Source organism: Devosia limi DSM 17137, from assembly GCF_900128975.1.
Classification (GTDB): Bacteria; Pseudomonadota; Alphaproteobacteria; order Rhizobiales; family Devosiaceae; genus Devosia; species Devosia limi.
Genome location: NZ_FQVC01000003.1, coordinates 224,518 through 280,978 on the forward strand (window position 1 = coordinate 224,518; position 56,461 = coordinate 280,978).

The window sequence follows — 56,461 nt, forward strand, 5'->3', positions numbered from 1 at the left end:
GAAATCGTGCTGGTCGAAAGCCGGCTCGGCGTCACCATGACCGAAATCATCAAGCCGCAATAGGGAGCTCGCCATGAGACTGCTGATCGTCGGAGCCCTCGAAGGCCAGTTGAGCACCGCCACCAAGATGGCGATGACCGGCGGCGCCAAGGTTGCCCATGCGCCCTCCATCGAGATCGCCCTGGCCGCTTTGCGCGCCGGGCGCGGTGCGGACCTGCTGCTGGTTGATGTGATGATGGACATTGTCGGCTTGATCGCTGGCCTGGAAGCTGAACGCATCTCCATTCCCGTGGTTGCCTGCGGCGTCGAGACCAATGCCGCAGCCGCCGTCAACGCCATCCGCGCTGGCGCCAAGGAATACATCCCGCTGCCGCCCGATGCCGAACTGATAGCGGCGGTAATCGCTGCCGTTGCCCGCGACAACAGCGAATTCCTTTTCCGCGACCCGGCAATGGAACGCGTGGTCAAGATGGCTGACCAGATCGCCGGCTCGGAAGCCTCTGTGCTGATCACTGGCGAAAGCGGCACCGGTAAGGAGGTCATTGCCCGCTACGTGCATTCACGCTCCAAGCGTGCCCACAAGCCCTTCATTTCGATCAACTGCGCCGCCATTCCCGAGGCCCTGCTCGAAAGCGAGCTGTTCGGCCACGAAAAGGGTGCCTTTACCGGCGCCGTGGCCCGGCGTATCGGCAAGTTCGAAGAGGCCAATGGCGGCACCCTGCTGCTCGATGAAATCAGCGAAATGGATTTCCGCCTGCAGGCGAAGCTCTTGCGCGCCATCCAGGAGCGCCTGATCGATCGCGTTGGCGGCGCCAAGCCGGTACCGGTTGATATCCGGATCCTCGCCACCTCCAACCGCAATCTCAACGACGCTGTCCGCGAGGGCCAGTTCCGCGAGGACCTGCTGTTCCGTCTCAATGTCGTCAACCTCAAGCTCCCGGCCTTGCGCGACCGCCCCGGCGATATCGCGGCGCTTTCCGAGCATTTCGTCGCCAAATATGCCAAGGCCAATGGCCTGCCGCCACGCATGCTCAATGCCGAGGCGCGCGACGCCCTGCTCCGCGCGCCCTGGCCCGGCAACGTGCGCGAACTGGAAAACACCCTCCACCGCGCCGTTCTGCTCTCGTCCGGCGACATGATCGGCGCCGATGCCATCCTGATGCCCGATGGCACCGGCCTGACCGAGGCGGCGCGCAGCCATTCGCTGTCGTCGCAGCTGGCCCAGACCGCCGAAACCATGTCGCGCGCCCTGGTCGGCCGCACCGTGGCCGATGTGGAGCGGGACCTGATCCTCGATACCCTCGACCACACGCTGGGCAATCGCACCCACGCCGCCAATATCCTGGGCATCTCGATCCGAACCCTGCGCAACAAGCTCAATCAATATGCCGACGAGGGCACCCTGGTGCCCTCTCCCGGTGAGCAGCGGGTCGCCTAGTGCAGTCCAGGAGCTCGCGCACCATCATCGCCGGCTCCTTCCAGTCCCTCCCCGGTTCGGGGAGGGCATTGCTGTTTCCTTGCCGCACTGCTAGCACGCCCTTCACAGCGTCTATTCACTACGGGCCCAAATCATGACCGATGCCCCCTCCGGCAAGGTGCCCGGCCCCGCTTTCAAGATCCCCACTCTCGCCGCGGTGCTCACCACCTTGCGCTCGGGCGACATTGCCCTCGCCACCGGCGTTATGGGCATCATCGTCATCCTTATCCTGCCGATGCCGCCGATCCTGCTGGATATGCTGCTGGCGATCTCGATCGTCTTCTCGGTGATGATCCTGATGACGGCGCTGTTCATTCAGAAACCGCTGGAATTCTCATCCTTCCCGACGGTGCTGCTGATCGCCACCATGTTCCGGCTCGGCCTCAACCTGGCGACCACCCGCCTGATCCTGAGCGAGGGCCACACCGGCACCGATGCCGCCGGCCACGTGATCGAAGCCTTTGGCAATTTCATCATGCGGGGAAATTTCATCATCGGCGTGGTGGTGTTCATCATCCTGGTGATCGTCAACTTCATTGTCATCACCAAGGGTTCCGGCCGTATCGCCGAGGTTGCGGCCCGCTTCAACCTCGATGCCATGCCCGGCAAGCAGATGGCCATCGACGCCGACCTGAGCGCCGGGCTGATCGATGAAGCGGCCGCCAAGACGCGCCGCGCCGAACTCGAAGGCGAAAGCGCCTTCTTCGGCAATATGGATGGTGCCTCCAAATTCGTGCGCGGCGACGCCATTGCCGGCCTGATCATTACCTTCATCAATGTTATCGCCGGCATGATCATCGGCATGATGCAGGAGGGTCTTTCCCTGCAGGAGGCTGGCAATGTCTATACGCTGCTGACCATTGGTGATGGCCTTGTCTCTCAGATCCCGGCGCTGATCGTCTCGACCGCCGCCGGCATTCTCGTCTCCAAGTCGGGCGTCACCGGCTCGGCCGACAAGGCCCTTTCAGCCCAGTTTACGGGCTATCCCAAGGCCCTGGGCATGTCCTCGGCGGTGATGGGCGTTCTCGCATTCCTGCCGGGCATGCCGTTCTTCCCCTTCATGGCCCTGGCCGGGGGCGTCGGCTATCTGGCCTGGCGCTCGGCTGCCAGCAAGGATGCCGACAAGGCGACTGCTGCGCTCAAGGATGCCATAGACAATCCCCAGGCACCCGCCGGCGCGGCCGCCGAAGTGCCGATCAGCGACAGCCTCAAGATCGACGAACTCAAGCTGGAGCTGGGCTATGGCCTGCTCAGCCTGGTCAAGGAAGATGAGAACGGCTCCGATCGCCTGACCGAGCAAATCAAGGCATTGCGTCGCCAGCTGGCCGCCGAACTCGGCTTCGTCATGCCGCCGGTACGCATTCTGGACAATATGCAGCTCGAACCCAATGACTACAAAGTCCGTATCAAGGAAGTCGAAGCTGGCCATGGGCAGATCTGGGCCAATCAGCTGATGGTGATGGATCCGATGGGGCGCGAGATCGACCTGCCCGGCCACCACACCACCGAGCCCACTTTCGGGCTCCCTGCAACCTGGATCGAGCCCGCTTTCCGCGATGAGGCCGAGTTGCGCGGACTCTCGATCATCGATCCTTCGACGGTGATTTCGACGCACCTGACCGAAGTGCTCAAGGCCAATGTTGCCGACCTCCTGAGCTACGCCAATGTGCAATCACTGCTGGCCGGCCTCTCCAAGGATCAGCAGAAGCTGGTCGAAGACATCGTGCCCGGCCTGATCTCGGTTTCGGGCATCCAGCGCGTGCTGCAGGCCCTGCTCAACGAACGTGTCTCGATCCGCGACCTGTCAACCATCCTCGAAGGCATGGCAGAGATAGCCGGCCCCGGCCGCTCGACCCAGACCATTGCCGAGCATGTCCGCTCGCGCCTTGCCCGCCAGCTCTGCGCCGCCAATATGGGCCCGGACGGCAATCTGCCGCTCCTGACTCTCTCGCCGGCCTGGGAACGCGATTTCGCCGAAGCCATGGTCGGCGATGGCGAGAACCGCCACCTCGCCATGGCACCGTCGCGCCTGCAGCAGTTCATTGGCGCGGTACAACAGGGCTTTGAACGGGCCGCCCAAATGGGTGAGCTGCCGGTGTTGATCACCTCGCCGGGCATCCGCCCGCATGTCCGCTCCATCGTCGAACGCTTCCGCCCACAGACCGTGGTAATGAGCCAGAACGAGGTCCACCCCCGCATCCGCCTCAAGACCATCGGGAGCATCTAGGATGGGCAAGGTCTACCTGGATGGCTATCTGGAGGTGCCGCTCGACCGTATCGCAGCGGTCGCCGCGGCTTTGCCGGCCCATATCGCGCTGACCCGCGCCGAACCGGGCTGCCTGGCCTTCTCTGTCAGCCAAAATCCGGACGTGCCGACGCATTTCGAGGTCTCCGAAGTCTTTGCAGACCAGGCCGCTTTCGAGACGCACCAACAGCGCGCCTCGACTTCAGCCTGGGCTAAGGTCACGGCTGGCCTGTCGCGCCATTATTCCATTCGCACCGAGTAAGCCCAGCCTGGTGCGCCGAAAGTGCACCTCGGTGTCGACGGCGTTTTCCAGGCTGTCGACCTGCGGGGCGATGCAGTGTCCTTGCGCTACAAAGATCAGCGCTCGGTCAGAGCGAGCCTGGCGCCCAACAGGACGAATGCACCGGCGAAGGTGCGGCGCATCCACATCATGATCGCCGGGCGCGATATCACGTGACTGCGGATCGCGGCGGCGAACAGGCCATAGACCGCGAACACCACGAAGGTCATCGCCATGAACACGGCGCTGAGTTCCAGCATGACCGGCACGGCATTGCCCTGCCCAATCGGCACAAATTGCGGCAGGAAGGCAAAAAAGAAGATCGAAAGCTTGGGATTGAGGATGTTGAGCAGGATGCCATCGACGATGACCTGCCGGAATGAACGCGGCATCGCGTCGCCAGCGACGCTCAGGGCACCCGTCTCACGCAGCGTCTTCCACGCCATATAGAGCAGATAGGCTACACCCAGATATTTGATGACTTCAAAAGCCACGGCGCTGGTATGCAGCAGTGCCGCCAGCCCCGAAATCGCCGCGATCAGATGCGGAAGAATGCCCAGGGTGCAGGCGAAGGATGCAACCATGCTGGCCCGCATCCCGCGCGCAAGGCCCGCCGCCAGTACATAGAGCACCCCGGTGCCCGGCGCCGCGACGACGATCAGGGTAGTCAGCAGAAATTCAATGCTCACGGGATCCTCCAGCCTGGGGCAGCCAGCCTAGGCACTGCGCCAAGCTGGCGCAAGCGGATGCAGGGTTCTCTGCACACCCCCGGTTTTCTCGCCGACCGCGCTTGGTTAGACTGCGCCTGTTTTCAGCATCAGGACCACCATGACCACGCCCGTTATTCTTCAGGTTCCACCCTTTTCGGCCCTTTGCAACGCTGCCTTCGCCCTGCGCCGCGAGGTGTTTGTCTGGGAGCAGAAGGTGCCCGAGGAAGACGAACATGACGCCCACGACCTGACCGCCACTCACTTCGTCGCCATCGTCGAAGGCGAAGTGGTCGGCACGTTGCGCCTGATCGCCCGCCCCGAGCACACCAAGATCGGCCGCGTCGCAGTCCGGCAGCACTGGCGCGGCCATGGCATTGCCAGGACCATGATGCGCGCCGCAATCGAGCACGCACGCGCGCGGGGCCAGGAGCGTCTCTATCTTGCTGCCCAGTCCGACAAGCTCGCGTTCTACGAAAAGCTCGGCTTCGTCGCATATGGGGATGAGTTTCCCGACGGCGGCATGCCCCACCGCGCCATGCGCAATTACGACCTCTAGCCCGACACCGGGTCGCTCCCGCGCCGGGCAGAGATGTCCTGTGCATGCACCCATCCCTCAAATGCCCTCGCCGCCATTAACCAATTAGGAACGTTTTAACGACGATCGGCACCCGCGGGTGCCCCGCCCCGCTTTCCACGCTATGGTCCTTCATGTCGGGAGCCCCGCGCGCAGTGTCGCAGCAAGGGTTTCAGAACAACAGGCATGCTTCTGCTGCGTGGAGTAGCAAGCATGACCCAAAATCCGCCAGGGAGGCGGAGAAGGCCGGCCTCGAATTCGAGAGCCGGCCTTTTCAATTCCTGCGACGGATTTGCTCCGCGACAGTTTTGTCGCAACAAAAAATCGGAACGGTTGGGAGAGTCTGGCGTTGTCAAAGCAACAGGCCGCACGGCGCTCCACCTGCAAGTTTTGCACCGCACGGCCTTGTTCATCAACTAATGAACCAACGGAGCTTACAATGATCCGCACCCTTTTGACTACCACTGCTTTGTCCCTGATGCTGGCAACTGGCGCTATTGCGCAGGATGCTGCACCCGCGACTACTACAGAGACGCCAGCAACGACTACGCCCGCGCCGATGGCGCCTGCTGCTCCGGCAGCTGTTGATGCCGCCCCGGTTGAAAGCGGCGCCCTTGAAACCACCGATGTGCGCGAGCCTTGGGACATGTCGGCCGGCTATGTGGCTGCCGACACCGACAATCTCGGCACCCGCCTGATCGGCCAGCCGGTATTCTCCTCGGCCGGCGATGATGCCGAAGAGATCGGCAATATCTCCGATATCGTGTTTGACGAAAATGGCCAGATCGTTGCCGTGGTGATCGGCGTCGGCGGTTTCCTGGGCTTGGGCGAAAAGGCTGTTGCCGTGGACTTCCAGACCCTGGAATTCACCCTGGCTACCGACAATACCGAACGCTGGGTCGTGCCGACCACGGCGGACGCTCTGAACGCTGCTCCAGAGTTTGTCTGGGCTGACGACGTTCCCGCCGATGCAGCTCCCGCTGCCATGACGCCCGCTGATGGCGGTGCCATGGCTCCGGCCCCTGCCGTTCAGTAATGCGGCCAGTGTGCTGAACTCGAGGCCGGCCCTTAGTGGCCGGCCTTTCTCGCGTCCTGTTGATCCCTGAAGGAATGCCCCATGTTGCGCACACTTCTCATCTCATCTGCTCTGGCCTCGCTCCTGGTCCCTTCCGTCCTGGCGCAGGACGTTATTCCGGTTCCAGTGGCGCCGACAGAGCTTGAGCAGGTCGGGCTCACCCCACCGACGGTGCTGTCTGAGGGTTATGCCTCGCAGGGGCAGGATGTACTGGTCACCCGCCTTCTCGGTGAAAAAATCTATGCCTCCATCGCTGATGACGCCGAGGACATTGGCACCATCAACGACATGGTGGTGACCTCCGGCCAGGGTATCTCCGCAGTAATCGTCGGTGTCGGCGGCTTTTTGGGGGTCGGCGAGAAGGACGTTGCCGTCGCCTTTGCCGATCTCGATTGGGCCGAACGCGCCGATGGCAGCCGCCGTTGGGTGCTCGGCACCACCAGGGACGCCCTGAATGCGGCCCCGGCTTTCATCTGGACGCAGAGCGAAGCTGCCACAGGCCCAGCAATGACCCCCGCCCAAGAACAGGAACAACTGGTCGAAGGTGATCCAAACGCGACACCGATCGATCCGACCCTGACCACCGACCAGCCAGATGCCCAGCCCACGACCGAGCAGGTGGATCGGACCGCCCTTGACGATTTTGACGAAAGCACGCTTGGCGCCGACGACCTGCGCGGAACCGGCGTCTATGGCATTGATGACCAGCAGATCGGCAGCATCGGCGATGTGCTCCCCGCTGCAGGCGGCGGCATCGACGCGGTGATCGTTGATGTCGGCGGCTTCCTTGGCCTTGGTGCCAAACCAGTCGCAGTGGGCTTTGAAAACCTGACCTTTTCCTCCGACACCTTTGGCAACCGTTACCTGTTTCTCAACACCACCCGTGAACAGCTCGAAGCCCAGCCCACCTACAACCCGGAAACCTACGCCACCGACCGCGCTTCCCAACGCATGGTGATCGCGCCTTGATGCGGTGAGCGACACCTAAACGGCTCGAACCACTTCTACCGGCCCTCCCACCCACTGCGCTGCCCACGGACTTGACCCGTGGGCCACTCTCACCTCGGCGCGCGCGACGAATGACCCGCGGATCAAGTCCGCGGGCAGCACCGAGGGCATGGCTATGCTCACAGGATTGCAACTGTATCCCGGCTTGCGCCGGCGGTGTCATCCCGGCGCAAGCCGGGATCCAGGTTCCCACCACCACCGGACACCACCTAAAACGCAAAAAGGCCCGCAAATGCGGGCCCTTCTCGTCGCTGCGACAAAATCCTACTGGCCGCGGAAGCGCAACCGGCCGATTTCGTCATATTCGGATTGTTCGACCTTGAGCTGCTCGGCGGCCTCGCGCTGGTGCTCCCGCTGGTCGAGCAATTCAACCTTTTTGAGGTCTTCCAAGGCTTCGGCCAGCGCGTCCTGCGCGCCTTCGAGCTTTTCGCGCATGTCGTTGGCCGAGGCCAGCAGGTTGTCCCGCCGCGTCAGCGCCGCTTTGGCGAAGGTGGAATAGGCAAAGTGGGCGACATCAGAGATGCCGGTTTTGGTCTGCTCGATTTCGATCTGCTGGTCGAGTTCGCCCGCCATGCGTTCGAAATCGGCCACCATCATCTCGATCTGGCTGACCTGGCGGCGCTTTTCGTCCACCTGGAATTTCTTGAGCCTTATCAGGCTCTCGCTGCGAGACTTCACGACCTGTACTCCTTACACATCAAGTCAGTTCCGGAGCGCAAACACTGCTCCATCAGACCGCCGCCTCTGCCGCCCGGATGATCGCCTCGAGCTGCTTATAGCCGTCGGCAATATTCGTCGTCTCTTCCCGCTGCTGGGATAGGAATCCCTCCAGCGCCGGGTTGATGGCTATGGCGCGGTCCACTTTCGGATCTGACCCTTTCCGGTAAGCCCCTAGCCGGATCAGCTCCTCCATGTCGGAATATATCGACATGAGTTCTCTTGCCTTGGCCAGGACCGGTCTGGATTCGACCGGCACACACCCTGGCATGGTGCGCGAGATGGACCGGAGCACGTTCACCGCCGGGTAACGTCCCCGCTCGGCAATACCGCGCTCCATTACGATGTGCCCGTCAAGAATGCCGCGTACGGCGTCCGCAATGGGCTCATTGTGATCATCACCTTCGACCAAAACGGTAAATAGACCGGTAACGGAGCCCGAGTTTACCGTCCCGGGACCCGCCCGCTCCAATAAACGTGGCAATTCTGTGAAAACCGTCGGTGGATAACCCTTGGCGGTGGGCGGTTCGCCGATCGCCAGCCCGATCTCGCGCTGCGCCATGGCAAAGCGCGTCAGACTGTCCATCATGCACAGGACACGCTTGCCCTGGTCGCGGAAGAACTCCGACAGCGCCATGCTCATATAAGCCGCCTGCCGCCGCATCAGCGCCGCCTCGTCCGAAGTCGCCACCACCACGACGGCGCGGCGCAGGCCTTCCTCGCCCAGATATTCCTGAATGAACTCGTGCACCTCGCGGCCGCGCTCGCCGATCAGCCCGATCACCGAGACGTCGACATCGGTATTGCGCGCCAGCATCGACATCAGAACGGACTTGCCGACGCCCGAGCCGGCAAAGATGCCCATGCGCTGGCCTTCGCACAGCGTGGTAAAGGTATTGAGGCACCGCACCCCCAGATTGAGCGGATCGCCCACCCGCACGCGGTCATGGGCCAAGAGCGGATCCTGGCGCAGCGGAAAAGCCTTGGCCCCGCGCGGCAATGGGCCCTTGCCGTCGATCGGCTCGCCATTGGCATTGATCACCCGGCCCAGCCAGGCCTCGGAAGGAAAGGCCGCCCCATCATGGCGCTGGAACACCGCCTTGCACCCCAGCCTCACCCCGGCCAGCTGCCCGAATGGCAGGCAGAGCGCATGCCCGTCCTTGAAGCCGATAATCTCGGATGCCAGCTCGGCGCCATTGGTGGTTTCGATGATGACGCGGCCGCCGACGCGCAGTTCGCGCACCGGGCCGATAATTTCGATAAGCAGACCCTGGACGGATTTGACCCGCCCATACACTTCTACATCATCGATGGCGTCGATCGCCGAAATCAGCGCTTTCATGGTACAAGGCCCGTTCATCGATGTGGCGGCTTCATGGCTTTCGTGTGACTCGAATCGCCGTCGCCACGAATCACAGGGTAACCATACGTTAAGGAAAAAGCGCTAACACCCAATGTGGAGCTGTTTCTACCCGCCTGCGCGCCGGTTATCCGCTCCCCCTCCCCAACCCACAATTGCATGAATCCAAAGAGTCGCTTAACGCGGCTACTTAAACCATTTTATTAAGAAAGTTAGATCCAATTAACCCTTAAATTTCAACAACTTAATATTAATTCACCTTACCGTCGTTTGCGTATTGCAGAGGTGAATTAAACTTTGTTAACTATTTGGGCTTAGGGTTCAGTCATATCCAGTAGGGTTGGCGTGGGACAGGCAGGTCTCACGGTTCCAGCAGGAACGAATGACAAGGGGAATATAATGCGGGTACTCCTTATTGAGGACGACAGCGCAACAGCGCAGAGCATCGAATTGATGCTGAAGTCCGAAAGTTTCAACGTCTATACCACCGATCTGGGTGAGGAAGGCGTCGATCTCGGCAAACTGTATGATTACGATATCATCCTGCTCGATCTGAACCTGCCCGACATGAGCGGATATGAAGTGCTGCGCACTCTCCGCGTCGCCAAGGTGCAGACGCCGATCCTGATCCTGTCAGGTCTGGCCGGCATTGAGGACAAGGTTCGCGGTCTCGGCTTCGGCGCCGATGACTACATGACCAAGCCGTTCCACAAGGACGAACTCGTGGCCCGCATCCACGCCATCGTCCGTCGCTCCAAGGGCCATGCCCAGTCGGTCATCTCGACCGGCGAACTGACCGTCAACCTCGACACCAAGACCGTCGAAGTCCAGACCCAGCGTGTCCACCTGACCGGCAAGGAATACCAGATGCTGGAGCTGCTCTCGCTCCGCAAGGGTACGACCCTGACCAAGGAAATGTTCCTCAACCACCTCTATGGTGGCATGGACGAACCCGAACTCAAGATCATCGACGTGTTCATCTGCAAGCTGCGCAAGAAGCTTTCCGTTGCGACCGGCGGCAAGAACTACATCGAAACCGTCTGGGGCCGTGGCTATGTGCTGCGCGAGCCCGACGAGCAGGAATATTCCGAAAGCGCCTGATCTATCGGGACTTCCAGATCCACGTCACAGCCTGCTGCCCCGTGCGACACCGTCGCGCGGGGCTTTTGTTTGCGCCCGCGCCTAGACTTGCCTCCGGGCCATTCGAGGGAGCCAGCAATGCGACGACTTTTCACCTATCCCGATCACGGCGCCCTGATGGGCCATTTTCAGCCTGGCGACTTTCTCGACAGCCAGGCCGCCCCCCTGCCCCATCCGGCGCCCGACGCTGCAGGGCTGGCGATTGCCACATTCTTTGCCATGCCGAGTTGGGCGGTGGCCCTGCTGCGCCTGCGCAACCTTATCGTCTCCCCTTTCGGCCTCAAGACCGGCGACGAACCAGGCGGATTTCCGCCCCCCAGCCGCACCGAAATCAACCAATTGACCTATGACGGGGTCTTTGCCGTCCACAGCGCCACCGAAGCCGAAGTCGTGTTCGGCGCCGACGACAAGCATCTTGATTTCCGCGTATCAGTCCTGAAATCGGAGCAGGAAGACCTGGTTGCGATCAGCACCTGGGTGCATCCGCACAATCTGTTCGGGCGGGCCTATCTGGCCGCGGTCTACCCGTTTCATCGCCTCATCGTGCGCCGCAGCCTGGCGAGAGCCAGCCGCCTTGGCGTCACAATTCCACGCCAAAAATAATCATCGCCTGTGTCGAAGCCATCCTGAGCCGTTCGTCGTGTTGCCAGAACCAGGGCAATTCCACGCCCTGCAACAAGGAAGGAACCATCATGGGCAAGCTGATCGCTCCATTGGCAACCACCGCCCTCCTGCTCGCGGGCACCGCCGCCTTCGCCCAGAGCGAACCCAAGGGCGCCAGCGTCTCGGTCAATGGCATGGAGATATATTACGAGACCAGCGGAGAGGGGGATCCGCTGATCGTGCTGCATGGCGCCTATATGAATATCGACACCATGGGCGAGATCATCCCCATGCTGGCCCAAACCCATCAGGTCATCGCCATCGAATTCCAGGGCCATGGCCGCACCACCGATATCGACCGCCCGATCACCTATCCCAACCTTGCCGATGATGTTGCCGATTTCATGGACGCCATCGATATCGAGAAGGCCGACGTGTTCGGCTATTCGATGGGTGCGGCAGCCGGGCTGCAACTGGCCATCCGCCATCCCGAAAAGGTCGACCAGTTGATCGCTGCCTCGGTCGCCTATGACGTTTCGGGCTGGCAGCCGGCCTTCACCGCCTTTATTCCGCAAATGGCGCCCGAAATGTTCGTCGGCACTCCGATGGAGGACGACTGGAAGAAACTGGCCGCCAATCCCGAGGGTTTCCGCGCTCTGGTCGAAAAGCTGATCGCCCTCGAAAAGGAACCTATGGCCTGGGAGGCCGAGGTCAAGACACTCAAGACACCCGTTCTGATTATTGCCGGCGATGCTGACGTCTCGACGCTTGAGCACAATGTGGCCCTGTTCCGCCTCCTGGGCGGCGGCGACATGGGCGATATGGGTCAGCCCCTGGCCGCGTCGCGCCTCGCCGTCCTGCCCGCCACCTCCCATACCGCCGTCATCAGCCAGCCCGCGCTGCTGCACATGCTGATCGAGCCCTTCCTGCAAGGCACGACCCCCGCATCCTTCATGGGCATGTAAGCCAAATCCACAGGAGACCTGCAATGCGTTTCATGATCCTCGTCAAGGCCACCGCAGAATCGGAGGCAGACATCTTGCCGTCTTCCGAGTTGATCGCCGCCATGGGCGAATTCAACGAAACCCTGATCGATGCCGGCGTCATGCTCGGTGCCGAAGGGCTGCACTCCTCGAGGAAGGGCGCCCGCATCAAATCCAGCGGCGGCCATATCACCGTCACCGATGGCCCCTTTGCCGAAACCAAGGAACTGCTAGCTGGCTTCTGGTTGATCCAGGCGAAGGATCGAGACGAAGCCATTGCCTGGTGCAAGCGCATTCCACTGCAAGATGGACAGGAAGTCGAACTGCGCCAGGTATTCGAAGCCTATGACTTTCCCGCTGACAGCCTGACTGAACAGCATCTGCGCAAGGAACAGGCCTGGCGTGACGAGACCCAGAAACCGCTGACGCGATAAGTCGCTGCCCACACTTGCCGCGGCGGCGCGATGCTGCTTTCATTCGCCATCATGACCGCCGCGACCCAAGCAGAAACGCACCGCGCCATAACGGCGGTGTGGAAAATCGAGCAGCCCCGCCTGATCGCAGGGCTAACCCGCATGGTTCGCGATATCTCCATGGCCGAGGAACTGGCGCAGGACGCTTTGCTGATCGCGCTCAAGACCTGGCCGCAAACCGGCGTACCGAAAAATCCCGGCGCCTGGCTGATGGCCACGGCCAAGCGCCGCGCCATCGATTATTTCCGCCACAACAAGATGGCCGCGCGCAAACTCGAGGAAGTCGGCCACGGCATCGAGACCGATACACCCGACACGGTCGAACGGCTGCACGAAGCGCTCGACGATGAGGTCGGTGACGACCTGCTACGGCTGATCTTCACCTCCTGCCACCCGATCCTGCCGCCGGAATCGCGGGTAGCGCTCACCCTGCGCCTGATCGGCGGTCTCACCACCGAAGAAATCGCCCGCGCCTTCCTCGCCGCCGAACCGACGATCGGCCAGCGCATTGTCCGTGCCAAAAAGACCATTGCCGAGGCCCATATCCCCTTCGAAGTGCCGCGCGGTCCCCAGCGGGCCGAACGCCTGGCCTCGGTGCTGGGCGTGCTTTACCTGATCTTCAATGAAGGCTATTCCGCCACCGCTGGCTCGGACTGGATGCGCCCGCAGCTCTGCGACGAGGCCATGCGTCTCGGCCGCATCCTGGCCCGTCTCACCCCCGAAGAACCCGAAGTGCATGCACTGGTTGGCCTGATGGAAATTCAGGCCTCACGCACCAATGCCCGCACCAATGCCATGGGCGAGCCGGTGCTGCTTCTCGATCAGGACCGCGCCCGCTGGGACCAGTTGCTGATCCGCCGCGGCCTCGGCGCACTCGCCGAAGCCGAGCGGCTGGGCGGCATCGCCGGTCCCTATGCCCTGCAGGCCGCTATCGCCGCCTGCCACGCCCGCGCCCGCCGCGCCGCCGATACCGACTGGCCCCGCATCGCCGGGCTCTACGCCATCCTGGCCCAGGTCACGCCTTCGCCGGTTATCGACCTCAATCGTGCCGTTGCCATCTCCATGGCCCAAGGCCCAGCCCCCGCTCTGGAATTGGTCGACACCATCAAGGATGCCCCGGCGCTCAGAAACTATCACCTGCTTTACGGGGTGCGCGGGGACCTGCTCAGCAAACTCGGCCGCCATACCGAAGCCAACCTCGAATTCCGCCGCGCCGCCGACCTCACCCGCAACGAGCGGGAACGGGCGTATCTGCTGGGCCGCGCGGCGGATGCGGGCTAGACGGATACCGCTCACCACTCTCTCCACCCATCGTCATTGCCCGGCTCGTCCGGGCAATCCATCTGCTCGGCGGCATGTGCCAAACCGACAGCGACCCGCCTATCAGGTCGCGGGCAGCCCGGGAGCTATGCAATTCTGATGTGACATGCCGCCAACATGAACAGCAGCCTAGGCCGCTGCATTTTCCCACTCGAACTTGGCCTCGAGGATGCTGCGGTCGAATGGCTTCATCATGTAGTCGCTGGCCCCGGCTTTCAGGGCCATGGCGATGGCGCCGATGTCGTTCTCGACGGTGCAATAGACCACTTTGGGCTTCTCGCCACCGACATAACCGCGCAGCAGCTTGAGGAATTCCATGCCGCTCATGATTGGCATGTTCCAGTCGAGCAGGATCGCGTCCGGCATTTCCTGCCGGCACTTGTCAAAGGCTTCCTGGCCGTCCTCGGCCTCTTCGACGATGTAGTCCATGTCTTCCAGAATGCGTCGCGCGACTTTGCGCACGACGCTGGAATCATCGACGATCAAGCAGGACTTCATTGGAACCACGCTCTCGGCACAGCTGACGCTTGCCGATTATGCAGTCTGACTGCCTACGGAAAGGTTATCGAAGCCGCTTCACTTAATCGTTTCAGTCGAAGTTTCTGAGGTTTCTGGCGCCGCGGGCACATCTATTGCCGCAGGCGTGTCCACCACTTCGGGCGCACCGATCACGTCTGGCTCGGCCGCGACAGCCGCCTTCGGCACGGCGTTGAAATAAAACATGTCATTCTCGATGCCGATGGAGATGTCCATGTCGGTCATGCGTGCCAGGATTCCCGTGTAAAACGGCTGGATGCCCCGCGCATCGACGGAGCCCTCTTCGGGCGTACCGGCCAGCAGTCCCACGCAACCTGCCGGGATCAGGGTCTTCTGGCGCTTTTCAGGGTCGCTTTTGGACGAGAACTCGAACTTCTCTTCGCCGGTTGCGCCGGTGATCGAAGCCTTGACCTGGCCGCCGCGCGGCACCGACATGGCTGCAATCAGCAGCATGTTCATGAACAGCTTGGCCTTGTGCTTGGGCAGAAGGATCAGTGGCACATTCCACTCGAGATCGGCTTTTTCGATCTCGAACAGGATGCGGGCAACTCGCTCGCATTCACGCGTATCGATATCGGTGCCTGCGGTCGAGGAGGCGCCGTAGGCAAGGCGCGCGAATTCGAGCTTGGCGCGGCTCTGCTTGGCAGCGCTGGCGATCAGGTCGCGCGCACCGTCGGCCATGTCACCCTGGCCGGGGTCGCCCAGCACTTCCAGGCCATTGCCGATCGCCCCGATCGGATTGATCAGGTCGTGGCACACCCGGCTGCACAGCATGGCGGCCAAATCAGTTGCCTTGAGCTCGATGATTTCCATGAGGCGTCTCCGTGAGGCAGTATCGGGGAATCACTACCCCGACGCGTGAAAGGAATTGGCTTTTGCATTATCGCGTCGAGAGCGTTTTGGACAGCGTTTGCCAACGCTCCTCGCCCTGCAGGGCCGCGTGTTCGGGCGCCAGCAGGAACGCTTCGCGATTGCCGGCTGAATAAAAGAAATAGAGCCGCTGCTTGAACACAGTGTAAAGACGGGGGTCCCCGTCCGATAAAAAACCGCGCGCCATGCTCATCGCGCCATGTCCGCCATATTGCGGCGCGTAGATCTCGGGCGCCCGGCGGAACACGTCGAGATTGGCCGCGCTGGCAAAATGCCAGGGCACGCCGCTCCACTCATATTCGAACTCCTCGAGCCCCTGCAGCGGCGCCGGATCGGTGAAATAGGACACGGGATCAAGCCCATCGATGGCCAGGCCCGTCAGTGGGTTGGTCATGATCGCCGTCACCAGCGACTGCGCCCGTGCCGCACCGGAAAACGTGACCAAAGCCCCGGCCAATATGGGCAAAACAAAGGCAAGCATGGTTAAGATTTGTTTAGAGGTTTGCTTCATCATGCATCCAATGATCGGCGCGCCCGTGCCATGCCAGTCCTAGCTTGTCCTCAAAAAGCTTAAAGTCTGTGTAACCACGGTCGGCCCTCCACTGGAGTATCGACCCATGTTCAAGCGCTTGTTGCTCATCCTGGCCCTGTTCACCGCCAGCTTGGCCCCTGTCAACGCTCAGTCGCTCAGCGACAGCTATTCGGGCGACGAACTGGTGCAGAAGGGTGGCGAATTCTTCGGCTCTGCCGCCCAAGGTCTCGCCTCGCTGGTCGAACGCGCGGTCAGCCAATTCGGCCTGCCCAATGGCTATGTGCTCGGGGAGGATGCCGGTGGCGCTCTGTTCGCCGGTGCCCGCTATGGCGAAGGCACCCTCTACACCCGCAATGCCGGCGAAATGCCGCTATTCTGGCAGGGCCCCAGCATAGGCTTTGACGTCGGTGGCGACGGCTCCAAGGTGATGATGCTTGTCTACAACCTGTCCAGCGTGCAGGAAATGTTCGGTCGTTTCGCCGGTGTGGATGGCTCGGCCTATGTGGTAGGCGGCTTCGGCATGACCGTCATCAAATACGGCAATGTCGTCATGGTGCCGATCCGCTCCGGCGTAGGCGCCCGCCTCGGCATCAATATCGGCTACCTCAAATTCACCCCCGAACCGACCTGGAATCCGTTCTGAGACATGCTTTCGGGGAATGTCATATTCAAGGTCGGGGCAACCACGCTCCGGCCTTTGTTGTGACTGGACCCTCCAAACTGATAGAGTTACCCCTTGGCAAGGATGCCGGCCCGGGGCCATAGCTGACAGATAGGACAATCAGGACACGCTCGCCTCCTGGTCAGTTCCGGAGTTCGGACGATGCTCATCGAAAACATCATGTACTTTGCCCTTGGCCTGCTCGTTGCGGGCCTGGTGGCCTTGATCATCCTGCCAGCAGTGTGGAAGCGCGCCGTGCGCCTCACCAAACGTCGCATCGAAGCCGCCACCCCCATTACCATGGCCGAGTTCCGTGCCGACAAGGACCAGCTGCGCGCCGAGTTCGCGCTCTCGACCCGGCGCCTTGAAATGAATGTCGAAAGCCTGCGCCAGCGCCTCGCTGAACAGCTGAGCGACGTCAATCAAAAGCGCAGCGATCTGGGTGCCCTCAAGGCCGAGCGTGACCAGCACCTGGCCATCGTCGCCGAGCTGGAAAGCCGCGAAGTCGAACTGCGCGCCCGCGTGCTGGAGTTGGAGCGCGACGGCACTGATCTGGCGCAGCGCCTGCGCATGCGCGACCGCGAACTGTCCGCGCGCACCGGCGAGCTGGAATCCCTGCGCGACGCGGTGCGGGGAGAGTTGCCGCGCGGGACCGATATCGATGGCGAAGGCCTCTCGGGCCATTATGACGAGGATATCGAGCGGCTGATGACCGCGATGGCTATCGAGCGCAAGCGCGCCACCTTCCTCGAGGACCAGGCCAAGAGCCTGATCAGCCGCCTGGAAAATTCCGACCGCCGCAGCGCCGAGGCCAATGCTGCAATTGCTCAGATGCGCGAGGCGCTGGCCAGCAAGGATGACCGCCAGGCCGCCGATACCGAAGGCCTCATCGCCGCTGAAGCCCGCATTGCCAGCGCCGAGCACCGCCTCAATACCATTCTCGCAGAAACCAGCCAGGCCATGGACAAGAGCGGGCGCCCTCAGCAATTGCTGGCCGACACGCTCGGCCAGGAAGCCGAGATCGAAGCTTTAAGGGCCAAGGTCGAGGGGGTGGAAGCCACGATCATGGCCGATTGGGACAGCGACCGAATCGAGGAAACCCATCTGCGTGAGCGTCTCAACGACATCGCCGCCAATGTTGCACGCCTGGTCTACGCCGCCGAAGCCGAAGCCACCCCGACCGCCAGCGAGGAGAGCCTGTTCGACCGCGTCCAGCGCTTCGCCGATGATGGCGAGCAGGTCGAAACCCTGCCCGTCGCGCCGGCCTCGGGCAAACGCAAACGCGGTTCGGTCTCCGACCGCATGACCGCGCTCAAGGCGATCCAGAACCGCTGAGGCGATGGGGCCGGACCGTGCGGCTAGCGGTTGTCACGGCATCGCCGCCCCCAATCACCGGCCTGCCCACGGATTTGTTCCATGAGCAGCATCGTCGCGCCAACGCCAACTCTGGAATTATTGCGCCCCGATTTCCACCGACCGCGTCAATTCGCCGGTCTCCTGATTGAACAGACCCAGCGTCACCGTGCCGTCCAGCCGATAGGTCACGTTGACCGCTCCATCGGCCACAACCGCCGAAATTACCTCGGCACCACTGGGCAAAGCCAGCATCTCGGCCATGACCGGCGGCGGAGCGTCGCGCATCACACGATAGACAAGGGCGAAGCCAATCGCCATAAAGCCCAGCAACAGAATGCCGATCGAAATCCCGAAGGATCGGCGCGCCTTGCTGAACATGGCCAGCGCCTCGGGAGATAGCGGCTCATCCGCTTTGGGGCCCATCGGCCCAGTCTGATTAGGATCGCTCATGGCCGAAAATACCGTTGAAGAGTTCGAGGGCGACGAAGTCGAAGTCATTATCGATGCCGAACTGGCAGGCGGGCGGCTCGATGCCGTTCTCGCCAAGGTCCATTCCGTCCTGAGCCGCAGCCGCCTCAAGGATCTGATCCTTGCCGGTGCAGTCACGATCAATGGCACGACCGTTAGCGAGCCCAAATATCGCGTCAGTGCCGGCGAGACAATCGTTCTAATTGCCCCACCCCCCGAAGACCCCGAGCCCAAGGGCGAGAATATCCCGCTCGATATCCTCTATGAGGACGATCAGCTCATCGTCATCAACAAGCCCGTCGGCATGGTGGTTCACCCCGCGCCCGGCAGTCCCGATGGCACGCTAGTCAATGCGCTGATCTTCCATTGCGGTTCCTCCCTGCAGGGCATTGGCGGCGTCAAGCGTCCCGGCATCGTCCATCGCCTCGATCGCGACACTTCCGGCGTCATGGTCGCCGCCAAAACCGAACATGCCCACAAACACCTGTCCGACCAATTCGCCGACCATGGCCGCACCGGCCCGCTGCACCGCGCCTATATCGCCTATGTCTGGGGCACCACCGAGACCGCCAAGGGCACTGTCGACGCCCCCCTGGGCCGCGATCAGAACAACCGCTTCAAGCAGACCGTGCGCAAGGACGGCCGCGAGGCCATCACCCATTACATGGTCGAAGCCCGCTTCGGCGATGAAGGCTGGGACATCACCCGTATCCAGTGCCAGCTGGAAACCGGCCGCACCCACCAGATCCGTGTCCACATGGCCCATATCGGCCATCCGCTGGTTTCCGACATGGTCTATGCCTCGGGCTTCGCTACCAAGGTCAATCGACTCCCGGAAGAAGTCGCCGCGCCCATCATCGCGCTCGGCCGCCAGGCCCTGCACGCCGCCGAACTTGGCTTCGAGCATCCGACAACAGGCGAAGAAATGATGTTCGAAGCCCCGTTGCCGCCCGATCTCGAAGCCCTCGACGAGGCGCTGCAGGGTTTTGACAAGGCGTTCGCGCGCTAAGCGCTATTGAGTAACATCGTTTCTCCACGGATCTAGCCTCCGTTCGCCTCCCTCCCCCTTGAGGGGAGGGACCGAGGGTGGGGGTCGGTAGTTCCAGCCGCCAAACGCCGGCGCCGCACAACACGCCATTGTGAGAGCTTTCACTTGCAACGTGCTCAACTTCCGCACGTTTCGCCCTATTGCTGACTCTTACAATCGTCAAATTGCTGCCTATATATCCAAGAACTTGCCCGCTGTGCCGGCTGGACGGCGGGGAATTTTCCGCCCGTGCAATGCGGGGGACCAGAAAGGGGTGCATGCATGGCCCAAACCAATTTGCCTGTTCTTTCCGCTGAAGGCGGACTGAGCCGCTACCTGCAGGAAATCCGCAAGTTCCCGATGCTGGAACCGGATGAAGAATTCATGCTGGCCAAGCGGTACAAGGAGCATGCCGATCCTTCGGCTGCCCAGAAACTCATTACCTCCCATCTGCGGCTGGTCGCCAAGATCGCCATGGGCTATCGCGGCTATGGCTTGCCGATTTCCGAAGTGATTTCGGAAGGCAATGTCGGCCTGATGCATGCCGTCAAGCGCTTCGAGCCCGATAAGGGTTTCCGCCTCGCCACCTATGCGATGTGGTGGATCCGCGCGGCCATTCAGGAATATGTCCTGCGGTCGTGGTCGCTGGTCAAGATCGGCACCACCGCCGCTCAGAAGCGTCTGTTCTTCAACCTGCGCAAGGTGAAGGGCCAGATTGCTGCGCTCGAGGACGGTGCTCTGCATCCCGACCAGATCAAGCAGATCGCCACCACCCTCAAGGTCACCGAGGACGACGTGGTGTCGATGAATGCGCGCCTGTCCGGCGACGCTTCGCTCAACTCGCCGATGCGGGCTGACGAAGGCTCGTCCGAATGGCAGGACTGGCTGGTCGACGATACCCCCAGCCAGGAAACCGTGCTCGGCGAAAGCGAAGAATACCAGCAGCGGATGGGCCTTCTGACCAATGCGATGGATGTGCTCAACGAACGCGAACGCGCCATCTTCCAGGCCCGCCGCCTGCAGGACAATCCGTCCACGCTCGAAGAGCTGGCCCAGCAATACGACGTCAGCCGCGAGCGCATCCGCCAGATCGAAGTCCGTGCCTTCGAAAAGGTCCAGGATGCCGTCAAGGACGCCGCCCGCTCCAGCGCCGGCGTCGACGCCTGATCACAAAAAACGCTGAATGTTTACCGAACAGCCGCCCTCCGGGGCGGCTGTTTTGTTGTGCAGCCACGCGTGCCCTACCACCCACCAGCCGTCATCCCGGCGAAAGCCGGGATCCAGTTTCCTTGCACCACCCAAACTGGACGCGTGTGCGGAAGCATGGTGCCAGTGCACGGACCCACCGGGCAGCCCGGTGACTGGCGGGGACCCTACCGCAGTGCCGCCATCAAATCCCACAGCCGCCCTTTGTCCAGGATCAGCAGCCACGGCACGCCCATCGACGCCGCCGCCGGCACAATCTCGACCCGCCCGCCAATTGCCGCGTTGGACGTTCCCAACATCCCGCCCGGCGCCAGGTGCAGCCCATCGAGCGGATAATCCAGCCCCGTCGACCCGGAAAAATCGATCGGCTCCAGCGGATGCAGCGACACCCGCTCCCCCGCTGCCGCATCGAATGCAAATGCCCCCACCGCCGCAAACGCCACGTCGACCTCGTCGACCAGCAGCAGCCGGCGCGATGGCGCATATTCCAGCACCGCACTCAGCGCCGCCAGCGTGTGGTCGAGCCGCTTGCCGGTCATGCCCAACGCCAGCGTCACCGGCGCGCGGGTCGAATACAGCACCTTCTGGAAGTCTGTCGTGGCCTGCTCGGCAAGATGGACCACCCGCGTCCGGGCCTCCCAGCCGGCACGATCCGCCAGCGAATCCAGATCCCCGATGATCGCCGCCGGCACCAGCCCGGCCGCGCCGATCACGTCGCCACCGCCATCGGCACCCACCAGCGCCACGCCGCGCGCTGCCAACGCCGCCAGCAATTGCGGCTCGACCGCACCGCCCCCGACAATGGCGATTGGCCCCTCAAACACGATGGGCAACCCATCCGCCGCCGTCACGGAAGTCTCTTGCACTGTCACAAAGCTCTCATTAAGTGTTGGTCGTCTCGCTGGGGTGCTCCGGGTTACCGGAGCTGAGAAATTACCCATTGAACCTGAACCAGGTCATGCTGGCGGAGGAAGTTCGAGATGGCAAGTGCGCCCTCGGACCCACTGCCATTGACACACAACCCTTCACTCATGGCCGCACACCAATGAAGGGATGACCCGATGGTCAAACTCACGCATCTGGCGCTTGCGGTCCTTACCGGACTGGTCGCCGCGCCTATCCACGCCGAAGAAGTGCCGATCCTCAAGATCTATACCTATGACGCCTTTGCTGCCGAATGGGGCCCCGCTGGCCAGCTCAAGGCCGGCTTCGAAGCGATCTGCGGCGGCTGTGTCGTCGAATTCATCGCCACCGACAGCTCGATCGGCACCCTGCGCCGCGTCCAGCTCGAAGGCGCCACCACCGAGGCCGACCTGATCGTTGGGCTGGATACCGCCGTCGCCGGCGAAGCCCGCGCCACCGGCCTGTTTGCCGATCATGGCCTCGATCTCACTGGCCTCTCCATGCCCGAGCCCTGGAAAGACCAGCAATTCGTGCCCTTCGATTACGCGCACTTTGCCTTCGTCTATGACACCGACACCACGGCCACGCCGCCAAAGTCGTTCGAGGAGCTGATCGCCCTGCCCGACGATTTCAAGATCGTCATTCAGGACCCGCGCTCGTCCACCCCCGGTCTTGGCCTCGTGCTGTGGATCAAGGCTGCCTATGGCGACCGCGCCCCCGAAATCTGGGCAGGCCTCAAGCCGCATATCCTGACCGTCACCCGTGACTGGTCAGAAAGCTACGCGCTGTTCCTTGATGGCGAGGCCGATATGGCGCTCTCCTACACCACCTCGCCCGCCTACCACATCATCGAAGAAGGCGACGAGACCATCCATGCCGCCCTGTTCGATGAGGGGCATTTCCCCCAGATCGAGGTGGCCGGCATCCTCAAATCCTCGGGCAAGCAGGAGTTGGCGCGCGACTTCCTCGCTTATCTGGCTTCTGTCGATGGCCAGAAGATCATCCCCACCACCAATTGGATGTTCCCGGTGGTCGATCTCGGCGCCGAGCTGAACCCGGCCTTCGGCACCCTGCCGCAGCCAGCCAGGACGTTGACCATCCCCGACGACGAGATCAACGCCAATGCCAAGGCGTGGACCGACGAAATGCTGGCCGCGATCCAGTAGCGCCAATGCACCCCACCCTCCCGATCAGCCCGCATCATTGGGCTCCATCGCCGCCCGCCCCCTTGCGGGGCGGGATTGAGGGTGGGGATCGTCCCTCGCCGCGTCACCGCTGATGACCAGCCTCACCCTGCCGCACCGTCCCGGCCGCATCGCCATTGCCACGGCGCTGGCGCTGGCCATCGCCGCGCTGGTGGCCCTCGTGCTCTGGGCCATCTTCACCACGGCTGCCGGTGAGCCTGCTACCGGCTCACGGGTCGATATCCCCCACCTGCTGCGCATGACCAGCATTCAGGCCGGCCTCACGGTCATCCTGTCTCTGGCCGTCGGCATTGTCCTGGCCTGGGCGCTCAATCGACTGCGCTTTCCCGGCCGCGACCTCGTCGTCGGGCTGTTCGCCTCCGCCATCGTCACTCCCGGCATGGTCGTTGCCTTCGGTCTGCTTTCTATCTGGGGCCGCAATGGCTGGATCAACCAGGCCAGCAATGCGCTGTTCGGCGCCCCGATCGGCAATCCGGCCTTCGGGCTATCGGGCATTCTCCTCGCCCATGTGATTCTCGACGGCGCTTTTGCCGCCTGTATCCTCCTCGCCCGGCTTGACGCCATTCCCGCCAGCCGCCTCAAGATGGGCCAGAGCCTCGGGCTGACCGCCCGCCAGCGCTTCGCCATCATCGATTGGCCCGCCATGCGCGGCACCCTGCCCGGGCTCGGCGCCATCATCTTTCTCCTGGCCTTCACCAGCTTCCCCATCGTGCTGATGCTGGGCGGCGGTCCCGCCAACCAGACGCTTGAAGTCGCCATTTATGCCGCCGTGCAGCAGGATTTCGACCTCCATGGCGCGGTGTTGCTGGCACTGACCCAGATCGGCGTCTGCTCGCTGGTTATCCTCACCGCCTCGGCTCTGGCCCCCGTCCCCACCGGCCTCGGCCCATCAGTGACGCCGACCTGGCGCGATCGGCTTCCGGCCCGGGCGCTGGCCTGGCTCATCCTGATCCTCGCCATGCTCGGCTTTGGCCTGCCGCTGCTGTCGGTACTGGCCGATGCCTTGCGCGGCGGCCTCGGCGCGCTCACCAGCCGCCCGGCCTTCTGGTGGGCCACCGCCACCAGCCTCGTCATCGGCGCCAGCTCGGCGCTGCTCACCCTGATCCTCGCCATGGCTCTGGCACTCGGCCGCGCCGCCACCGGCAATGGTGCCCTCCGCACCGCACTGGGTGTGCCCGCCTATGCCTATCTCGCCGTGCCCGCCGTGGTGCTGTCGCTCGGCTTTTTCCTCCTGGTCCGCAATCTGGGCATCGCTCCCGGCGCCGCCGCGCCCTTCGTGGTTGTCATCGCCAATGCGCTTCTGGCCCTGCCCTTTGCCATGGCGACGCTGGGTCCGCCCCTCGAAGCCATAGTCCACACCCGCGGCAAGCTGATCCGCTCTCTAGGCCTCTCCGGCTGGCGGCAGCTGGCCTGGGTAGAGTATCCGCTGATCAGCCGCGATATCGGCATCACCATTGCTCTGGCCTTCTGTTTTTCACTGGGCGATCTCGGCGTTATCGCCCTGTTCGGCACCCAGGATTTCCAGACCCTGCCGCTGATGATGTACCGTGCGCTCGGCGCCTACCGAAACAATGACGCCGCCGCCATCGCCGCCATCCTGCTGATTGGTACCATCATCGCCTTCGTCGCCCTGCCGCGGCTTTTCGAAAGACCTGCCCATGCTTCGCGCTGAAGATCTATGCTTTGCCTATCCCGGCCAGGCAGAGCCCTATCGCTTCACCTTCGCTGCCCGGCCCGGAGAAATCACCGCCATTTCAGGGGCCAGCGGCTCCGGCAAATCCACCCTGCTCGATCTGCTGGCCGGCTTCCTGTCGCCCCGGTCAGGCAAGCTGACCCTTGACGCTACCGACCTGCTGCCATTGGCACCCGAAGAGCGCCCGATTTCGCTGCTGCTGCAGTCCGAAAGCCTCTTCGAACACCTGAGCGCCGGCCGCAATATCGCCCTTGGCCTGCCCGACAACATGGCGAGACATGACATAGCGGCCAATGTTGCCAACGCCTTGGCCGAAGTCGGGCTGGAAGGCTTTGGCGAACAGCGCGCGGCAACCCTGTCCGGCGGTCAGAAGCAGCGCGTCGCCCTGGCGCGCACGCTGCTCCGCGATCGAGCGGTGCTGCTGCTCGACGAGCCCTTCTCGGCATTGGATGACGATACCCGCCAGCTCATCCGCACCCTCGTACGCACCCTGACCACCCGCCACAACTGGCACACGATTCTCGTCAGCCACCACGCCGACGATATCGACGCCATCGCCCATTGGCGCTACCGCCTCGCCAATTTCCACCTGACCGCCGAATAGCCCAAACAAAAGCCCCCGGATCATCTCCGGGGGCTCTTCAATTCACAGGTCAAGACCCTACTGCCAGACAGCAAACACCTTGTCGAAAAGGGCCTGCGCAGCCTCGTCCTTCTCCAGCGTGATGATGGCATTGCGGCCAGTCCCGTAGATCACCGCCAGATCCATCCACTTGCGGTTTTCCAAGAGGTCGCGATTGGTCTCGGCATCGGTTGGCGAAGCGCTGAGCGCGAACAGGAACGAATTGCCCACCACTCGCGCTGAAGCGCCAACCAGCGGCGTACCCGGCACCAGCTCGGCATCCTTCAGCAACACCCCTGGCAGCGCGGAGATGGTGCCGCCAATGAACGTGTCATTGACGTCGAAGTCGACTTCCATCAGGTGACTGGCCGGCAGGCTCGGATCGGCATTCTTGCGAATGGTCAGATCGACGCCCAGATTGCGCGCCGGAATATTGGCGCGGCCCACCAGGGTCGGCGTGCCCAGTTCATCAACGCCTTCGCTCCATTCGATTGTGCCCGAGAAAGGCACGGCGCCGGTACGGCCATCGGCCGATGCCTCCAGCAGCAGTGACTGGCTGCCCGCCAGAACCGCCGGATCGACACTTGCACTCAGGTCATCTGGCGATACAGCCGCGGTCTGCTCGTCCGGCAGGCGCTCTTCGCCCTTGTTGTCCGGCGTATTGAGGCCCGGCAAGACTGTCTCGGTGCCATTGGGCGCCACGGCAGTCGGGGTCGGCTCCAGCCGGTCATCGATCTCCATACCCTCGAGGGCACTGGTCGGCTCGGTGGTGTTGGCCGTGGCCGCTGTATTGCCCGGCCCGGCATCGGGTGCGGGCGATGGCGGGGTGGGGTCCAGCGTCGGCAGGGCCGAGGGCGCCGCCTCGGGCAGCTGCGCCACAGCAGGGGCAGAGCGGCCGAACATCTGGTCGAGATCGACATAGCCTTCTCGCCAGGCCCAGAAGCCTGCGCCACCCACACCAGCCAGCAACATGACGAAAACGATGAGGAAGATCGTCAGACCGCCGCCATTGCGGGGGGTATCCGGAGCCGCTGAAAAGCTTGGATCGCTGGCGTCTTCCTGATCGAAGAGGTCAGTCGCGGGCTTTGGCGCATTGGCGAACAGCGGCCGATCGACTGGCTTGGGCACATCCGGCAGCGGTTCGCTCGCTTCGCCCCGCGCTTCGCGGTCCAGCGTTTCGATGGCCCGCTCGATGGCGCCTTCAGCTTCCGTCATGTCGGCCTGCACGGCCTCGACTTCAACTTCGCGCACCGCCGACAGCGCCGTTTCAACGGGCTCCGCTGCAATGACCTCAACCGGATCGACGATCTGCTGACGGGCGGCGGCCTGGCCGCCCAGGGATGGTTCGACCCGGGCGCCGCTGCGCATCGGCGCCTCGGAATTGGCGGCCGGAGGAAATGCCTCGCGGCGCGGCTCCAGCACCGGGGCGCGCAGCGGCGTCTCGATGGGGCGGACGTTATTGGCGGGCAGCGGCGAGGTCGGACCGCTCTTGGTGGCTTCGGCCCGCGCCACCACCGATGGCACGACGTGCTCGACCGGCAGCGTTTCGGTCTCGCTATCGTCCAGCGCCGGCTTGATGAGCTCGGCCGAGCCGGTCGCGGCAGCTTCGCTGATGATGTCTTCGATGGTCGAAATCGACGTCTTGGGCGCCGATGCCGGCGGCTCGACAAAAACCGGCGTCACCGGATCGGGCTTGGGGACGACCGGCGCTGCGGGCGGCGCCACCGGCGTTGGGCGCAGGATCAGGCCGGCAGGCTTGGTGTCTATCGGGGGCGGTTCGGGCGCCTGAACAGGCTCTGGCGCGTGGGTCTCTGCCACGATGGGCTGCGGCGGGGCGGTGGCAGGAGCAGGCGGCGGCGGGCGGAACGACAGGCCGCTGTCGCGGCCCAACGAAATCACAGCTTCGCTAGCTTCCTGCTCCACCTGACGGATGCAGTCTTCGAGCTGCAGGCGGTGCTGCGTGATATCGCGCGCTGGCAACGGTGGGGTGATGGCGCGCAATTGCCCGACAAGGGCCGAGCGCGCCTTCTCATAAACCGCGCGTCGCGCGGCTCCGTTGTTTTCCGGCAGCGCCGAGATGGCGCGGCGCAACAGCTCTTTGTAGTCCGCCATTCGCTACTTGGTACTCACAATTGCAGACATCTTGTAACAAAAAAACTCAGTCTTGGAATGGGTCATGGACGAGGATGGTGTCCAGACGTTCCGGGCTCGTCGACAACATGGCGACAGGCGCCCCGATCAGCTCTTCAATATAACGAACATATTTGACGGCCTGCGCCGGTAGTTCAGCCCAGCTGCGCGCACCGGCAGTGGTTTGCGACCATCCTTCAAGTGTCTCATAGATCGGCTTAACGCGGGCTTGTGCCCCCATTGAGGCGGGCAAATAATCAATCCGTGATCCATCGAGTTCATACCCGACGCACACTTTGATCTCCTTGAGTCCGTCAAGTACGTCGAGCTTGGTCAGGGCAATACCCGAAATACCCGAAGTCTTGACCGTCTGGCGTACCAGTACGGCGTCGAACCAGCCGCAGCGGCGCGGCCGGCCGGTATTGACGCCCACTTCGCGACCGACAACCGCCAGGTGCTCGCCGATTTCGTCATCCAGTTCGCAGGGGAACGGGCCTTCACCAACGCGGGTCGTATAGGCCTTGGTAATGCCAAGCACATAGCCGATTGCCGTGGGCCCCAGGCCCGAACCAGCCGCGGCCTGGCCGGCAACGGTGTTGGACGAGGTCACGAACGGATAGGTGCCATGATCATTGTCGAGCAGCGCGCCCTGCGCGCCCTCGAACAGGATGCGCGCGCCGGCGCGACGCTTGTCGTCCAGAACCTGCCAGACGCGATCCATGAACGGCAGGATCTCGGCGGCGACCGAGGTCAATTCGTCGTGAATCGTTTTTGCCTCGATCTCAACCAGGCCCATGCCGCGACGCAGCGCATTGTGGTGGGTCAGCAGGCGTTCGATCTTGGGCATCAGCGTTTCGGGTTCGCTGAGGTCGATCAGACGGATCGCACGACGGCCCACCTTGTCCTCATAGGCTGGCCCGATGCCGCGCTTGGTGGTGCCAATCTTGAGGCCGGTGGTGGAATCTTCGCGGATCGCATCCAGCTCGCGGTGCAGCGACAGGATCAACGGAGCATTGTCGGCAATGCGCAGGATTTCCGGCGTGATCTTGACGCCCTGGGCCCGCAGCTTGGCCATTTCCGCCACGAAGTGATGGGGATCGACCACCACGCCATTGCCGATGACCGACAGCTTGCCCTGCACCAGGCCCGAAGGCAGCAGCGCCAGCTTATAGCTCACACCATCGATAACCAGCGTATGGCCGGCATTGTGACCGCCGTGATAGCGCACCACCACATCGGCACGCTCTGAGAGCCAATCGACAATCTTGCCCTTGCCCTCGTCACCCCACTGCGAGCCGACGACCACCACATTTGCCATTCAAAAATCCCCAAGATAGGCACAACTGGGTGGGCCTGGCGCCTCGCACCATACCCCCCAAACACTTGGACGTCCGTCCCTCCGGCCAACTTTGCTGATTTGTTCGCGGCCGAATAACTGATAAGTCCGTTTGTCCTTACATCACCAGAGCGACGATGACAAAGCCGCCTTCCACCCAAAATCGCGGCATATCCGCCCGGCTGATGGATCAGCCCTACTTGTTGTTGGCTTTGGCGCCTCTATTCTGGGGTGGCAATGTCGTTGCCGCCAAGCTTGTGATCGGCGAACTGGACCCGCTGGTACTGCTGGCGGCCCGCTGCGTCGGGGCGACTTTATTCATCACGCCCTTCGCCTGGCCCTACCTGGCCAAGGACTGGCCAGTGATCCGCCGCACCTGGCCGCTGCTGATGGCCTATGGCCTGGTCGGCTACGCGCTCTACAATGCCCTGCTCTATATCGGCGTGCACTATACCACCGGGGTCAACTCTTCGATCGAGCAGGCCTCGCTGCCCATGCTGATCATGACGGCCAATTTTATTATTTTCCGCATCCGCGCCACGCCGCTGCAAATCGTCGGTGTGTTGGTCGCCCTCTATGGCGTGGTGCTCACCGCCACCCATGGCGATCCAACAACACTGTTCGCGCTTGAGCTCAATATCGGCGACGGCCTCGTGCTGCTCGCCTGCCTCACCTATACCGCCTATACGCTGGCTCTGAAATACCGTCCCAAGATCGAGCTGATGAGCTTCATGGTCGTGGCCTTTTCCGGCGCTGCAATCAGCGCCCTGCTCATGCTGCAGCTGTTCGGCGGCGGCATTGGCCGCATGAGCGCCCTGGCCGATGCCAGCCCGCTCAGTTGGGGCGCCATCGTCTTCGTGATGATCTTCCCGTCGATGTTCAGCCAGTTGTTCTACGCGCGCGGCGTCGAACTGGTTGGCGCCAACCGCGCCGCACCCAGCCACAACCTGATCCCCGTCTATGGCCTGCTTCTGTCCGTTCTCATTCTCAAGGAACGGCTCGAACTCTACCATTATGCGGCCATCGCCATGATCGTCGGCGGGATCTTCCTGGCTGAATGGGCCGCGCGCCGCAAACGGACCAAGGCCTCCAGCCCCGCCCAATAGCCTGGTACGATAACAAAGGGGCGGGATAAATCCCGCCCCTCTCGTCAATTCATACCGATCAGATCAATCGAAATGCAGTGCCTTGGCCTGCTTGACGCCTTCCAGCGCCACGATCTCGCCCAGCTGGGCCTCGGTCAGTGTACCGTCGATGGACACCAGTGCGATGGCGTCCGAACCGACCTCGACACGGCCGAGATTGAAGTTGGCGATATTGATGCCCAGCGTACCCAACAGGGTCCCCAGGCGACCGATATGGCCCGGCTTGTCCTCATTGGTCACATACAGCATGGATGAGGTGAGTTCGGCTTCCATGTTGATGCCCTTCACCTGGATGATGCGCGGCTTGCCATTGGCGAACACCGTACCGGCAATCGCCCGTTCCTGCCGCTCGGTGGTGACCGTGAGCCGGATATAGTTCTCGTAGGCGCCCTGCTGTTCACGCGTGGTGACTTCGACGGTGATGCCGCGATCCTTGGCAATCTGCGGCGCCGAGACCATGTTGACCTCGCCCATCATCGGCTTCAGTACGCCATTGAGCGCCGCGGCCACCATGGGACGGGTATTCATATTGGCGACATCGCCCTCGAACTCGATCTTGATGCCCTTGATCGCCGTTTCGGTCAGCTGACCGGCAAACGATCCCAGCACTTCAGCCAGCTTGATGAACGGCGTCAGGCGCGGCGCTTCTTCGGCCGAGATCGACGGGAAGTTCAGCGCATTGGTGATCTCGCCGGTCATCAGATAGGCCGAAATCTGCTCGGCCACCTGCAGCGCCACATTTTCCTGGGCTTCAGTGGTCGACGCACCCAGATGGGGGGTGCAGATAACGTTGGGCAGCTCGAACAGCGGATTGGCTTCGGCTGGCTCCACCAGGAACACATCGAGCGCGGCCCCGGCCACCTGGCCGGACTTGAGCGCGTCATACAACGCGGCTTCATCGATCAGTCCGCCACGAGCGCAGTTGATAATGCGAACGCCCTTCTTGGTCTTGGCCAGCGTTTCGGCATTGAGGATATTGCGCGTCGCATCGATCAGCGGCGTATGCAGGGTAATGAAATCGGCACGCGCCAGCAGCTCGTCCAGCTCCACCTTTTCCACGCCTATTTCCTGGGCGCGCTCCGGCGTCAGGAACGGATCGAATGCCACCACCTTCATGCGCAGACCGATGGCGCGGTCGGCAACGATCGAGCCGATATTGCCGGCGCCAATCAGGCCCAGCGTCTTGTGGGTGACTTCGACACCCATGAAGCGGTTCTTCTCCCACTTCGAAGCGCGCGTGGAAGCGTCGGCCTCCGGCAATTGGCGAGCCAGGGCGAACATCATGGCGATGGCATGCTCGGCCGTGGTGATGGAATTACCGAAGGGCGTGTTCATCACGATGATGCCCTTCTTCGTCGCAGCCGGAATGTCGACATTGTCGACACCGATGCCAGCGCGGCCAATGACCTTGAGATTGGTCGCGGCAGCGATGATCTTTTCGGTCACCTTGGTGGCGGACCGGATGGCCAGGCCATCATACTGCCCGATCACCTCGAGCAGCTTTTCCTTGTCCTTGCCCAGATCGGGCAGATAATCGACTTCGACGCCATTGTCCTTGAAGATCTGAACGGCGGTTGGGCTGAGCTTGTCGGAAACGAGAACCTTGGGCATCAGAGCCCTCCTTGCAAATTTGAGGTGAAGTCACCCCCTCCGCCTCCCCTTGGGAAGGTATCGCTCCGCGTTCAGGGCATTATCTTGCCATGAACGCGATCAGCACCTCCCCCATGACGGGGGAGGTTGGGAGGGGTGGAGTACTAGGCGGCAGCCGAGAGCAGCGCGGCTTTCTCTTCGGCAAAGGCGTGGTCCAGCCACGGCGTCAGTGCTGCGAGGTTGGCCGCCTCGATGGTCGAACCGGCCCAGATCCGCAGCCCCGATGGCGCGTCCTTATAGGCCCCGATGTCATAGGCGACACCGGCCTTGTCGAGCCGCGCGACGATGGATTTGGCGAAAGCCGCCTGCTTGTCATCATCGAGCGCCGCAATGGCGGGGTCGACGATCGACAGACATACCGAGGTATTGGAACGGAATGCCGCATCCTTGGCCAGGAAGTCGACCCAATCGGTTGCTGCGACCCAGTCGGCCAGCACCTTGAAATTGGCATCGGCCCGCGCCTGCAACGCCTTGAGACCGCCCTGTGCCAGGCCCCATTCCATGGCATCGACAGCATCTTCGATGCACAGCATCGAGGGGGTGTTGATGGTGGCGGCTTCAAACACTTCCTTGAGGATCTTGCCGCCCTTGGTCAGGCGGAAGATCTTGGGCAGTGGGCGATCCGGCTTGTAGCTTTCCAGCCGCTCGACGGCGCGCGGCGACAGGATCAGCACGCCATGCGCGCCTTCCCCGCCCAGCGCCTTCTGCCAGGAGAACGTCACCACATCGAGCTTGGCGAAATCGAGGTTTTGCGCAAACGCTGCCGACGTCGCATCGCAAATGGTCAGCCCCTGACGGTCAGCCGCGATCCAGTCGCCATTCGGCACCCGCACACCCGATGTCGTGCCGTTCCAGGTGAACACCACGTCGCGGTTGAAATCGACCTGGCCGAGATCGGGCAGTTCGCCATAACCGGCCTTGAGCACGCGCACATCATCGAGCTTGAGCTGCTTGGTCACGTCGGTGACCCAGCCCTCGCCAAAGCTCTCCCAGGCGAGCATGTCGACGCCACGGGCGCCCAGCGCCGACCACAGGAACAACTCGACCGCACCGGTATCGGACGCCGGCACGATGCCGATCAGATAGTCGGCGGGAACTTCGAGCAGTTCGCGCGTCAGGTCGATGGCGCGCTGGATGCGGGCCTTGCCCGGCTTGGACCGGTGCGAACGACCGACCAGCGCATTGGCCAGCACATCAACCGTCCAGCCAGGACGTTTGGCGCAGGGACCCGACGAAAAATTTGGATTAGCCGGTTTCACCGCCGGTGCGGTATGGGGCGTATCAGCCATATTCAGCGACCCTCCCAGGTCTATGCGTCTCGCGTTAGGGCGAGATGTCCTGAGGCCGGGAATACGCCTGTCGCCCAGCGCCGTCAATCCATCATTTCTCAGGGGGGTGTGATCTGGTCAAAACGCGTCCCTTAACTCCGAGATTGTGGTGCCGCGATAGTGGGCGCACCTCGACCCTTCGGTATCGGTACCGACAACGCTCGCGTTGCGTGTTGTGGTTTTCCAGGAATGGCCATCATCTTGATTGCGTACACTCGAGGGAAACGCCCTGCAGAATACTTCATTTAGGTGCCGCGCCGTTTTCCGGGGAGGACGCTGGTATCCCTGCAAAACGATCGCGGCTAGCCCACGCGCTCGCGCGCAAAATGGAAGGTGATCTCAACAATGATGTTCGCGCCCGGCAATGGCAGAGCCGCGAAAGCACGGGACGGGACGCGGGCAATTTCGCCCGCCTCTGCTGTTAGGATCTGTTCGAGGGTTGCCCAAAGCTGTTAGCCGCACAGTGGCAGGGACGGCAGTAATTGGGGGGAGGAGCGGACCTTCTTTGGGACGACACCGCTGACGGACAAAGTCTCACGCGATCAGTTAGGCTTCTTAAGAAGCGAATTCGAGGAATCCCATCCAAAACACGAAAGCTGACGGCCCGGCGTTTGTTGCAAACAGTGTTAGGGCACAATCTGCCCGCGTTGGATCGCAATGGCCACTGCATGCTCACGCGTTTGCGCGCCGAGTTTTTTGCGTGCGTTGCGCAAATAAAGCTCGACACTCACTGTCTTGAGATTGAGGCGGTCGGCGATCTGCTGGCTTCGCAACCCACGGGCGGCCCACAGAAGGCACTCGCGCTGCTGCGCTGAAAGCGGCACTACGCTAGCCTGGTTCACGGTCAGGTGCCGCAGGCGTTCATGAGCGTAAAGCGCGCTCATGCGCAGCGTGTTCCCGTGCTCCCTGATGACCTTGGCAAATGACGCGCGATCATACCCGGACCCTATATTCCAGCCGCCTGCACCATCGCGGCCATAGAGCTTAAAGGTGACGGAGAAAGCAGCGTTAAGTCCAACTTGGGCGGCTTCTTCAATCATCCGAACCTGGCGAGGCTGAAGATAGGCATAGTCGGCATGATGGGCGCGACCAATGGGCACGGATTGGGTTGTCGCGCAGCAATAGACAAAGAACGGATCGATCGCCCCATAGCCTTGCTCCTGATATCGATCCTGCCAAGTCTGCGGCATAGTGGAACGCAGTTTAACGCCGTCGCGCGTCAGATCTGCATGGATCAAGCGATCAAATCCGAACTTCTCGAAGAACGAAATGGTCTCCCGCCAAACGGCATCAGCGTCCTCCGCTGCCACCATTGTATTCAGAAAACTCTCAAGCCTTTTCATTCATTCTCCATAAAAATCAGACACTTCGGCTGGTAGTATATGGATTTCCTTAGATTGCGGTACGTCGGCACCAATGTCTATGTGTTTGTCACTCTTTGCTCAGACCCGGCCAGCGTTGCTTTCGCGGCGGACCTGCCAGAGAGACTTTTCGCGGCTAACCTTCCGGGACCATTGGCGCTTGAGAGGAGGTGCCAGGGCCTGCGTGGCCCGCAGCATAGGAAGACTGCATGACAAAGTACCTCTCAACACTTCTCAGCATCTGTTTTGCAATCACACTCTTGGTTGTTGCTGGCACGTCGACCGCTCAGGCTCAGTCAGACAAAACGACAATCCTTGTTCTTGATGCGTCAGGGTCGATGTGGGGGCAACTTGAAGGCGGCAAGACCAAAATAGAGATAGCCCGTGAGGTGCTCGGTGACTTTTTTACGTTGCGCGACCCGACGGTGCCGCTTGGCGTCATAGCTTATGGACACAATCGCAAAGGTGATTGCACGGACATTGAAGTGGTCGCCAAGGCTGGCCTTCAGGAGTCGGGAGCTCTTGGCGACCGCCTCAACCGCATCAACCCCAAAGGCAAGACGCCGTTGGCACAAGCCCTCCACCTGGCCGCGTCCGAGATCCCCATCACTTCTGAGGAAGCGGATATTGTCCTGGTGACGGATGGTTTGGAAACCTGCGGCGTTGATCCTTGCGCCGTTGCGGATGAACTGGCCGCAGACGGCGTTAAGATCCGTGCCCACGTCGTCGGCTTTGGCCTCACCGAAGCTGAAGCAGACACTCTCGCTTGCGTTGCCGATAGAACCGGCGGCCTGCTGATGCGCCCACAATCCGGCGCCGAACTGGCGGAGGCTTTGTTGCGGACAACCGTGGCGGATCAACCCTTGCCTGCTGCAGGCGTCCGGTTGATTTTCGCCTACGCTGGCGGAATGCCCGAGTCATATCGCTGGGCCCTGCGCGACAATGCGACAGGCGACGAAACGGTTCTGGCTGAAATATCCGGCGACGAACGATACGACCCCTTCCCCATTGAACGCGACGCCGGCTCGTACACGGCCCTCGTCACAGCCGAAAATGGCTCGGGCGAACAGGATTTTGAGGTCATATCGGGCCAGGCGCAGGATGTGACCGTGAAGATGATCGGCAATTTGCCGGTTGCCATCATGCGCAATAAAGGTCCGTACGCTGCGGTCGCTCAAACCCTGTTGATTGAAGTCGACGTGACAGCCGAGGGTCAGGAAGCGGGCGGCGCTGCCATGACACTCAACCTTTACCAAGTTAACGCTGACGGAAGCCGGGGCGACAGCATCACCTATGCAACCGTTGATGGTTCTGTCGGCCCCCGCGAGGCCGGGATGAACATTCCCGGGCCCGGACAATACCTTCTCAGCCTCGAAACCTGGGCCGGTGACAATCTTCAAACCATGACAATCACTGCCGAGACTGACCCTACCGTCACGATCAGCGCACCGCCTGCCATTGAGCCTGGTCAAGCCATTCCGATCGAAACCCGAGGCAGCCAGCTTCGATACGACACCATCGAAATCTGGCAAGCGGACACTCAGGTCAATTCCGGGCTCTATCTGGGTGACATCGCTCTTGGCCAAAAGATCAGTGCGCCGACAGAACCTGGCAGCTATGACATTGTGTATCGCGGCTACAACGCAAGCGGTGAGATCGTCGAAAAGGCCCGGACCGCGATTGACGTTGGAACGGTCGTTGATGACGCAACCGGCGACATCGCGACCGCGCAAATCGCCCTGGATAGGCCTGCAGATGCGAACATGGGTCACGGCCCCGACGCGCCCGGCGCAGATGGTGTGGCATGGGAAGATCACGCCTATGACTGCCTCAATGGCGGCTGGTGCGACGTGAAAGACCCCGACACCAATCTCAGTTTCGTGCTGCCAGAACTCTGGGTCTCGACGAAGCCGTCATTGACGCCAATGACTGCGGGAACAGCCAATGTCGGCGTATTGCGCGATCAACCTTATGTCGAGTTCACCGATTCAACGGGCAACAAGGACATGATCGTTCTCAACCCGCATCAATGGGTGGACTCGAATGGTTTTTGCGAGCCGACCCGCGCCGGCGACCTTTGCATGTTTCAGTATGACGCCAGCCAGTCGCCCACCGAAGACGCCTATGAAGACTTCCAACTGCTACAAGACACCCTCACCCAGGGCGAAGTCGACGCCAATTGCGGCCCCAAAGCCGATTGCCCGATCGCCCGTTACAACCCGGAATATTCTGTCACCATTCCATACGGCTGGGTCGCAGAAACACTGGTGCCCGGGTCGAATGGCAAGCTGACCGGTTGGTATGTAGACCGCGATCCCGGCGGCAACTTCAAAATGATCGGCCTCAATCAGCCCGGGGGACAAGATTGCGAGCCAACGGCGCTGGGTGAGCTTTGCTACTTCACCGCTTACATCTCATCAGCGGAATTCAGCCTGATACGCGACACGCTATCGCCAAGCGCCAGGCCCACCGCTCAGGCCGTACCCGCAGCCGGGCTCAGCACACCGACCGAACTCACCGATAGCGAGTTCAACAGCGTTTTCTCGATTATCGAAGGTCAGTGAAAATGAAATTGTCTTCGCTCATTCTCGCCGCCGCCATAGCAACGGCACCAGCAACTGCGCTCGCGTGCAATTCGCCGGTTATTACCATTGACGCAGATGGACAGGCGACGTGGACCTCGCCCAAAAACGATGCGCGAGCGCAAATGGAAGATCTGATTGGGCCCGCGCCGACCAAAGATGCAATAGCCGTGTTCGATGCCCGCACGCGCTCGGGCCAATGGGCGGACCTGAAGTCGGTATCGCCTTCGGAAATCCGCGTACTGGCCGGCATTGATTCTCCCGGTTTCCTCTATGCTGGTCCCGATGAATGCACGCCACGCAATGCGGATATCATTCTGCCCGAAAATGGTGGTCGGGTGCCGGTCGACCTCTTTCCTGACGAACCGTCGATTGGTCTTCAGCCTCGTCCGGGCCTTTGGCAAGCAAATCTTGGTGAAACGCAAATGGAAGGCTGCCCGGCCGTGTTGCAGGGCGTATTCCCCGTTGCGGGCAAGCTGCCCGCCGAAATGCTGGAACCACGGCGGCTCGACTTCACGCCGCCTTTCCATCCCAAACAACTCCCCAATGCCGACCAGATACGCGGCACATGGACCGCAACAGGCGAGCAAAAGTGGCAGATGAACTTCGATACGGTACCAGGCATGGACACTCAAATGCCGGGCGGCACGAAGGTAACGTGGGATTTGACCGTTATCAGTCCCTCAGAGATGCAGCACCTCTCGACTGTCCACGTCAAACTGCCGGACGAGATGATTGCCGTCTTGGGCAGCGGCAAGAGAGACTGTCGGGTCTATACCACAAGTGCCTGGGTGCGGCTAAGTGATTGATTCAAGCCCCGCAACCAGCTTTAAGGGGCAGCATGGGGATGATGCCTCCTGGACAGCTTTCGGTCTCTCGTCCCAATAGCGTCATTCCGCTAACCACCTTGCCTGCGCCTGAAAGCGGACATAGCAACCGATGGCCTCTGGCCCCTGTCTGGACGGTCCTCAGAGTGCCATGGTTGGATTGACCTGCGAGGCGCATGCTTGAAGCCGTCAGCGTATGATACGAAACCTGTGCAATGGCGCTAGAGGCGGACTGGATCGAGCCAACATTGCGACGCTGCGTGCGCTGCAGGCAGGGTTGCATTGGTCCCCGCCAAGGCTGCTACACCCAACTTTACTTGATGGGAGCCGTCGTTCTGTAACGAACTACCGATGACCTAAATGAGGTCTTTTTTGGGGTTCTCGCCAGATCCCGTTAGGGCACCAATTCTGCGATAGGTTGCGCGGGAGGATAATAGGTGCACGCGCATGGTGGCGTTGGCCCATTCAGCGTCGCGGAGGACAAAGGCCTCGACCATGTCGCCATGCTGGCGGTTGCTGCGATAAAGCTCCTCGCGTTCCCAATTATTGAACGTTGGGCTGACGAGAGGTTTACGCGCGATCGAATTGATCATGTCGCTCAACAGCGTATTGCCGCCTTGCGCCCAGATCGCGCGGTGGAATGCGGCATTCAGTTCGCGATAGGCCCGCCGGTCCGGCTCTTTGGTCTTGATGGCATGGTCCATGCGCTCGTGGAGGTCCTTCAGGCGCCCAAGGAATGCATCGTCGACCTTACTCATGGCAAGATCCACTGCCACGGGCTCCAGCGCAGCGCGCGCCGAAAAGATATGGATTACCTCATCGGGGTCAGTTTCGGCAACGGTGGCCCGGCGGTAGGCCTCGCGGCGTATTACGCCCTCCGATTGCAGGCGGCGCAAAGCTTCGCGCACGGGCGTCCTGCTGACACCTAGCCTCGTCGCCAGTTCCCCCTCGGGCATTGTGTCGCCGCCAATATACGTGCCGTCGGCAATCAGGCCCCTGATCGTCTCATAAATGTCCTTGCTCATGCTATCTGCCTCGCCGATACCTTTGCCCGCAGGGCTGTATGCTATCCGTTGTGCGCCTTGCGACGTAACTCGGACGTCTCAAAAATTTCGGTCGTGCAACCATTGTGACACTATCTTGGCGGCTTCGCCCAGTTGGCTGGGCTGATTGACGAAATAATGGTTCGCGCCATCGACGCATCTAAAGGTTTTGTCCTTGGACGCAACTGCGTTGAAGATGGCCGTCGTGTGGGGCTGGGGCACGGCATCGTCGGCGCCACATTCGATTGCCAGGAAGGGCACCGACACGGCGCCTGCGGTAACAAGACTATTGGCATTGGTATGCTCGGGTGACCATTGGGACAGCCACGACCGTAGCGTCGAGAGCCGTCCGAGGCCGACTGGCCCGCTATTCACCGTCTCCGGATGTCCGAGATAGGACCAGCCCGACTTGCGGCTATTGGGGTCGATGGAGGGGTCCAGGAAGCGCAGGTCGGCCATGGTGCGATGGGTAACAAAGACGCGCTCAAGCTCCTTTCCGTTCGCCTCACGCAGCCGATCGAGCGTATCGGCCACTCGGTTGGTAATGCGCTGCATACGGGCCTTCTGGGCAGCCCGATAGGCGGCGATGAACTCCGGCGCGAAGGGCGCGGCAGCACGCTCATAGCCCGGGCGATATATGTTGAGCGCGGGGTCACAGTCGTCTGGGTTGTTTTCGTCATGCACCGACGGGTCGAGCCACTCAGTCAACAGCGTTGCACGCGAGGCATGGGCGGCCAGACTGAGCACGGCATCGGCCGGAATGAGTTCAGCACCGATCAAATCCACCGGATCGCCGGCGGGCGTCTGAGTGATGCTGGGACGCTCGGCTTGCGACTGATAGAGCATCGTCAGAGAGCCACCGCCGCTCCAGCCGCACAGCACAACGCGGTCATAGCCCCATTCATGGCGTGCTGCCCGAATATAGGCCCCGAGATCGAGGACGACATTCTCCATGATCAGGGCGGTGTCGTTGCGTTGATAGCGGCTGCCTGCACAGAGTACATGGTGACCCATTTCGGCCAAGGCGCGTGGCAGTGGCAGGAGTTGCAGCGTCGATGCCGGATGCATGAAGATCAGCAAGGTCCTTGAAACCACGCCTTCGGGCGCGATCAGAATGCCTTCAAGATTGGTACGTCCCTGGCTTCCGGAAAATCCATAGGTTTCCGTGAAATTCTGGTTCGCAGAGAAGCTGATATGCTTCCATTCAAAGGTCAGCTTATGCGTGGTCACGACGGGGTGCTCCAGGGAGAATTAAGGTCCGGCGTCCGATTGGCTCAGGCAGCGATTTCAGCGCGCGGCGGGGTCAGGCCGGGATAGGCCTCGGCGATGGCACCGTCGTAAAGGTGACAGCGTACCCGCCGGCCATCGGCGAGGGTCGCTAGTTCGGGAGCGACGCTGGTGCACAGATCGGTCGCAAAAGGGCAGCGCGACGAGAACCGGCATCCGGGTGGAATATTCTGCGGGGAGGGAACGTCGCCCTTCAGTTCGATCCGGCTGCGGACTGCGCCCGGCGTCATGTTGGGAATGGCGGCCATCAGGCGCTGCGTATAGGGATGCAGGGGCTCGGCCAGGATATCTTCGGCCGGGCCTTCTTCGACGATCTGCCCCAGATACATGACGGCGACGTGGTTGCAGATATAACCAACGGTCGCGATGTCGTGCGAGATATAGAGGACCGCCAGCCCGAGTTCGCGCGACAACTCGTCAAGCAGTTCCAGAACGCTGGCTTGAATGGAAACATCGAGCATCGAGACCGGCTCGTCGGCGACGATGAAACGTGGCTCGAGCACCAGGGCGCGGGCGATGGCGACGCGCTGGCGCTGCCCGCCGGACAGGTCGCTGGGATAGCTATCGAGATGGGTCGAGGCCGGAATGCGCACATGATCCAGCGCGCGGGCAATAAGGGCCCGCCGCTCCAAGGCGGGGCCGATGCCGTGGATCTTGAGCGGCTCCTCGATGATCTGGCCAATGGTCAGACGCGGATTGAGCGAGCTGTAAGGGTCCTGAAAGATGATCTGAGCTTCGCGCCGATACTGCTTGAGCGCCCGTCCTTTGAGGTGGGTGACCGGTTCGCTGTGATAGAGCACGTCGCCGCCAGTTGGCTCGTACATCCGGACCAGCGACATGCCGAGCGTGGATTTTCCGCAGCCGGATTCCCCGACCAGTCCGACGATCTCGCGCTCGCCGATGGTCAGGTCAACGCCATCAAGGGCGCGGATGGCGGGAGGCGTTCGGCCTGCCAGGGCGCTGACCAGACCAGCGCGCGCCTGAAAATGGGTTTGAAGATTCTCTGCGGTCACGACCGCGGGGGTGGATGCGCGGGTCATATCGCTGCCTCCTTGGCGCGCCAGGTCTCAGCCTGCCGGGCAGCCAGTCGAAATTCTGGGGCCCGCTCGGCAAAATGGCAGGCCACGGCGTGGCCATCGGATGATTGGATCAGTTCAGGTTGCTCGGCATGGCAAAGCGCGGCTGCAAACGGGCAGCGGGAGGCAAAGCGGCAGCCTCGTGGCGGCATGAGCAAATTTGGCACCGTGCCCGGAATGGAGATAAGGGGCTGCCTGGACGTACCTCTGACCGGCAGCTTGGGAAAAGCATTTTGCAGCCCCATCGTATAGGGGTGGCGCGGGCGCTGCAGCACATCGGCGGTGGCACCGGATTCGACCAGCTTGCCGGCATACATGACCGCAGTGGTTTCACAGGTTTCCGAGACCACGGCTATATCGTGTGTCACCAATATCATGGAACGACGCAGATGCTCATGGATGCCGCGGATGCGGGTCATGATCTGATCCTGCATGATCGGGTCCAGCGCCGTGGTCGGCTCGTCGGCGAGCAACATTCCGGCATTCAAGCTCAGTGCCATGGCGATGACGGCACGTTGGCGCATACCACCGGAGAACTGGTGCGGGAATTCCCGTAGCCGTGCTGCCGGCAGCCCCACCACCGCAAACATTTCTGCGGCGCGCGCCCAGGCCAGGCCATAGGGGATCTTCTCATGCGCGAGGATGGACTCAACAATTTGGTCGCCAATGCACAGAACGGGGTCGAGCGAGTTCATGGCGCTCTGCGTGATCAGCGATATCTGGGTCCAGCGCACCTGTTGCAGGGCCTTGTCCGACAGACCAAGAATGTTTTTTCCATTGAGCAGGACGTCACCGGTGACCGTCGTGGCTTCCGGCAGCAGGTTCATGATGGCCTTGACCACAGTGCTCTTGCCGCATCCAGATTCGCCCACCAATCCCAGTGTTGTTCCGGGTTCGACTGTAAAGGAGACATTGTCGATGGCGTTGAACGGGCCACGGAACGTGCCATAGGCGACGCAGAGGTTCTTCACTTCAAGGCGGGCGGCCGGCTTTTGTGCCAGACGCGCGTTCAGGTCTTGCAAGGCAGTCATATCTAGCGCCTCCGCAGTCTTGGATTGGCCTGCTCTTCATAGCCACGTCCGATGAGATAGAGCGAGGACACGAGGAAGATCAGCCCGAGCGAGGGGGGCAACACCCACCACCACGCGGTGCGCAGGCTTCCGCTGGAGAAAGCCGTGTTGAGCATCTGGCCCCAGCTGATGACGGTCGGATCGCCCAGTCCCAGAAAGCTTAGGCTCGCTTCGGTCAGCACTGCGAAAGCGACCGACATGGTGATCCATAAAAAGACCACGCGAAAAATGTTGGGCAGGATGTGTCGCATGATGATGTGGATATGGGAGGCACCCGCTGCACGGGCCCACTTCACATAGACCCGCTCGCGCTCGGTGAGCACCGCCGATCGGATGATGCGGGCGCCATTGCGCCAGAACAGCAGCGTAATGACCAGCACGATGTTCTCGATACTCGGCCCGAGCAGGGCGACAGCAACGATGGAGAAGGGCAAGGTCGGAATAGAGAGAGCGACGTCGGTAATCCGCATTAAAACGTCGTCAATCAAGCCACCGAAATAGCCGGCCACAACGCCGAACACTGTCGAGATAATTCCGACAGCGAAGGCTGCGACGAGGCCGACGATAAAGGCGACGCGAAAACCGTACAGGAACTGGCTCAGCACGTCATTGCCGAAGGCCGTCGTTCCGAATGGATTGGCCGATGATGGCGGGGCGAGACGCAGCAGGCGACCGCTTTCCGTCAACATGGCCTGGAACGGGTCATAGGGCGCCAACCATGGCGCGAAGATCGCGATGGCAGCGAAGATGGTCAGGATGACCATGCCCGCAACTGCGAAGCTGTCGCCGATCAGCAGGATGAAAGACTCGCGGGCCGCAGCCAGCATTCCTTTGCCCGCGATGGGAGGCAGATCGGTCTTTGGGGTCGATTGGCTCATTTGTAGACCACCCGGGGATCGAGTTTGCCGTAGGTGAGGTCGGCCGCCAGGTTGGCGAGCACGATCATCACGGCCAGCAGGAAGAATGCGGCCTGAGCCAGCGGATAGTCCTGGCGCGTAACGGCCAGCACCAGTTCCCGTCCGACGCCCGGCCAGGAAAAGACGATTTCGATGACGACGATACCGGCGATGGTTTCTGCGAGGGCAGGAAACAGCCAAGTGATCAGCGGTAGCAGCGAATTGCGAGCCGCATGCCAGGCGACGCGCGAGGACGGCACGCCCTTGGCCCGCACCAGTTCGATATAGTCCTCAGTGCGGTTTTCCACGACGCCACTGCGCATCAGCAGCAGGTTTTCGGGCAGGAAGTAAATGATCACGGCGATCAGCGGCAGCGCGAGATGGTGCAAGAAATCCAGTGTCAGGTAACGGGCAAAACCTTGTGTGGGACCGGGGTCGCCCATGCCGAAACCGGGGAACCATCCGAGCGTGCTCGAAAACACCGTCAGCAGGGCGATGCCGATGACGAAACTGGGCGCGCCGCGAATGATCGTGGCGAGGAAGATGCCACCGCGCTCGATCTTGCCGCCGCGTTTGGACCAGCCCACCAGCATGCCGAGGGCCGCCCCGGCAAAGGCCCCAAGCAACAGCCCCGGCACCGCGATCCACAGCGTATTGCCAATGAGCGGCCAGAGGACTTCCCAGACCGGCTTGCGGTAGAAAAAGGACGAACCGAAATCGCCGCGCAGCAGATTGCCCATGTAGCGCAGATACTGATCCCAGAGTGACCCGCTTAGCCCCCACTGCGCGATAAGGGTCTCACGGGCCGCGTCGGTCATGCCGCGTTCCATCAGAACGGCCGTCGGGTCGGCTGGCATCACGCGGAACATTACGAACATGATTGTGGTAACGGCCCAGACGACCACTACGGCTTGCGCAAGGCGGCGCAGAATATAGGCTCTCATCGGGTTTTCTCCGGCAAGGAACGGCCACGGGTGGGTACGAGTACGGCTGGTGGCCATGGCGCGCGGCCACAGGACTTGGCACTGATGGCAGTCAACGCATCGCGCTCTGCAGCAAAACGGCCCGCCGCTTTGGCGGCAGGCCGCTCCTGTACTTAGTTCGGCGGATAATGCAGTCGACCCTGAGCATCCCAACCGTAACCGGCGGCTTCGAGCGTGGCGCGAGCTGCGTCGATGTCGAACGGGATGGGGGCGAGGTCAGAGTTATGCCACATGCCCAACTGGGTCGGCACCGAGCCTTCGCCAGCCGGCACCGCAAAGCCGAGCCAGCCTTCGATTGCCGCGCGCTGCTTATTGGTGGCAAGCCGCAGAGCCTCACGGAAGGCCAGATCGGTGAACGGCGCTTTCTCGTTGTTCAGCCAGACCAGAAGCGAGCCATGCGAGGGAATTTCGAGAAAGTCGAGGGACGCTTCCTGCACCGCAAGGTCGCTCATTGCTGCCACCGGCAGAACCGTCGTGGCAATGTCAGCCGCACCCGAAAGCATGGCCGAACGGATGGCGTCGGCCTGGCCAAGCGCCAGGCGGCGCAGACCATCATATTGCGGTGCGTTGAAATGGGCGGTGTTGGTGTCGAGTTCGTGGACCTCGTTCATGCGCCAGGTCTTGAACTTGAACGGACCGCTACCGATCGCCACGCCGTCGGCGATGACATCACGAGCCGTTACGTCCCCTTCATAGTCGGCCCACAGATGCTCGGGCAGAATGAAGAGGTAGGTCAAAACCGTGGTGACGAAGGCGGCGTCAGAAGTCTTGAGCTTGACCTCGAAAGTGCGCTCGTCGATCACTTCGGCACTTTCCAAGTTGGCAATGCGCGAGCTCATGGCCGGGGGTTGTGCCTCGACAACCATGTTGATGGTGAAAGCCGCATCTGCGGCAGTGACCGGCTTGCCGTCGTGGAAGGTCATGCCGTCGCGCAGCACGATGCGTACTGTCTGGGGATCCGTGAATTCCCAGGACTCCGCGGCCCATGGCACGGTCTCACCCTGTGCGTTGTTCTTGGCAAAGGTGTCGTAGACGAACCGCAGCCAACCCACGGCACCTTCTTCGGCGAGCGGATTATAGGTCGTTACGTCTTCCAGGTAAGCCCAGTCCAGAATACGGTCGTCGGTCTTGGGCACAGCCGATAGCCAAGGATCTACCAGGCCTTCATGGGCGGCGACCGGCGCCGGGCTGGTTACATTCTCCCATTTGTCGCTGTTCCACAGGATGCCGTAAACCGTGTTGGTCGCAGGCCACCAGGGCGCCTGGTCGTAGAAGCGCTGCTGGGCGGCGTAGACTGTTTCAAGGCGCTGAGCCTGATCGACCTGGCTGCGCTGAGCGGTTGCCAGCGCGGTAAATTCCTCGTCGCACCATTTGGCGCCATTGCGGCGCGCGCCACAGGCGCCAAGGTCATAGAGCCAATAGGTGGGATCAACGCGATCCGGATCGGCACCGACGGTGAATACAGCCATGTCCTCAAGGCCGCCACCAACCATGATGTTGGAGATGAAGGCACTAAACTGTACTGGCTGGAGCTGGAAGCTCAGGCCGAGCTTGGCCCATTCTTCGCTCATGACACGGGCAGACTGTTCGTACATCGGCCCCATGTCCGACGCGTAATAGGCAATCTGGAGTTCGGGAACCGGCTCACCCAGCGCCTGCGCATGAGCGGTTCCCGTCATAAGCGCGATACTCATCGGCAGCAGCGCCATGGCTCGCCACGATCGAATAGAATGCTTCATCGTTGTTTCCTCCTCGAAATTGTCCGGCATGTGCTGCCGGCGCCCCGACTGCCTGTCGCTCCCGCTGGGATTGCAGGAGCGCCTCCTCTGGCATGTCTAAAAGTGTATACCAAAACCACTTGTGTCAAACAAATATTGCTAGATAATAGCGCTTCACCGACTAAAGTGGATACACTTTTGGTATTTTGGCCTGCGTTGGAGGGGTTGCATGCGACACAGTTGGGTTCTGGGGGCGAATGAGCCTGAGTGTGATTTCCCGTTGGCAAACTTGCCTTATGGAGTGTTTTCCACGCCGGGCAGCGCGCCGCGCTGTGGCGTTGCCATCGGGGATAGCGTGGTCGACCTCGCAGCGCTGAGTGATGCCGGATTGCTGGGCGCAGTGGCCGCCGATTGTGGTTTTGAGCAAGACACAATCAACGCTTTCATGGCGCAGGGCAGGACGGTTTGGGATGCTATACGCGCCGACTTGACCGAGCTTCTGGCCAAAGATGGTCGCGCGGCCTTGCGGGACAATGCGCGCTTGCGGGAAACAGCGCTGTTGCCCCTCGGTTCGGTCAGTCTGCACCTGCCGTTCCGTGTGGGTGGCTACACCGATTTCTTCGCCGGCCGACAGCACGCCGTCAATTCCGGGACAATTTTGCGGGGGGCGAACAACGCCCTTACCCCAAACTGGCCGCATATGCCGATCGCCTACAACGGACGCGCCTCCTCGGTGGTGGTCTCAGGTACGCCGGTACGCCGCCCGCTTGGCCAATTCCTAGTTGAAGGCGAGGAGGGGCCGCATTTTGGTCCCAGTCGCCGACTGGATATTGAAGTGGAGTTTGGGGTCGTCGTCGGCAAGCCGACCGCCCACGGTGACATTCTTAGCGTCGCTGAAGCGCATGATCACATTTTTGGCTTCGTCCTGCTCAACGACTGGTCCGCGCGCGATATTCAGCGTTGGGAAGGCCAGCCACTCGGCCCCTTCCAGTCAAAGGCGAGCGCGACCACGATCAGTCCCTGGGTCGTGCCGCAGGCGGCGCTCGCCGCTTTCCGTGTGCAATCGCCTGAACGCGACGTTCCGCTGCTGCCCTATCTGCACGAACAAGCCGATTATTGCTTCGATATCAATATCGAAGCATGGCTGGGGACTGATTCGGTGGAGCCGGCGCGGCTGGTGTCCACCAACACCAGGCACCTGTACTACTCCGCGCCGCAACTGCTCGCCCACCACTCCATTAGCGGTTGCCGTATGCAGGTGGGCGACTTGCTGGGCTCCGGCACAATTTCCGGCCCCGAACGTCCCCAATTTGGCTGCATGATGGAACAGAGTTGGGGCGGGCGCGACCCGATCCAACTGGATAACGGCCTGGAGCGGATATTTCTCGAAGATGGCGACAGCGTGCGGATGACCGGTTGGGCGCAGGGCGAAGGCTACCGCATAGGTTTTGGCGTGTGCGACGGACAAATTCTCCCTGCCCATGCCTGGCCAAAGCGGTAGCGGCGTTCATGCAAATCTGCCGTTTCAACGAGAATCGTCTGGGAGTGGTGCGCGACAACCGCGTCTATGACGTGTCGGGGGTCCTCGATAGGCTGCCGGTTTTCCGCTATCCGCTGCCCGAGCATGACCCACTGATCGCTGCCTTGCCGGAGCTGCGGCCAATCATTGAATCCATGTTGGCGGGGGCGCGTTCTGTCGACCTTGCCAGCGTGCGCCTGCTGCCGCCAGTGGCCTCACCGCGCAAGATCGTCGCGGCCCCGGTCAACTACCGCAAACATATTGAAGAGGCCCGCAGCGACGCGGCCATCCATCATCACCAAGCCATCCTCGACATCGATAGAGCGGGGCTGTTTTTGAAAGCGACAAGCTCGCTGATCGGCCCATCCGACCCACTGATGATCCGTCATGCCGACCGCCGCAACGATCACGAAATCGAACTGGTTGCGGTAATCGGCAAGACCGTCGACCGCGTGACGCCGGAGAAGGCACTTGACTGCGTGGCTGGCTATTGTGTCGGCCTCGACATGACGGTGCGCGGCACCGAAGAGCGGTCTCTGCGGAAATCCGTTGATACATTCAGCGTTATCGGCCCCTGGATGGTGACTGCTGACGACATAGCAGACCCCGGCCAACTCGTACTGGAGCTGCGAGTCAATGGTGATCTACGCCAGCAAGCGTCAACGGCAGACCTGCTGCGAGACCTGCCATCGTTAATTGCCCTGGCATCCTCCTTCTACACGCTCAGACCCGGCGATTTGCTCTTCACCGGCACGCCCGAAGGGGTTGGTGCAGTGAAATCCGACGACAGCATAGCCGCCTGGATTGAAGGCATCGGCACCATGCAGGTCGCGGTCCACTAGACCAATATTCATCAAGGATTTCATCATGAACTATGTCGTTGAACCCATGCCCGTACAAAGCCTGCCCGTGGCCGGAGAGGACGCCCGTTTCCCGTTGCGGCGCATCTTTTGCGTGGGGCGGAACTATGCCGACCATGTGGTCGAAATGGGCTTCGTGCCGGAGCGTGAGGCGCCGTTCTTCTTCACCAAGCCGATCGACGCCATCGTTGAGGACGGCGCAACGGTGCCGTATCCCCAACTGACTGAGAATTTTCACCACGAGGCCGAGTTGGTCATCGCCATCGGCAAGACAGGGAGCAATATTGCAGTCGAGGACGCACTCGACCATGTCTTCGGCTATGCCGTGGGGAATGATCTGACGCGTCGCGATCTGCAATTTGCCCTGCGCGATCGGAGCCACCCTTGGGATTGGAGCAAGGCGTTCGATAAATCGGCTGTTTGCGGCGCTGTGCATCGTGCTGTGGCTGGCCAACCTCCAAAAGACGCGCGCATCCAGTTGCTCGTCAATGGCGAAAAACGGCAGGATAGCCCGCTAGCGGCGATGGTCTGGTCGGTTTCTGAAATCATTGCGGCGCTGTCGACCTCGGTGCAGATTCGCCCCGGCGATTTGGTCTACACCGGCACGCCATCTGGCGTTGGGCCGCTCCTCCCCGGCGATGTCTGCACTGTCACGGTGACGGGCCTGGGCGCGATTACCACGACCATCGGGCAGCGCGAATGAGTGAGCTGACCCTGCATAACTACTTTCGCTCATCGACATCGATCCGCGTGCGGATAGCCTTGGCGCTCAAGGGGCTCGATTATGACTATGTGGCCTGGAACCTACGCGAGGGTGCGCAGCAAACGCCCGAATATCTGGCGATCAATCCGCATGGGGTAGTGCCCACGCTGGTCGTGGATGGTCAGGCGCTGACACAGTCGATCCCGATCATAGAGTACCTGGAGCAAACGGTTCCCGATCCGGCTCTCTTGCCGACTAGCCCGCTAGACCGCGCGCGTGTCCGTGGTCTTGCCGCGATGATCGCTTGCGATATTCATCCTCTCAACAACCTGAAAGTGCTGACTTATCTGGAGGTGGAGTTGGGCGTTGATACAGAGGCGCGTGCGCACTGGTTCCGGCACTGGGTCCAAATGACATTCGGGCCGCTGGAAGCGATGTTGGCCAATGACCCGCGAACCGGCCAATTCTGCCACGGCGATAAACCGGGCTTAGCCGATATCTGTCTGTATGCCCAAGTCATGAACAATCGCCGCTTTAAGATAGGACTTGAGGACTATCCCACCATAGCGAGAATATACGACGCCTGTAGCACGCTAGCGGCCTTCGTTCAGGGGGCTCCCGAGGCGCAGCCCGACGCATCATAGATCCGTCTTAATACCGTGAGTAACGCTGCGCCAAAATATGAGGCGCGCGTATGCCTAACAACGCAGGTGCCGTTGTCTCAACACGGGAAGAAATGGGCCACGTGGTCCTGACGGTGTTAGGCATGGTTGCGCAGATGGAGCGGCGCTTCATCAAGGAGGCGCGCAACCGACCGCGTGCTGTGCTGGGGCGTCCTGGCGATGGCGATCACGAGTGGGATCGGCGCGGCTTTCGCGTGGTGACCTGCATCGGCATAGAAGGCTCAGTCGTCATGATTGTCGTCGTGACCGCGGCGAGCCTGGTTGTCATCGTCACCATCTTCGTCTTCGCCGTATTGTGTCGGCGCCATCATGTTGGCTGCGACAAGATCCGCCTCGGTGCACAGCACCGTGCCCGTCACGCGACCGCCCGGCAGCATGAAGGTGCTCTCGGTCTGGCTGCCGACGCCGGCGGCCTGGCAGTGGCTGTAGATAAGATCGGGCGTGAGCTGCGCCCGGACGTCGCCGGCCAGAGCCGGCAATGCCGCGCTCAGGCTGCAAAGCACGACGGCAATTCCGATGGTTGATGTGTTCATTTTAGTTCTCCTTTGATGATTGGAATGATGTGATCGCGTCCGGAGCCGTGCCGGGGAGCCGGTCGATGAACAGGGCCTCGATGCCCTGCCGGCTGGCAAGTTCGGCGCCGGTTCCGGGGCCAAGCACCAGCAGGGCAGTTGCCCAGGCATCGCCCCCCATACAGGTGGCAGCCATGACGGTGACGGCGGCCGGGCCATCGGCGAGCGGTGCCCCATGACGCGGGTCCATGGTATGGCCGTAGCGGATGCCGTCGCGCTCGACGAAGTGCCGGTAGTCGCCGGACGTGGCGACGGCGCCCTCGCTCAGTTCGATCACGCCTTCCACCGCGCGGTGACCAGTTTGCGGCTTCTCAACGGCCACCCGCCAGGGCGAGCCTTCAGGCTTGCCGCCAGCTGCACGCAATTCGCCATCGATCGAGACGAGAAAATGCTCGACACCATGGGCCATCAGCACGCTGGCCAGTTCGTCGACGCCAAATCCCTTGGCAATGCCGGAAAGGTCGAGCGTCACCGCAGCAAGCTTGCGGACCCGCTGCTGGGCGTGGTCGAGTTCGAGGCAGAGATGGGCCGGGCGTCGAGCAACGGTAGTTTTGGCATCCGGCCACTTCTGGTCGCTGCTGGCAGCCTGGCTGCCAAATCCCCAGGCAGCCACGAGGTCGCCCACGCCGATATCGAAGGCACCCTCCGACAATCGGCCGATCTCCAGCGCTGCCGCCAGCACCGTGAAGAGTTCCTCGGGCATCTTGCACCAGATTCCTGTCGGCGCGCGGTTGAGCCGCATCAGTGCCGAATCCGGTTTCCACGTCGACATCTGGGCGTCGACCGCATCGACCGCCGCCTGCAGATCGCGGTTCAGTCCGGATCGGACCGCGTCGCCACGGGCATAGAATACCGCCGAGTAGCGCGTCCCCATGGTGGCGCCGCTGAACACCTGCCGCTCCAGCGGCAGGATCATCAAGTCCGGCTGGCGCCCTTCGCTGCGTTCAATAGGCATCTTCAAGGTACAGTCCCTTCTGCTTGAGGCCATCTACGCTGAGGCCCAGCGGTGCCAGGCAGTCCTGGATCGCCCCACGCACGCCATTGGCCATGTCACGCCCGCCGCAGACCATGATCTGCGCGCCCTGCTGGACCAGGCGGCGCACGGTGTCCGCCTCCGCGCTCACCAGGTCCTGCACATAGCCGCCGCCCATGACGCGGGAGAACCGGGCGTTGAGCGAGGTCAGGCGGCCTGCGTCCAGCGCGGTTTGGAGGTCGTCGCGATAGAGGAAATCCGACGCCGGATCGCGGCCACCAAAGAACAGATGCACGGGACGGCGATGCCGGTTGTGCCGGACAAAGCCCGCGAGCGGCGCCACCCCGGCGCCCGCGCCGATCAGGATCAGCGGACGGCGCCCTTGCTTGGGCCGGAAGTCCGGATTGGGGCGGATGAAGCTGTCGATCGCCTCGCCCGGCACCAGCGAATGCAGGAATTCCGAGCACAGCCCGTCCGTCTGCTTGCGCACGCAGATTTCCAGGACGCCGTCACGCGAGGCCGAAGCCAGCGAATAGTAGCGCGGCGCGGCGCCGCCGGGCGGCACGATACCGACCAGGTCACCTACCTCGAAATGCGGCAACCGGGGGCCGAACCAGCCCCCACGGGGCTGTGGCGCGGCAAATTTGAGCACGACGACCGGCGCCTGGACTTCCATGCCGTAAAGGGTGCGCTCGACCAGCAAGAGTTTTCTGGTGGCGGGCCGCGCCGCAACGTGGTTCAGCACCAGAGGCAGGCCGAGCCGCGCGCCGAGGCCCTTGCCCCAGGCCGCAAAGTGCCCGGCCGATTGCCGGTCGACGCTGCCCAGAGGCAGCAGGCGGGACAGGCCCTTGGCCGCCAGCGCGGCGTCGACCCGGGCGGCAAAGCCGCAGAACTGGGCAAAGCTCTGGTCGCCAAAGCCGAGCACGGCGAAGCCGGGTGTCGAGGCAAAGCGCTCGAGCCGGGCGAGGAACTGGCGGGCGGAGGCCGGCGCCGCGCCATCACCATAGCTGGCGGCGAGCACCAGCAGCCGGGATGCGTTCGGATAGCTGCGCCGCAACTCGTTCATGGCGGCGACATGAACGCGCTGGCCCTGCAGCCGCAGGGCGTCCTGCAGCGTGGCGGCAAAGCCCCAGCTGCTGCCGCCTTCGCTGCCCACCAGAATGATCGTGTCGGCATCGCGCCAGGAAACATTGCCGGAGAAACGCGGCGTGTTGCGGCGACGCATCCACCAGATGATCGTACCGGTCACGGCCAGCAGCGGCACGCTGAGCGCGCCCAGCCCCACCAGCAGCGCCACCAAGGGCGCGCCCTGCCCGGTATGCAGCAGGTAGATGAATTCATAGGCCCGCTGCCAGGCATCACTTGGCGTGAAGGAGAGCATGGCGCCGGTGCCCTGGTCGACATAGCCCTGTCCGGCCTGGGTGGTGACGGTGAAGACGTCCGTTGCATCGCCCATCGCCGGGAAGGTCAGTTCGCGCAGATCAGTCAATGGAATGGCGGCGAGCGCCTCAAGCGAGGCAATGGGCGCTACGCTATCGCCAGCGCTGGCCGGTGGAAATGCGAACATCGCGCCAGCATTTTCCGGCAGCAGCGCAAAATTGACCGCCGACATATAGGCGCCGGTCACCGAGGTCAGCAGCAGCACGGCAACGCCGATACGCGCCAGGTCGGTATGCAGCCGCTGCGAACCGGTGCCGCGCGATGCAGCAAGCAGCTTGCGCCAGCCGCCCACCTTGCCCACCAGCAGCAATGTGCCGCTGATGGCGAGCGCCAGGATGATCAGCGCCGCGACCCCGGCTGCGCCGTGCCCGACATTGCCCAGCATGAAGGAGCGATGCAGGTCGGTGATGAAGCTGAAAAAGGCCGACGGCGCATAGGCGCCGGCTGCCGCGCCGGTCTGGGGATCGACAATCACGGCGCTCCGCACCCCGTTCTCGGCCGTATAGGCGACCAACTGACCCGATGCTGAGCGCACCAGGCGCTCCACACCAGGCAGATCTGCGGCCACGCGGTCAGCCAGCGCCGCCACGTTAACGCCGCTGTCCGCAGCCATCGTCGTGGCCGCATCGGCGAGCGGCTGCAGCGACAGCACGAAGCCGGTCGTGGCCATGAAGATGACCAGCAGACCGCCAAACAGGCCGCCAAGGGAGTGAAGTCTGCGCATGGATCTGCTCGCTAGAGACCAAGGGAGATGGTGTTGACATAGCCCGTGCCGCTCGCCGTGGCGGGCGTGGACGTCAGATCGATCACGGCGTCGTCGGCATATTGGCCGCCATTCTCGACGGCGCTATCGACGCGGATCTGGTAGCCGGCATCGAGCAGGGTATCGGCCAGATTGGCATGGACGGTCAGCGTATCGCCGCTGCCGACGCTGGCGCCGGTAATGCCATCGAGATTGAGCGATCCCCCCCTCGATACTGCTCGGGCCCAGCCGCGCAGGTCCCCGTAATATTTCGTCTTATGGCCCGAAACCCAGAGCGTGGAATTGTAGCTGCCGTCCGGATTGGTGAGGTAGACGGCCAGATAAGCCGCATGACCGGAATATTGCACCAGGCTCGTCTGGATGCTGACATCCCGGGCCATGGCCATGCTGGGGGCGCTGAGCGCCGTAGCCAGCATCAATAAGGCGGCGAGTTTTTTCATGGTCGAGGCTCCTGATCGGTATGTCGTTGGGGAGTTTTAAACATGGCAAGCTGACAGCAGACTGAAGCGGACAAGGTTTCTTGTTCAGCCTGGTGTAAGCTTGGCGGGGTAGTCGGTCCTGGGGAGCCAACATGCGCGTGCTGTTTATCGAAGATGACCATGTGCTGGGCGCCGCCATCCGCGACCATGTGCTCGCTGCCGGCCATGCGGTTGACTGGATGCAGCGTCTCGACGATGCCCGCCTGGCCTTGGCCAGCGTGCCCTATGAGCTGGTGCTGCTCGATCTCAACCTACCCGACGGCCGTGGCCTCGATCTGCTCAAGCAGTTGCGCGCCGCCGGCAATGCCGTTCCGGTCATCATCACCACGGCGCAGGACCAGGTCGCCATACGCATCGAGGGTCTCAATTCCGGCGCCGACGACTATCTCGTCAAGCCATTCGACCTGGCCGAGATGGGCGCCCGCATCGCTGCGGTGGCCCGTCGCTATGGCGGCAATCCCACGCCCGAGATCACCACCGCAGGCGTGACCATCGATCTGGGACGGCGCATTGCCAGCATCGACGGCGCCCATGCCAGTCTTACCGCCCGCGAATGGGCCGTGCTCGAACGCCTGCTGGCGCGCCGCGGCGGCATCGTCACCAAGTCCGAGATCGCGGATTCGCTTTATGCCTTCGGCGCCGAAGTGGCGAGCAACGCGGTCGAAGTCTATGTCAGCCGGCTGCGCAAGAAGCTCGGGCGGGACTTCGTCCAGACCATTCGTGGCCTTGGCTACCAGGTGAAGGCGTGAAGCGGCGCCCCTCCATTGCCCTGCGCCTCGCGCTTGGCCTGACCGCCGGCATGGCCCTGCTGTGGATCGGCGCTGCTGCCATTTCAGTCAGCGTCATGCAGCATGAGCTCAACGAAGCCTATGACGACAGTTTGGAACAGAGCGCCCAACGCTTGCTGCCGCTGGCGGTACACGACCTGCGCGAGCGGGGCGATGGCGGGCGGCAGATCGTCCGCGTCGATGATGAGGGGGGCGACGACGACAGGCCCGCCCGGCCGGTACCGCACGATTCAAGCTTCACCTATGTCGTGTTCGACAGCCTGGGCGACATCGTGCTGCGCGATCATCAGGCGGCCGACTTCGCGCTGCCGGCAGACCTGCCGGACGGTTTTGCCGATATCGATGGTCAGCGAACCTTTGGGCTGACGGATCGTACCGGCTTTTCCATCCTCATCGTGGAAACCAGCGACCGCCGCCTGAACGGACTGATGGACGCCATCTCCGCCCTCGGCTTCCCCCTGCTCGCTCTGCTGCCCCTGATGGCCGGCGGTGTCTGGCTGGCCATGCGCCTGGCGCTCCGGCCGCTGGAGGCCCTGCGCCGCGATATTGCCAAGCGCGACAGCAAGAACCTGGAGCCCCTGCTGTCGGATGGCCATCCCGCCGAGCTGGCCCCCATCGCCGAGGCCGTCGGTGCCCTGATGTCCCGGCTGAAGTCGGCACTCGATGCCGAGCGCTCCTTTGCGGCGCGCAGCGCCCATGAATTGCGCACCCCCATCGCCGGCGCGCTGGCACAGACCCAGCAACTGGCTGCAGAACTGGGCAACGGCCCGGGCGCGGCCCGGTTGGTCGAGATCGAGGCCGCATTGAAAAAGCTCGCCAAGCTGTCGGAAAAGCTGCTGCAGCTCGCCCGCGTCGAGACGGGTTTTGCCCAGTCAGATCGACAGGCAGACCTGTTGCCGGTGCTCAACATGGTTGTGCACGATTTCAACGCCAGTACGCTCTGGCGCGACCGCGTGCAGGTCGCCGCCGGCGACTTGGTTGCAGCCATCGATCCCGATGCCTTTGCCATCGCTTTGCGCAATCTGGTCGAGAACGCCCTCAAGCATGGCGCGACGGGCCAGCCGGTGCAGGTCATTGTCGCCGGGACCGGCGCGGTGCGGGTCATCAATCACGGCGACCTGGTCGCTGCGGCCGACCTGGCGCGCCTCGGTCAGCCCTTCGCGCGCGGCGATACGACCGCCGATGGCAGTGGACTTGGTCTGTCCATTGCCCGCACCATTCTCGAACAGGCAGGCGGCGCGCTGGTCCTGCATTCCCCGGCATCCGGCGCCATGGATGGCTTTGAGGCCGTGATGGTGCTCCCAAGATGCGATAATGACCAGACCATTTATGGCGTCGAAACGGGCGCCGATATCAAGGTGAAAGCATGACCCTTCCCTACAAGTCTGCCCACGAAGAAGTTCACTTCATCAACCGCTCCGGCTGGCTGCGTGCGGCCGTGCTGGGGGCCAACGACGGCATCGTCTCGGTGTCGTCGCTGATCGTGGGCGTCGCGGCCGCCGACCCCGGACCTGGGGCCATCCTGATCGCGGGCATTGCCGGCCTTGCGGCCGGAGCCATGTCCATGGCGGCGGGCGAATATGTCTCTGTCAGTTCGCAATCCGATATCGAGCGCGCCGACATCTCGCGCGAAAAGCAGGCTTTGGTCGACACACCGGCCGAGGAAGAAGCCGAACTCGCCTCGATCTACCAATCGCGCGGGCTGTCGCCGGCCACCGCGGCGCTGGTCGCAAGAGAGCTGACCGAGAAGGACGCCCTAGCTGCCCATGTGCGGGAGGAACTGGGCCTCTCAGACGTCCATAGCGCCAATCCGCTTCAGGCGGCATTGGCCTCCGGCCTGACCTTCACCCTCGCCGCTGCCCTGCCTGTGATCGCGGCCGTGCTGGCGCCGGCGGGCGCAACCATTCCAGTCGTGGTAGTCACCACCCTGATCTGTCTGGCGGGCCTCGGCGCGCTGGGGGCCCAGGCCGGCGGTGCCCCAAAGTTGCGGGCCACGTTGCGCGTCCTGTTTTGGGGCGCAGCAGCCATGGCAGTTACCGCGCTGGTTGGTCGTGTTTTCGGCGTAAGCGTTTAGTGTCGCCGTATCAGTGAACGAGCCATAGCGCTCGACGAGGTCGCCCCACTTGGCCCGTGGTCACGCCATCTGCTGCAGTCAAAATCTGTAGCGACGGCCTTCGCAACGCCACGCGTGCCGTAGAGGCCAT

General features: G+C 62.3%; 53 protein-coding genes, 1 pseudogene and 1 riboswitch (1 of these 55 cut by a window edge). Of the genes and pseudogenes, 30 read left to right on the forward strand and 24 right to left on the reverse strand.

What is annotated here, in order from left to right; translation table 11 throughout:
* From fliN to BUA69_RS06630, 4 genes are all read left to right on the forward strand, one after another.
* A protein-coding gene (gene fliN / locus BUA69_RS06615) for a flagellar motor switch protein FliN (RefSeq protein WP_046133873.1) crosses the window boundary here: on the forward strand, positions 1-63 show its 3' portion. The gene continues 228 nt to the left of window position 1, outside the view; 63 of the gene's 291 nt are visible here — the last part of the coding sequence; the start codon falls outside the window, past its left edge; it ends in the stop codon at positions 61-63.
* 10 nt (positions 64-73) lie between these two features.
* Positions 74-1,438, forward strand: a complete 1,365-nt coding sequence (flbD, locus tag BUA69_RS06620) for a sigma-54-dependent transcriptional regulator FlbD (RefSeq protein ID WP_046133763.1) — start codon at positions 74-76, stop codon at positions 1,436-1,438.
* Positions 1,439-1,571: 133 nt separating this feature from the next.
* The gene (gene flhA / locus BUA69_RS06625) at positions 1,572-3,704 is read left to right on the forward strand and encodes a flagellar biosynthesis protein FlhA (protein WP_046133762.1); all 2,133 of its coding nucleotides are present in this window, start codon (positions 1,572-1,574) and stop codon (positions 3,702-3,704) included.
* A gap of 1 nt (position 3,705) precedes the next feature.
* Positions 3,706-3,984 (forward strand): putative quinol monooxygenase, encoded by a 279-nt coding sequence (locus BUA69_RS06630; protein ID WP_046133761.1) that lies wholly within the window; start codon positions 3,706-3,708, stop codon positions 3,982-3,984.
* Between the two features lie 95 nt (positions 3,985-4,079).
* On the opposite strand, the gene BUA69_RS06635 is transcribed toward BUA69_RS06630, so the two are convergent.
* Complete coding sequence (locus BUA69_RS06635; protein ID WP_046133760.1) at positions 4,080-4,691, reverse strand: LysE family translocator; 612 nt, start codon at positions 4,689-4,691, stop codon at positions 4,080-4,082.
* A gap of 139 nt (positions 4,692-4,830) precedes the next feature.
* Here BUA69_RS06635 and BUA69_RS06640 point away from each other — a divergent pair, with 139 nt between their 5' ends.
* From BUA69_RS06640 to BUA69_RS06650, 3 genes are all read left to right on the forward strand, one after another.
* Positions 4,831-5,268, forward strand: coding sequence for a GNAT family N-acetyltransferase (locus BUA69_RS06640; RefSeq protein WP_046133759.1), 438 nt, complete (start codon positions 4,831-4,833; stop codon positions 5,266-5,268).
* A gap of 457 nt (positions 5,269-5,725) precedes the next feature.
* A complete protein-coding gene (locus tag BUA69_RS06645) occupies positions 5,726-6,322 on the forward strand; it encodes a PRC-barrel domain-containing protein (RefSeq protein ID WP_046133758.1) in 597 nt (198 codons plus the stop codon).
* Positions 6,323-6,403: 81 nt separating this feature from the next.
* The gene (locus tag BUA69_RS06650) at positions 6,404-7,330 is read left to right on the forward strand and encodes a PRC-barrel domain-containing protein (protein ID WP_052950355.1); all 927 of its coding nucleotides are present in this window, start codon (positions 6,404-6,406) and stop codon (positions 7,328-7,330) included.
* Positions 7,331-7,633: 303 nt separating this feature from the next.
* Here the strand turns inward: BUA69_RS06650 and fliJ are convergent, their stop codons facing one another.
* Together fliJ and fliI are read right to left on the reverse strand one after the other, a co-directional pair.
* Positions 7,634-8,047 carry a flagellar export protein FliJ gene (gene fliJ / locus BUA69_RS06655; protein WP_046133757.1) on the reverse strand — a complete coding sequence of 138 codons (414 nt, stop codon included), beginning with the start codon at positions 8,045-8,047 and terminating at the stop codon, positions 7,634-7,636.
* A gap of 52 nt (positions 8,048-8,099) precedes the next feature.
* Positions 8,100-9,428 (reverse strand): flagellar protein export ATPase FliI, encoded by a 1,329-nt coding sequence (gene fliI, locus BUA69_RS06660; RefSeq protein WP_046133756.1) that lies wholly within the window; start codon positions 9,426-9,428, stop codon positions 8,100-8,102.
* 417 nt (positions 9,429-9,845) lie between these two features.
* Here fliI and ctrA point away from each other — a divergent pair, with 417 nt between their 5' ends.
* From ctrA to BUA69_RS06685, 5 genes are all read left to right on the forward strand, one after another.
* Positions 9,846-10,547, forward strand: a complete 702-nt coding sequence (ctrA, locus tag BUA69_RS06665; RefSeq protein WP_046133755.1) for a response regulator transcription factor CtrA — start codon at positions 9,846-9,848, stop codon at positions 10,545-10,547.
* Positions 10,548-10,664: 117 nt separating this feature from the next.
* The gene (locus tag BUA69_RS06670) at positions 10,665-11,189 is read left to right on the forward strand and encodes a DUF2867 domain-containing protein (protein ID WP_046133754.1); all 525 of its coding nucleotides are present in this window, start codon (positions 10,665-10,667) and stop codon (positions 11,187-11,189) included.
* A gap of 89 nt (positions 11,190-11,278) precedes the next feature.
* Complete coding sequence (locus BUA69_RS06675; protein ID WP_046133753.1) at positions 11,279-12,154, forward strand: alpha/beta fold hydrolase; 876 nt, start codon at positions 11,279-11,281, stop codon at positions 12,152-12,154.
* 23 nt (positions 12,155-12,177) lie between these two features.
* Positions 12,178-12,606 carry a YciI family protein gene (locus BUA69_RS06680; RefSeq protein WP_046133752.1) on the forward strand — a complete coding sequence of 143 codons (429 nt, stop codon included), beginning with the start codon at positions 12,178-12,180 and terminating at the stop codon, positions 12,604-12,606.
* Positions 12,607-12,636: 30 nt separating this feature from the next.
* On the forward strand, positions 12,637-13,926 hold the full coding sequence (locus BUA69_RS06685) for an RNA polymerase sigma factor (protein ID WP_244468682.1): 1,290 nt from the start codon (positions 12,637-12,639) through the stop codon (positions 13,924-13,926).
* A gap of 168 nt (positions 13,927-14,094) precedes the next feature.
* On the opposite strand, the gene BUA69_RS06690 is transcribed toward BUA69_RS06685, so the two are convergent.
* The 3 genes from BUA69_RS06690 to BUA69_RS06700 form a co-directional block, all read right to left on the reverse strand.
* Positions 14,095-14,463, reverse strand: coding sequence for a response regulator (locus BUA69_RS06690; RefSeq protein ID WP_046133751.1), 369 nt, complete (start codon positions 14,461-14,463; stop codon positions 14,095-14,097).
* Between the two features lie 78 nt (positions 14,464-14,541).
* Positions 14,542-15,315, reverse strand: coding sequence for a histidine phosphotransferase ChpT (gene chpT, locus BUA69_RS06695; RefSeq protein ID WP_046133750.1), 774 nt, complete (start codon positions 15,313-15,315; stop codon positions 14,542-14,544).
* Positions 15,316-15,382: 67 nt separating this feature from the next.
* Positions 15,383-15,853, reverse strand: a complete 471-nt coding sequence (locus tag BUA69_RS06700) for a YHS domain-containing (seleno)protein (RefSeq protein ID WP_046133749.1) — start codon at positions 15,851-15,853, stop codon at positions 15,383-15,385.
* 136 nt (positions 15,854-15,989) lie between these two features.
* Between BUA69_RS06700 and BUA69_RS06705 the strand changes: the two genes are divergently transcribed.
* Positions 15,990-16,547, forward strand: coding sequence for a DUF1134 domain-containing protein (locus BUA69_RS06705; protein ID WP_046133748.1), 558 nt, complete (start codon positions 15,990-15,992; stop codon positions 16,545-16,547).
* Between the two features lie 180 nt (positions 16,548-16,727).
* Positions 16,728-17,900, forward strand: a complete 1,173-nt coding sequence (locus BUA69_RS06710) for a coiled-coil domain-containing protein (protein WP_046133747.1) — start codon at positions 16,728-16,730, stop codon at positions 17,898-17,900.
* A 117-nt stretch (positions 17,901-18,017) separates the two neighbouring features.
* Here the strand turns inward: BUA69_RS06710 and BUA69_RS06715 are convergent, their stop codons facing one another.
* Complete coding sequence (locus tag BUA69_RS06715) at positions 18,018-18,371, reverse strand: DUF6476 family protein (RefSeq protein ID WP_143154441.1); 354 nt, start codon at positions 18,369-18,371, stop codon at positions 18,018-18,020.
* On the opposite strand from BUA69_RS06715, the gene BUA69_RS06720 reads away from it, so the two are divergent.
* Together BUA69_RS06720 and rpoH are read left to right on the forward strand one after the other, a co-directional pair.
* Positions 18,370-19,398, forward strand: a complete 1,029-nt coding sequence (locus BUA69_RS06720; protein ID WP_046133745.1) for an RluA family pseudouridine synthase — start codon at positions 18,370-18,372, stop codon at positions 19,396-19,398. The genes BUA69_RS06715 and BUA69_RS06720 overlap by 2 nt on opposite strands.
* A 300-nt stretch (positions 19,399-19,698) precedes the next feature.
* Entirely contained in the window at positions 19,699-20,583 is an 885-nt protein-coding gene (rpoH, locus tag BUA69_RS06725; protein WP_046133744.1) for an RNA polymerase sigma factor RpoH, read from the forward strand.
* A 206-nt stretch (positions 20,584-20,789) separates the two neighbouring features.
* Here the strand turns inward: rpoH and BUA69_RS06730 are convergent, their stop codons facing one another.
* Entirely contained in the window at positions 20,790-21,488 is a 699-nt protein-coding gene (locus BUA69_RS06730; RefSeq protein WP_178371391.1) for a thiamine diphosphokinase, read from the reverse strand.
* Between the two features lie 26 nt (positions 21,489-21,514).
* Positions 21,515-21,612, forward strand: a riboswitch (TPP riboswitch).
* A 71-nt stretch (positions 21,613-21,683) separates the two neighbouring features.
* Here BUA69_RS06730 and BUA69_RS06735 point away from each other — a divergent pair.
* The 3 genes from BUA69_RS06735 (at position 21,684) to BUA69_RS06745 (ending at position 25,027) form a co-directional block, all read left to right on the forward strand.
* Entirely contained in the window at positions 21,684-22,691 is a 1,008-nt protein-coding gene (locus tag BUA69_RS06735; protein WP_052950354.1) for a thiamine ABC transporter substrate-binding protein, read from the forward strand.
* Between the two features lie 112 nt (positions 22,692-22,803).
* Complete coding sequence (locus tag BUA69_RS06740; RefSeq protein WP_046133742.1) at positions 22,804-24,402, forward strand: ABC transporter permease family protein; 1,599 nt, start codon at positions 22,804-22,806, stop codon at positions 24,400-24,402.
* Positions 24,389-25,027: an ATP-binding cassette domain-containing protein gene (locus BUA69_RS06745; RefSeq protein WP_046133741.1), complete on the forward strand. Its 639-nt coding sequence runs from the start codon at positions 24,389-24,391 to the stop codon at positions 25,025-25,027. Before BUA69_RS06740 ends, BUA69_RS06745 begins: the two co-directional genes overlap by 14 nt.
* A 57-nt stretch (positions 25,028-25,084) precedes the next feature.
* Here BUA69_RS06745 and BUA69_RS06750 read toward each other — a convergent pair whose 3' ends face one another.
* Together BUA69_RS06750 and BUA69_RS06755 are read right to left on the reverse strand one after the other, a co-directional pair.
* Positions 25,085-27,157 (reverse strand): hypothetical protein, encoded by a 2,073-nt coding sequence (locus tag BUA69_RS06750; protein ID WP_046133740.1) that lies wholly within the window; start codon positions 27,155-27,157, stop codon positions 25,085-25,087.
* 46 nt (positions 27,158-27,203) lie between these two features.
* Positions 27,204-28,493, reverse strand: a complete 1,290-nt coding sequence (locus BUA69_RS06755) for an adenylosuccinate synthase (protein WP_046133739.1) — start codon at positions 28,491-28,493, stop codon at positions 27,204-27,206.
* A 155-nt stretch (positions 28,494-28,648) separates the two neighbouring features.
* Between BUA69_RS06755 and BUA69_RS06760 the strand changes: the two genes are divergently transcribed.
* Positions 28,649-29,617: a DMT family transporter gene (locus tag BUA69_RS06760; protein WP_052950353.1), complete on the forward strand. Its 969-nt coding sequence runs from the start codon at positions 28,649-28,651 to the stop codon at positions 29,615-29,617.
* Between the two features lie 63 nt (positions 29,618-29,680).
* Here the strand turns inward: BUA69_RS06760 and serA are convergent, their stop codons facing one another.
* The 3 genes from serA to BUA69_RS06775 all read right to left on the reverse strand — a co-directional run bounded on the left by serA (position 29,681) and on the right by BUA69_RS06775 (position 33,977).
* Positions 29,681-31,267 (reverse strand): phosphoglycerate dehydrogenase, encoded by a 1,587-nt coding sequence (gene serA / locus BUA69_RS06765; RefSeq protein ID WP_046133738.1) that lies wholly within the window; start codon positions 31,265-31,267, stop codon positions 29,681-29,683.
* Positions 31,268-31,410: 143 nt separating this feature from the next.
* The gene (locus BUA69_RS06770) at positions 31,411-32,595 is read right to left on the reverse strand and encodes a phosphoserine transaminase (protein WP_046133737.1); all 1,185 of its coding nucleotides are present in this window, start codon (positions 32,593-32,595) and stop codon (positions 31,411-31,413) included.
* A 665-nt stretch (positions 32,596-33,260) separates the two neighbouring features.
* A complete protein-coding gene (locus BUA69_RS06775; RefSeq protein WP_046133736.1) occupies positions 33,261-33,977 on the reverse strand; it encodes a LuxR family transcriptional regulator in 717 nt (238 codons plus the stop codon).
* Between the two features lie 227 nt (positions 33,978-34,204).
* Here BUA69_RS06775 and BUA69_RS06780 point away from each other — a divergent pair, with 227 nt between their 5' ends.
* Together BUA69_RS06780 and BUA69_RS06785 are read left to right on the forward strand one after the other, a co-directional pair.
* Entirely contained in the window at positions 34,205-36,559 is a 2,355-nt protein-coding gene (locus BUA69_RS06780) for a vWA domain-containing protein (RefSeq protein ID WP_082093688.1), read from the forward strand.
* Positions 36,560-36,561: 2 nt separating this feature from the next.
* Positions 36,562-37,386: a hypothetical protein gene (locus BUA69_RS06785; protein WP_143154442.1), complete on the forward strand. Its 825-nt coding sequence runs from the start codon at positions 36,562-36,564 to the stop codon at positions 37,384-37,386.
* 374 nt (positions 37,387-37,760) lie between these two features.
* On the opposite strand, the gene BUA69_RS06790 is transcribed toward BUA69_RS06785, so the two are convergent.
* From BUA69_RS06790 to BUA69_RS06820, 7 genes are all read right to left on the reverse strand, one after another.
* Entirely contained in the window at positions 37,761-38,429 is a 669-nt protein-coding gene (locus BUA69_RS06790; RefSeq protein ID WP_046133734.1) for a GntR family transcriptional regulator, read from the reverse strand.
* A gap of 78 nt (positions 38,430-38,507) precedes the next feature.
* Positions 38,508-39,677, reverse strand: a complete 1,170-nt coding sequence (locus tag BUA69_RS06795; RefSeq protein WP_052950351.1) for an alpha/beta hydrolase — start codon at positions 39,675-39,677, stop codon at positions 38,508-38,510.
* Positions 39,678-39,721: 44 nt separating this feature from the next.
* Entirely contained in the window at positions 39,722-40,774 is a 1,053-nt protein-coding gene (locus BUA69_RS06800; protein ID WP_046133733.1) for an ABC transporter ATP-binding protein, read from the reverse strand.
* Entirely contained in the window at positions 40,771-41,841 is a 1,071-nt protein-coding gene (locus BUA69_RS06805) for an ABC transporter ATP-binding protein (protein ID WP_046133732.1), read from the reverse strand. The genes BUA69_RS06800 and BUA69_RS06805 overlap by 4 nt, the downstream gene beginning before the upstream one ends.
* A 2-nt stretch (positions 41,842-41,843) precedes the next feature.
* A complete protein-coding gene (locus BUA69_RS06810; RefSeq protein WP_052950350.1) occupies positions 41,844-42,758 on the reverse strand; it encodes an ABC transporter permease in 915 nt (304 codons plus the stop codon).
* Positions 42,755-43,720 (reverse strand): ABC transporter permease, encoded by a 966-nt coding sequence (locus BUA69_RS06815; RefSeq protein ID WP_046133731.1) that lies wholly within the window; start codon positions 43,718-43,720, stop codon positions 42,755-42,757. The genes BUA69_RS06810 and BUA69_RS06815 overlap by 4 nt, the downstream gene beginning before the upstream one ends.
* A gap of 152 nt (positions 43,721-43,872) precedes the next feature.
* Positions 43,873-45,498: an ABC transporter substrate-binding protein gene (locus tag BUA69_RS06820; protein WP_160300088.1), complete on the reverse strand. Its 1,626-nt coding sequence runs from the start codon at positions 45,496-45,498 to the stop codon at positions 43,873-43,875.
* Between the two features lie 208 nt (positions 45,499-45,706).
* Here BUA69_RS06820 and fahA point away from each other — a divergent pair, with 208 nt between their 5' ends.
* The 5 genes and pseudogenes from fahA to BUA69_RS21220 all read left to right on the forward strand — a co-directional run.
* Entirely contained in the window at positions 45,707-46,978 is a 1,272-nt protein-coding gene (gene fahA / locus BUA69_RS06825) for a fumarylacetoacetase (protein ID WP_046133729.1), read from the forward strand.
* 8 nt (positions 46,979-46,986) lie between these two features.
* The gene (locus BUA69_RS06830; RefSeq protein ID WP_046133728.1) at positions 46,987-47,838 is read left to right on the forward strand and encodes a fumarylacetoacetate hydrolase family protein; all 852 of its coding nucleotides are present in this window, start codon (positions 46,987-46,989) and stop codon (positions 47,836-47,838) included.
* A gap of 25 nt (positions 47,839-47,863) precedes the next feature.
* Positions 47,864-48,559: a fumarylacetoacetate hydrolase family protein gene (locus BUA69_RS06835; RefSeq protein WP_046133727.1), complete on the forward strand. Its 696-nt coding sequence runs from the start codon at positions 47,864-47,866 to the stop codon at positions 48,557-48,559.
* Positions 48,556-49,203 (forward strand): maleylacetoacetate isomerase, encoded by a 648-nt coding sequence (maiA, locus tag BUA69_RS06840; RefSeq protein WP_046133726.1) that lies wholly within the window; start codon positions 48,556-48,558, stop codon positions 49,201-49,203. The genes BUA69_RS06835 and maiA overlap by 4 nt, the downstream gene beginning before the upstream one ends.
* Before the next feature lie 74 nt (positions 49,204-49,277).
* Positions 49,278-49,361 (forward strand): annotated as a pseudogene (locus BUA69_RS21220) (recombinase family protein); the annotation flags it as partial.
* Positions 49,362-49,463: 102 nt separating this feature from the next.
* Here BUA69_RS21220 and BUA69_RS20935 read toward each other — a convergent pair.
* The 4 genes from BUA69_RS20935 to BUA69_RS06860 are packed head-to-tail and all read right to left on the reverse strand — an operon-like array spanning position 49,464 to position 53,430.
* Positions 49,464-49,775: a hypothetical protein gene (locus tag BUA69_RS20935; protein WP_046133725.1), complete on the reverse strand. Its 312-nt coding sequence runs from the start codon at positions 49,773-49,775 to the stop codon at positions 49,464-49,466.
* 1 nt (position 49,776) lies between these two features.
* Positions 49,777-50,769, reverse strand: a complete 993-nt coding sequence (locus BUA69_RS06850) for an FAD:protein FMN transferase (protein ID WP_244468688.1) — start codon at positions 50,767-50,769, stop codon at positions 49,777-49,779.
* Complete coding sequence (locus tag BUA69_RS06855; protein WP_046133724.1) at positions 50,759-52,951, reverse strand: PepSY domain-containing protein; 2,193 nt, start codon at positions 52,949-52,951, stop codon at positions 50,759-50,761. Before BUA69_RS06855 ends, BUA69_RS06850 begins: the two co-directional genes overlap by 11 nt.
* Before the next feature lie 11 nt (positions 52,952-52,962).
* Complete coding sequence (locus BUA69_RS06860; RefSeq protein WP_046133723.1) at positions 52,963-53,430, reverse strand: DUF2271 domain-containing protein; 468 nt, start codon at positions 53,428-53,430, stop codon at positions 52,963-52,965.
* A gap of 131 nt (positions 53,431-53,561) precedes the next feature.
* Between BUA69_RS06860 and BUA69_RS06865 the strand changes: the two genes are divergently transcribed.
* The 3 genes from BUA69_RS06865 to BUA69_RS06875 are packed head-to-tail and all read left to right on the forward strand — an operon-like array spanning position 53,562 to position 56,331.
* Positions 53,562-54,218 (forward strand): response regulator transcription factor, encoded by a 657-nt coding sequence (locus BUA69_RS06865; RefSeq protein ID WP_046133722.1) that lies wholly within the window; start codon positions 53,562-53,564, stop codon positions 54,216-54,218.
* On the forward strand, positions 54,215-55,627 hold the full coding sequence (locus BUA69_RS06870; RefSeq protein ID WP_052950349.1) for a sensor histidine kinase: 1,413 nt from the start codon (positions 54,215-54,217) through the stop codon (positions 55,625-55,627). Before BUA69_RS06865 ends, BUA69_RS06870 begins: the two co-directional genes overlap by 4 nt.
* Positions 55,624-56,331: a VIT1/CCC1 transporter family protein gene (locus BUA69_RS06875; RefSeq protein WP_046133721.1), complete on the forward strand. Its 708-nt coding sequence runs from the start codon at positions 55,624-55,626 to the stop codon at positions 56,329-56,331. Before BUA69_RS06870 ends, BUA69_RS06875 begins: the two co-directional genes overlap by 4 nt.
* Positions 56,332-56,461 lie beyond the last annotated feature (130 nt).

What these genes read in the sequence shown, in the direction of transcription:
- flbD (WP_046133763.1), top strand. Translation starts at nt 74, where the DNA reads ATGAGACTGCTGATCGTCGGAGCCCTCGAAGGCCAGTTGAGCACCGCC.
- flhA (WP_046133762.1), top strand. Translation starts at nt 1,572, where the DNA reads ATGACCGATGCCCCCTCCGGCAAGGTGCCCGGCCCCGCTTTCAAGATC.
- BUA69_RS06630 (WP_046133761.1), top strand. Translation starts at nt 3,706, where the DNA reads ATGGGCAAGGTCTACCTGGATGGCTATCTGGAGGTGCCGCTCGACCGT.
- BUA69_RS06640 (WP_046133759.1), top strand. Translation starts at nt 4,831, where the DNA reads ATGACCACGCCCGTTATTCTTCAGGTTCCACCCTTTTCGGCCCTTTGC.
- BUA69_RS06645 (WP_046133758.1), top strand. Translation starts at nt 5,726, where the DNA reads ATGATCCGCACCCTTTTGACTACCACTGCTTTGTCCCTGATGCTGGCA.
- BUA69_RS06650 (WP_052950355.1), top strand. Translation starts at nt 6,404, where the DNA reads ATGTTGCGCACACTTCTCATCTCATCTGCTCTGGCCTCGCTCCTGGTC.
- fliI (WP_046133756.1), bottom strand. Translation starts at nt 9,428, where the DNA reads ATGAAAGCGCTGATTTCGGCGATCGACGCCATCGATGATGTAGAAGTG.
- ctrA (WP_046133755.1), top strand. Translation starts at nt 9,846, where the DNA reads ATGCGGGTACTCCTTATTGAGGACGACAGCGCAACAGCGCAGAGCATC.
- BUA69_RS06670 (WP_046133754.1), top strand. Translation starts at nt 10,665, where the DNA reads ATGCGACGACTTTTCACCTATCCCGATCACGGCGCCCTGATGGGCCAT.
- BUA69_RS06675 (WP_046133753.1), top strand. Translation starts at nt 11,279, where the DNA reads ATGGGCAAGCTGATCGCTCCATTGGCAACCACCGCCCTCCTGCTCGCG.
- BUA69_RS06680 (WP_046133752.1), top strand. Translation starts at nt 12,178, where the DNA reads ATGCGTTTCATGATCCTCGTCAAGGCCACCGCAGAATCGGAGGCAGAC.
- BUA69_RS06685 (WP_244468682.1), top strand. Translation starts at nt 12,637, where the DNA reads ATGCTGCTTTCATTCGCCATCATGACCGCCGCGACCCAAGCAGAAACG.
- BUA69_RS06690 (WP_046133751.1), bottom strand. Translation starts at nt 14,463, where the DNA reads ATGAAGTCCTGCTTGATCGTCGATGATTCCAGCGTCGTGCGCAAAGTC.
- chpT (WP_046133750.1), bottom strand. Translation starts at nt 15,315, where the DNA reads ATGGAAATCATCGAGCTCAAGGCAACTGATTTGGCCGCCATGCTGTGC.
- BUA69_RS06700 (WP_046133749.1), bottom strand. Translation starts at nt 15,853, where the DNA reads ATGCTTGCCTTTGTTTTGCCCATATTGGCCGGGGCTTTGGTCACGTTT.
- BUA69_RS06705 (WP_046133748.1), top strand. Translation starts at nt 15,990, where the DNA reads ATGTTCAAGCGCTTGTTGCTCATCCTGGCCCTGTTCACCGCCAGCTTG.
- BUA69_RS06710 (WP_046133747.1), top strand. Translation starts at nt 16,728, where the DNA reads ATGCTCATCGAAAACATCATGTACTTTGCCCTTGGCCTGCTCGTTGCG.
- BUA69_RS06720 (WP_046133745.1), top strand. Translation starts at nt 18,370, where the DNA reads ATGGCCGAAAATACCGTTGAAGAGTTCGAGGGCGACGAAGTCGAAGTC.
- BUA69_RS06715 (WP_143154441.1), bottom strand. Translation starts at nt 18,371, where the DNA reads ATGAGCGATCCTAATCAGACTGGGCCGATGGGCCCCAAAGCGGATGAG.
- rpoH (WP_046133744.1), top strand. Translation starts at nt 19,699, where the DNA reads ATGGCCCAAACCAATTTGCCTGTTCTTTCCGCTGAAGGCGGACTGAGC.
- BUA69_RS06735 (WP_052950354.1), top strand. Translation starts at nt 21,684, where the DNA reads ATGGTCAAACTCACGCATCTGGCGCTTGCGGTCCTTACCGGACTGGTC.
- BUA69_RS06740 (WP_046133742.1), top strand. Translation starts at nt 22,804, where the DNA reads ATGACCAGCCTCACCCTGCCGCACCGTCCCGGCCGCATCGCCATTGCC.
- BUA69_RS06745 (WP_046133741.1), top strand. Translation starts at nt 24,389, where the DNA reads ATGCTTCGCGCTGAAGATCTATGCTTTGCCTATCCCGGCCAGGCAGAG.
- BUA69_RS06750 (WP_046133740.1), bottom strand. Translation starts at nt 27,157, where the DNA reads ATGGCGGACTACAAAGAGCTGTTGCGCCGCGCCATCTCGGCGCTGCCG.
- BUA69_RS06755 (WP_046133739.1), bottom strand. Translation starts at nt 28,493, where the DNA reads ATGGCAAATGTGGTGGTCGTCGGCTCGCAGTGGGGTGACGAGGGCAAG.
- BUA69_RS06760 (WP_052950353.1), top strand. Translation starts at nt 28,649, where the DNA reads ATGACAAAGCCGCCTTCCACCCAAAATCGCGGCATATCCGCCCGGCTG.
- serA (WP_046133738.1), bottom strand. Translation starts at nt 31,267, where the DNA reads ATGCCCAAGGTTCTCGTTTCCGACAAGCTCAGCCCAACCGCCGTTCAG.
- BUA69_RS06770 (WP_046133737.1), bottom strand. Translation starts at nt 32,595, where the DNA reads ATGGCTGATACGCCCCATACCGCACCGGCGGTGAAACCGGCTAATCCA.
- BUA69_RS06775 (WP_046133736.1), bottom strand. Translation starts at nt 33,977, where the DNA reads ATGAAAAGGCTTGAGAGTTTTCTGAATACAATGGTGGCAGCGGAGGAC.
- BUA69_RS06780 (WP_082093688.1), top strand. Translation starts at nt 34,205, where the DNA reads ATGACAAAGTACCTCTCAACACTTCTCAGCATCTGTTTTGCAATCACA.
- BUA69_RS06785 (WP_143154442.1), top strand. Translation starts at nt 36,562, where the DNA reads ATGAAATTGTCTTCGCTCATTCTCGCCGCCGCCATAGCAACGGCACCA.
- BUA69_RS06790 (WP_046133734.1), bottom strand. Translation starts at nt 38,429, where the DNA reads ATGAGCAAGGACATTTATGAGACGATCAGGGGCCTGATTGCCGACGGC.
- BUA69_RS06800 (WP_046133733.1), bottom strand. Translation starts at nt 40,774, where the DNA reads ATGACCCGCGCATCCACCCCCGCGGTCGTGACCGCAGAGAATCTTCAA.
- BUA69_RS06805 (WP_046133732.1), bottom strand. Translation starts at nt 41,841, where the DNA reads ATGACTGCCTTGCAAGACCTGAACGCGCGTCTGGCACAAAAGCCGGCC.
- BUA69_RS06810 (WP_052950350.1), bottom strand. Translation starts at nt 42,758, where the DNA reads ATGAGCCAATCGACCCCAAAGACCGATCTGCCTCCCATCGCGGGCAAA.
- BUA69_RS06815 (WP_046133731.1), bottom strand. Translation starts at nt 43,720, where the DNA reads ATGAGAGCCTATATTCTGCGCCGCCTTGCGCAAGCCGTAGTGGTCGTC.
- BUA69_RS06820 (WP_160300088.1), bottom strand. Translation starts at nt 45,498, where the DNA reads ATGAAGCATTCTATTCGATCGTGGCGAGCCATGGCGCTGCTGCCGATG.
- fahA (WP_046133729.1), top strand. Translation starts at nt 45,707, where the DNA reads ATGCGACACAGTTGGGTTCTGGGGGCGAATGAGCCTGAGTGTGATTTC.
- BUA69_RS06830 (WP_046133728.1), top strand. Translation starts at nt 46,987, where the DNA reads ATGCAAATCTGCCGTTTCAACGAGAATCGTCTGGGAGTGGTGCGCGAC.
- BUA69_RS06835 (WP_046133727.1), top strand. Translation starts at nt 47,864, where the DNA reads ATGAACTATGTCGTTGAACCCATGCCCGTACAAAGCCTGCCCGTGGCC.
- maiA (WP_046133726.1), top strand. Translation starts at nt 48,556, where the DNA reads ATGAGTGAGCTGACCCTGCATAACTACTTTCGCTCATCGACATCGATC.
- BUA69_RS20935 (WP_046133725.1), bottom strand. Translation starts at nt 49,775, where the DNA reads ATGAACACATCAACCATCGGAATTGCCGTCGTGCTTTGCAGCCTGAGC.
- BUA69_RS06850 (WP_244468688.1), bottom strand. Translation starts at nt 50,769, where the DNA reads ATGCCTATTGAACGCAGCGAAGGGCGCCAGCCGGACTTGATGATCCTG.
- BUA69_RS06855 (WP_046133724.1), bottom strand. Translation starts at nt 52,951, where the DNA reads ATGCGCAGACTTCACTCCCTTGGCGGCCTGTTTGGCGGTCTGCTGGTC.
- BUA69_RS06860 (WP_046133723.1), bottom strand. Translation starts at nt 53,430, where the DNA reads ATGAAAAAACTCGCCGCCTTATTGATGCTGGCTACGGCGCTCAGCGCC.
- BUA69_RS06865 (WP_046133722.1), top strand. Translation starts at nt 53,562, where the DNA reads ATGCGCGTGCTGTTTATCGAAGATGACCATGTGCTGGGCGCCGCCATC.
- BUA69_RS06875 (WP_046133721.1), top strand. Translation starts at nt 55,624, where the DNA reads ATGACCCTTCCCTACAAGTCTGCCCACGAAGAAGTTCACTTCATCAAC.